Below are 57,325 nucleotides of genomic sequence, written 5' to 3'. Positions count from 1 at the left end.
GATCGGCATATTCTTTGGGGGATTCATTTCTACAGCGGCAGCTATAGCCTTAATTTATTTCGGCGGTCAGCCCACGTTAGATGGTCAAACATTTATCATAAATGCATTGGGGTTTATTATCAGTGGCTGGCTGTTTACGGTTACTCCGCTTTATTTTGAAATCCGCTCACTTCGCCTGCCCATGCAGACAGCCCTGCACTATCTTACAGTCACGATTGTTTATTTCACTTTAGGGCTTTGGATTGGCTGGATTCCGATCGGAATAAAGAACTTTTTCATCTATCTTGCCATCTCTCTATTGGTTTACGCGATTGGCTGGATCGGATTTTATCTATACTTTAAAAACGAATCGAAGAAGCTGAATAAGGATCTGGAGTGCCTCGAATGAGGGTGTGCCGATCATGCAGGCGGTTCTGCCATACGAGGAGAATATCCTGGACGTTTCGCAAATAGACATAAGGGAAAACCATTCATGAGGTGAGGATTCATGAAGATTAAGGCAATTAGTATTGCCGCTTTTCTGATTATTCTTTCAGCCTGCACCAGTGAACCTGCCATGACGGAACAAACAGACGATGGAAAAGTCCAGAGCAGCAATCAGGAAACTGGAAACACCCTGACTGAAAATCAAGAAGCAGCTCACGAGCGGACATTAACTCCTGAGGAAGTAATCGCTGAAACAGAAAAGCAATTGAGCACGGAGGTTCCAATTAAAATGCCTGATACGCTGAACGTGAACCAGGGATATCATTTAACAGCCAAGACCGTCTCTGATCGAGAGTCTTACCAAGTTATTTTCTTCCAGACAGAAGATGTAATTCCTATAAACAATGCTAAATTGGATCAGTTGAGTGACAACTCTATTCTTGCCGTTCTGTCTGGACAGAATTTTGGCAATGAGGCTGCATCTGAACAAATTTCATACCAGAATTTTGAGGAGATCGGCGGAAAACCGGTTGATCTAGGATATTCCATTACAGGCTACCAGGATGCAGGGGCCGGTTCCGTATACCTTAGCTGGAATGAGGGTAGATGGGCATTTACATCACGGGCGCGAACAGAAGATCCTGAAAATCTCCTGACTGACTCCAAAAAAATAGTCGAATTCTTAGAAAGCAGCACGCTGCCGCCTCCTAAGATGTATGGAACCGGCAAATTTGACACAATCAGTGAGCATTCCCGCGATCAATTTCTCGTCTGGCAGGAGGAACGAACCGTCTATAAGATTGAAAAAGCCGAGGGAGCACTAAGGACATTGGAAATTGCTGCTTCTATCAAATAGAAAAAATGCCTGTTCACTTTAACATAAGTGGTGCAGGCATTATTTTTTTAAAACAGCCTTCACTGACTGATAATGAAATTTGCAAGTCGGAAGCTAATATGTGCATCTTATCATACTCTTCCTGCGTGACGCCTTACAATTGGTGACATTTGGAAATGGCACCCCTATACTGATTATATAAAGATTAAAGGAGGATCCGGATGGAAAGTGTCATTTCTGTAAAAAATTTATCTAAAAATTTTGGTGCCACCCGGGCGATAAAGAATCTTTCTTTTACCGTTTATAAAGGGGAAATCTTCGGAATTATAGGACCGAACGGAGCAGGAAAAACGACAACACTTGAAATACTTGAGGGGATTTCCGTTCCGAGCGGAGGGGAGGTCGAAGTGCTTGGTCTTGTGCCCAGCAAGCAGCTGCGTGAATTAAACAAAAAAATCGGCGTGCAGTTTCAAGCCACATCCATTCAGAAGAAAATGAAAGTAAAAGAAGCGCTGGATCTCTTTTCTTCCTTTTATGAAGGCCCGACGCAAAAAGATTATTTAATAGACATGCTTGGTTTGAGAGAAAAAATGAACGTAAAGTTTGATGACCTGTCCGGCGGCTGGAAACAGCGGATAACGCTCGCCTTAGCCACCCTGCATGAACCAGAGATTCTTTTTCTTGATGAACCAAGCATGGGGCTGGATCCTTCAGCAAGGAGGGAAATGTGGTCATTAATTCGGCTGTTAAGAGAACGAGGCAGCACCATTGTCGTGACCACACACTATATGGAAGAAGCTGAGCAGCTTTGTGATCGGGTGGCAATGATCTACAGCGGCCAATTGAAAGCACTGGATGCACCACGTGAGTTGCTAAATGAAGGGGCTGCTGACTGCCTGGCTTTTACGAGTTCCGGCCTTAGCCGGGAATATTTAAATTCCCTTCCTGGTGTTGAACGAGTGGAGAATAATCTGGACGATTTCAAAGTGTACTGCGATGATCAGCAGACAACAGCTTATCACATTTTCACTCATTGCCAGGAAAAGGGGATACGTCTGACGGGCTTTAAATTTGAGAAGGGCTCACTAGATGATTTATTTGTCCAGTACTTAGAAAAGGAGAAAATCGGATGAATGCCATTGTAAAACTCGCCAGCCTTGAAACGAAAATGTTCTTTAGGGACCGGCTAAGTATGTTCTGGACGTTCCTGTTTCCAGTAGTCATGATTTGGCTGTTCGGTTCCATGTTTGTGGGAGACAACATGAGCCAAAAGGCTTTTGCGGAATACTTTGTTCCTTCATGGATTGGCGTCAATATTGTGACCACTTCCTTTTTTACACTGGGAACTGTCTTAACCAATTACCGGGAAACAGGCGTATTGAGAAGATATCAGTCGACTCCGCTTCAGCCTTGGAAAATCCTCGCCGCCCATACCTTTCAAGGCACCGTCATCTTTGCCATATCTGCATTGCTGCTAATGGTTTTTGGCATGCTCCTCTATGACTTGACCCTGCCGGCTTATATAGGAAGTACGCTGCTCTCGCTGCTGATCAGCATCCTGGCTTTTTTTCCGTTTGCTTTATTCCTTACATCCTTAGCTAAAAATGCACAGTCTGCAGCAGCCATCAGCTCCTTATTCCTGAACCTGATGCTGTTCCTCTCAGGAGCGACCTTTCCTCTTGAGATGATGCCGACGGTCCTGCAATATGCAGCTAAAATCCTTCCGCTTTATTATGTGATTCAATTGCTGAGGGGAACCTGGACGGAAGCACCTATTACGGAATATGGGTTTGAAGCTGCTGTTTTGATAGGGATTGCGATTGTGTCTGTTGTACTTGCTGTGCGGTTCTTTCGGTGGAGCGGGAAGTAAGTCCTAAGAGATTGGGGCTTTTTTCATTTTATGAACATATTGAGTTTACAAACATTTGTTAATATTTATATAATTACTTAATTAAAGTTATAAAGGTGGTTATAAAAATGGAAATCTATCAAGCTTCAATGGAGGATCTAGAAGGAGTTTCCGCTTTATTTAATTTATACCGTGTATTTTACAGCCAGGCACCCGATTTGGCAGCAGCAGCCGATTACATAAAAGAACGCTTGGAGAAGGAGGACTCTGTCATATATGTGGTGAAAAAGGAAGGAAAGTATCTTGGATTTACTCAGCTATACCCAACTTATTCATCTATATCTATGAAAAGGGCCTGGATCCTGAATGATTTGTATGTAGATGGAGAGGCAAGAAAACAGGGAATAGGGGAAATGCTCATAGACAAGGCAAAAGGTCTCGCTGCTGAAACTGGGGCAGTGAGTCTCAGCCTGAGTACGGCTCATGATAATATATCTGCACAAAGACTCTATGAAAAAATTGGGTTTACGCGGGATGAGCAATTTTATCATTTTGAATTAAGTATTTAATGAAAATGAAAAAACGCCTGACAACAGGCGTTTTTTCATTATTCGAGATTTATCAGAGCCTCGGCAAACCGTTTAATCCCTTCATGGATGTTTGCTTCATTTTCCCTGCCAAATGTAAATCGAACGAACCCTTTCTCGGATCCCATGGTTGTTCCGGGAACATATATGACACCCTGTTTTATTGACTCTTCAAGCAGCTGATTTTCATTGTGCTCTTTTTTGATCCGGCACCAAAGATGGATTCCGCCTTGCGGTGTACTAAATTCCACTTGGTCTTCCAGAAAATGATCCAGGCTTGAGACAATTGAGTTTCTCCGCTGTTCTAATTGCCTGGTCAGTAATTTTAAATGTGACTCAAATTCTGCGGACTCAATAAAATCATTCGCAACCCATTGTGAATAGCTGCCATGGCCGAAGTCCACCTGCTGCTTGGCATCTGATAACCGCTCAATTACCGATCTGGGGCCAATGATCCAGCCGATTCTAAGCCCGGAAGCGACAATTTTGGTCAAAGAACTAATATATAAAACAATGCCATTGCGATCCAGGGATTTGAGTGTATTCATTTTTTCACCGGTAAAGGGTGTTAGGCTGTAAGGATCATCTTCCACCACCGGAATCCCGTATTCAGAGGACAATTCAAGGATTTTTCTGCGCCTGTCTTCAGGAAGCAATGTGCCTGTTGGGTTTTGAAAAATAGGATTTAAAAAGATCATCTTTATTCGATGCTTTTTATATAAGGCTATAATATCATCAGGATTTACTCCATGCTTGCCTGTTTTTAAATAATAGGTTTTGACTCCGGCTGATTTAAAGATTGGCAGGCTGTAGTGATAAGAGGGATCTTCGATGGCAACAGAGTCCCCGGGTTTTAAGAGGCATTGGACGACAAGGTGCAGGGCCTGCTGGGCACCGGATGTAATAAGTATGGAAGAAGGGCTGGTCTCGATGTCCCGGTACTCTTTTACATGATCAGCCAGTGTACTTCTCAGAATTTCATTTCCCTGCGGGTGATCGTACCCCAGTGTCCCGATAAAAGAGCGATTGGAAGTAATTTCTCTTAGAGAAGCCAAAGGAAAGAGGTCGTGAGAGAGTTCCCCGCTGGCCAGGTTGATCAGTTTTGTCTCTGCCAGTTCTTTATGTATCCTTTGTGTGACTGGCAAGTTGGGCAAAAAGGAGCCTGCTTCAATATACCGGTTCCAGCTTGGAATACGTCTTTTCGCCATTCCCCAAATATCCTTGCTGACCATCGTACCGCTTCCCCGGTTTCGTTCGACGATCCCGTTTGACTCCAATTCATCATATGCAGCAACAACCGTGCTTCTATTGATATCAAACTGTTTTGCTAATCCTCTTTCTGAGGGCAGAGGTTTGTCTGGCGGGAAGGTGCCATCTGCTATTCCGTTTTCTATATAAATCGCCAGCTGTTTATAAATAGGTGTTTTTGATTTTCTATCAGGTTTCCAATCCAATTGAAACATCCTTTTATAAAAAATGAGTTATATAATATTATATCAGCTCTTAGAAAAATTATCGGCTGCAATATTGAGTAAAAGTTCATGTTGACTTTTGTAACTGTAAATATTATTATTACAGTATATCCTTGGTATAAATGAATCCTGATTAATGGTATATTAACTGTAATTTTTATTATTACATTTTATAAAGATGAATACAATCGAGGGAGTGTTTTAAATGGTGAATCTATTCTTATCTTCCAGCTGTGGTTCCTGCCGGAAAGCACGTGCGTGGCTTGAGGAGCATCAAATCGAATATGTGGAACGGAATATTGTAACGGAGCCGCTTACCGTAGATGAAATAAAATCGATTCTTCGCCTTACCGAGAATGGGACTGAGGAGATTATTTCAACTAAATCAAAAGCTTACCAGGAGCTAAATGTGAATATTGATTCCATGCCGCTAAAAGAGTTATATCAATTAATTATTGATAACCCGCAAATGCTGAAGAGACCGATTATTCTGGATGAAAAAAGACTGCAGGTCGGCTTTAACGAAGACGAAATCCGCAGCTTTCTTCCACGGAAGTTTCGTACGTTTTCTTACAATGAACTGCAAAGATTGGCTAACTAGACAGCGCCATGCTGTAAATTCTTGACAAGCTGATCTGTGAAACTTACCATTACAGTATAACAGCAGAAATATAGGAGGCCGGCCATGAATAGCGACTTTACTCTTGCCATTCACAGTTTAACGTATCTCGCCCTTCAGCTGGATCGCATGTCAACAAGTGATGCGATTTCTGAAAGCGCATGTGTCCATCCGGTCCGCATCCGAAAAGTCCTGAGTTTATTAAAAAAACATGGATTTATTAAATCAAAAGAGGGAACGGGCGGCGGATTTATTTTTGCCCGGGATTTAAGTGAAGTGAATCTTTGGGATATTTATAAGATCACATCTGAAGGTGCACTTCAGCCGAAGTGTCCGGATTCCAATGAAGCGTGTGTAGTGGGGGCGAATATGCAAAGAGTTCTGATCAGCATCTTCTTAGGTGCAGAGGAACATCTGGGTGAATATTTGAAGCACTATACCTTAAAAGATATTGTTGATCTCATCCATAAAGAAAAATAATTGGGAGCTTATTGGCTTTCCTATTGTTGAAATGTAATAAAAAACGTTACAGTTCTTAAAAACTTTTCGAAGAAGGTGAATTAAAAGATGTCCAACCATAATGCAATACTAAAAACGGGAGATTGGGTTAAGGGGAAATCCCGTGAAGGGGAACTGATCATTGGCTATATTGAGAACCTTGAAGAAGGAATGATTAAGACAAAGGTGGTTTCGAGTGATAATAAAACCATTGAAGGCAAAATCATTCCCCTGCAGAGCAAACAGGTTAAGAAAATGCCGGCGGTGAAAGTGGCCAACAAGGAACAGATTCATTTCCTGATTGATCTTGCTCTTTCCACTGGAGATGAAGAATGGTTCTTTGAATTGACCTCGAAGCTGAACTCAATGAGAGAGCTTGTGAAGGATGTTAAATAAATCCGGGGAAGTGCCTGTGTCAGTCTGCTTATCAGCAGGTGGATGCAGGCACTTTGTTTTTATTTTTTAGTTATTCCCATAAAAATACCATTTGAAGAGGGATTAGAGCTTGGATTTCGAATATATTATTCCAGGTGGGTTACCACTATTTGTAAGTTTTAATATCGCGTATCGGCTGATTGGGAGGATAGTCTTTGATAAAAATACTTCGAATAGTTTTGTCTGTTGTTATTATTCCGTTAGCACTTTATATGTTAATTACTCATAACTTTGAGTGGATGCCCTTTAATTTGTTTTTGCTAAGCTTGTTTATGATGGTGATGGGGACGGATGAGTTTATAAAAGGCAGAATACAGTATAGGTATCTAAATTTAGCTGTTTCATTTTTTATGGTTTTTGTTGCTTTTTATATTTGGTGAAAGGTCGCATGTGAGTAATCGTGCAATTTTATTAAAAGGAATGATTTTATATCAAATACAATATCAGTAAAATGCTGGCAAGAAAAATAATAGCGGCATCCATAACAGGGTCGCTGTTCTCTGTTATGTTAGGTATGATTGCAGCGGATCCGTTTGCCGGAGAAGTTAATTCAGCTGGCGATTATTTTCAGGGAGTTATATTGTCCATTCCCTTCTATCTTTTGTACAGCTTCCCGGTCATTTTGGTTTATGGCACAGTAACTTCCGTCATTAGTGACTGCATAGTCTTATTTTTTTCGAATCATACAAACAGGAAACTGGAATTTTATATTTCATTACTTCTTCACCTGCTTTTTGGATTAATTTTGCTTGGATTAAGTTTAGCTGCAGCTGTATTATTTTTTGTTTCGGATATTGTTTTACGCCGTAAACAAATCGGCGGCTGGAGGAATGCTTTGAAATCATTATGTTTGCCGGTTTTCATCTGGATTGTGTTTATGGGCGGCGTGTATCTTATGGATGTTGGTGGGATTTGATGTGTATTGTCCGAGTCAGCCTATGTTTGTCCGAACACATGGAATTCCAAGATGCAAATATCACAATACACCATTCCCTCCATTGCCCATAAACTTAAATCGGGGTGATGAATATGTTTAGACTAAACCAAAAAGATATAGAATCCTATCATCAAAACTATTTCCGCCCGTCCTGCTTGCGAGCGATAAATCTATAAGAGAAATTTTCACAGGCTGTTAAATCGACAGCCTTTTCAAGATATGCATTTTGGGTTTACTTACCACTTTTAATGATGATACCCTTTAGGAAAGAGGTGGAAAAATGAACCTGATTCTTTTTGCTATTATTCACATTGTAATGGGGTGTGTATTGATCTATACATATGGTAAATTGCCAAAAGCATTAGCCACATTTGCATTCGTTTTTCTAACTATGAGTTTTCTTTATTGGGGAGCAGTGATAATCAATTTTGCCAATTAGTTCAGCTGCCAGAGGGCGGCTTTTTATTTTTGCCAAACAACAGTTACAGGGGAGGATTCCATGAAGAAGAGGAATACGAAAAAGTATTTAAAGAGAATTATAATAACATTATTATTGTCCTATTTTGTATATAGCACTTTTATTAATCTCGGTTACAGAAATCATATAAATCAAAGTCAGGAACGAAATTATCAGCATTTGCAGGCAATATCTGCAATTGGAGATAATCTGGCTCACAGGCTGGAGGAATTCACAAGGATACCGATTGAACAGGAAGATGAAAGGAATGCGGAATTGTTTGACACGTGGAGGGTTGTCAGCAGTGAGAGCAGGAGTATTTACTCCTATTTGTCCGGTATGTCCACTTTACATATGGAGGATGAGGCAGATGACTGGAATTTGCTTCAATACAGCTTGTTTCGCGTTGATATGTTTATAGATGGCATGACTAATAAATTTCTGGAGAACCGGTCATATCAGATAAGTGATGAAGAAAAAGAAAAAATGGATGCAGTTATTTCTGTATATCGAAATGTCAGCAAAGAGGCAGAAAAGGAGTCTGTCAATATAGAAAGGCTCCTGGAATCTATACAGGAACCCATGCTGATTATAGATAATTATTATTCAGATGCCCTTGAAAAATCAGATAGGAATTACTAATACCCCCACAAAACGTGGGGGTCATGTTCACCAAATATAAGCGCCTTCACATGTATTGGCCTTAGGCTCATAATAGCAATGCTGTTTGAATTGCCCTGAGAAAGGCTGATCGTACCATGTTGGCGGACATGCAGCGTACGGGTTGAAATACCAGAGAGCAAACTTGGAAGGATGCTGTCTCCAATAATCTAACGTTTGTTTGGCCAACCTCTTTTCCACACTTCGTGCCCTGTTGTAAAAAACATTTCCTTTTTGTACAGCTTCAAAAGAATAATTCCCTCCCTGCACCTGGAAAATGACTTGCGGGATGGTCCTTAATCCTTCAAAATCGAGGCAATTAGCTTTTCGGCGGTTGACGATTACATTCCCGACCATAAGCATCCCCAGTTTTCCTTCACCTTCGGCCTCTGCTCTCATCATCCTGGCCATTATTGCCACATCGCTGTCGGTATATTGTACTCTTGGCACTTTTTATCACCTCTAAAGGAATTGTATTAAGAAATTCTGCAAACATGTTACCAGGTTCAGTTTTAAACTTAGAAAATATTAATTGGGGGTGCAAACTGCATCGCGTTCAGCACCCCCTTATTAGATATATAAATATTAGAGTTAATGAGCTTGCTAATTTATATGCTATGTCTGTTAGAGAAATGCAGAAAAGTAAACATTGGGTGAAACTTTCACTTTGGGAATTCGTACCACTATTTAAGGGGGAAGGTATCTTGAAAACTAAAGATGATAAAAGAGAAGTAAGCCTGAAAAATTTATTATATGGTATAGGCCTATTTATTTTCGGTGGTATGGCTTTAACAAATGTGACGACACCACTGCCATCAAAGGAGGAAACAAAAGAATTCCTTCTGTTTATTTTTGGATGTGCATTAATCTATTACTTTTTAGTAAGTATCTACTACATAGGCGGATTTTGGAGGAAGGTTTTTTATATAATGTTAATTCTGCTATGCGGGATTAGCATCTCTATGGCTTTTTATCTTGCAGCTACTTCAATAGCTCACTAACAAGAAAAGGACAAGGGGACAGACAGGTATTCTGTCCCCAATTTTCAACTGGGACGGGGCATCTGTCCCTCTGTCCCGCTCTTAAACACTGTTGCAGGAATCCCCATTGTTGTTTTTCGAGCTCTTGTTTTAAGTGCCGAGAATAAGAAACAACCCGCAATGACAATGATGCTTCCAATGGCTTGTATCCAGTTCATAACCTCTCCTAAGAAGATAAAAGCTAAGAGGGCAGTGAATACCGGATTAAAGTTTAGGAACAGGCCGGAAGTGCTTGGGCCCAGCTGGCTGATCCCGATGTTCCAGAGCACCATGCATAGGACTGTTGAAATCAGACCCGTATACAGAATGGATAAAAGAAAGGAAGCACTGACATCTGTAACGTTGAAATCAGCCGTGCCGAATGGCAGAAGCACAAGAAGGCCAAATATGCCTGAGTAAAGAATGGACATCATGGGTGAAACGAAAGACATGGCCCATTTGCTGCAGACTGAATAGATTCCCCACATGCCTACTGCAGCCATCATATAAAGATCTCCGGTATTAAACTGCAGCAAGACCACTATCTCCAGGCTTCCTTTTGAAAGGACCAGAAGTACCCCAAATAATGATACGAACATGGACATGAGCTGCAGTGTGTTTATTTTTTCTTTTAGAAAAATGAAAGAGAAGGCAGCAATGGAAAACATATTTAATGTAGAGATTAAGCCAACACTGGTAGCCGATGTCTTTTCCAGTGCCATGAATTGCAAAGCCTGAAACAAAGCAACGCCCGTGATGCCCATCAGCAATAATGGCAGGATGGCATTTTTCGGCGGCAGGAGCCGTTTCTCTTTATGCCAGACAAGAGGAGCAAGACAAATAATGGCGATGGTCCATCTTAAAATGGTTAAGGTAATAGGAGATGCGTGGTCCACAAGCGTTTTTCCAACAATAAAATTTCCGCCCCAAAGTAAGCTTGTTAATAAAAGGAGAAGATAATATTTCACGTCATTTAGCCCCTTTTCAGAGCCATTGTGCACAATGACATTGTTTATATGAATAATTTTAACATTTTTTATATTAAACAAAAGAAAATTTTGTATAATAAAGTTAATTTAAAATAATTAAAAGTATATTAGATAATAAGTATGAATAATTCAGTTTTGATATGTGATTTGAAAAGGATTTGGAATAATTGAAAAAGGGTGGATGGACAGTGGAATCGATTGTAAGTAAGGTACTGGATCACCTGGATATAAAAATTTTGGATTTGCTTCAAAAGGATGCGCGGATCAGCAATCTGGAACTGTCGAAAAGAGTGAATCTGTCAGCTCCGGCTGTGCATGCGAGAATTAAGAGGCTAGAAGCGGAAGGGTATATCCAGGAGCATGTCGCTATTCTAAGCCATGAGAAGCTGGGCTTTGATTTATTATGCTTCGTGTTTATGAGCACCAATATGCATCAGGCGGAAAAGCTGGAATCTCTTGAAAAGACGCTGGAATCCATGAAGGAAGTTTTAGAATGTCATTGTTTAACAGGAGAGTATGATTATCTTTTGAAAGTGGCGTGCAAGGATCGCAAGGGGCTGGAGATGTTCATCAGGAAGCTGAATGAAATGGGAATCACGAAAATACAGACCAGCCTGGCGCTGAGGGAGATTAAGGATTCGACGGTGCTGCCGATTCAGGAATAGCATTTTTATGGGAAAATTGATACCTTTTCCAGAAAAAATCGTAGAATCTAGAAACAAAGTTCAGGAGGGATTAGGTTGACGAAAAAGCTCGCGCAGCTCCAAACCCGTCATTATGTGCTTTTTGGCGCAGTAATTGGTTCTATGATCGGATTAGTGGCTTATGTGAAAGATTGGATTTAAACGATGGATGACCAGCCGATTAGCTTTTCTGTATGAGGGTATTCTTGTCTGTGTTTAAAACAAACATAATCAGGAAAAATACCTATAAGTACTTGTGCAGGGGAGGAGACAAAAATGCCATACGATAAACTAAGCGATCTGCCAGACTCCGTTAAAGACAATCTTCCGCATCACGCCCAGGAAATCTTTAAGGAAGCGTTTAATTCTGCAAGTGAAGAGTATGACGAGGAAGAAACGGCCTTTAAGGTGGCCTGGAGTGCAGTGAAGAAGAAATATGAGAAGAATGATGATGATAAATGGGTTGAAAAGGAAGAGTAACTAGTTAAAAGGTGTCCGGTTTGAGGACACCTTTTTTCAATCGTCTTCTGCTTCATTCTCAACATATTTCTTCAAGTTCTGGTATTGCTCTTCAAACACAAATTTAGCCGTCCAGCCTAAAAGTTTGGTTGTCAGCTTATAAAAGAGGCTGCTCGGAATCAGGCTTGCTTCTACAATCAGGCGCGTCCCGTCATGTTCCCTTGATAAGAGATACCTTGAAATGCTTAATCCCTCTTTGGAATGGGAGTGCATAACAACTTTATAGGGAGCCTCATATTCGATCAACTCGGAATCGATTTTGATAATTTTTTTATCCAATTTCTGAACGGTGACAAACTTAGTCCCAGGCTGCGGGATTGGCTTATTTTCCTCATTGTCATAAATGTTTTCGATCAGCATGGTATTCCAGAGCTTTATTTTTTCATCGTCATCCACGTATTTAAATACCAGATCAATCGGGGCGTGAATGACATCTTCATACCTGTAAACCTTTATTTCTTCCATTTTAAAATCCTCATTTTCTATTTAATCAAAAGCATCTTACTAGTTTTTTCGGCCAAGCTTGCTGGAATTTAATAAAGGGAAAAATTTTGTAAATTTTCTGAAACCAACTAAGCACTTATCCGTATATAAAAATAAGAGGTGATGGACATGTCAGGAATAATTATTATGGGTTTGCTTCTTATTATTGTAATTGGCATTAGTGGTTCCAAACCATCAAAACGTACTTATGATAGTGGGAATTCCTCCTCCCATTATTATATAGGAGATTATAGCAGCAGCTCGGATAACTGTGAGAGTTTCGGAGGAGATAGCGGCGGGTGCGGAGGCGGCGGTGACTGAATCCAGGCCACATATTAATAAATAGAGGTGCTAAATGAACTATCTTTGGAAACTGGCTGCCGGTTTATGGCTGGTTATGGCATTGACAGGATGCATAGCGGAAGAATATGATTTGACTCCGCCAGCTGTAACTCTCTCCAACACCGATAGTGTACAGTCAGCAGAATTAAAGGAAGCAAATGTTGTTTGGATAGGAGAAAATAACAAACAGATCAAGAAAGAGGCAGATGATATAATATCATTTGCGAAGAAACAGGAAGCACTGTCCTATAAACCCGGACAAAAAATAGATCTGCTGTTTGACAGTGAAGATTTTTTGGTGGAAGAATTATCAGTTTCCCTATGGAAAAATGATGAGGAGATTCAATTGGCCTTAAATGACCATCGTTCTTTTTCTCTTCCTGAAGAAAAAGGTGAATATGTAATAGAAGTGTATCTTCGTTCTGATAGTGGAAGTGCACAATATGCAGGGAATGTGGTCATTCAGTAATTGGAGGATTTTCCAAATTTGGATTTAGAGAGATCTGCATAGAGTGCCCCCCTAAATTAAGGGGGCATTTTAATTATGCCAGGCAAGTTACAGGGACAGGTATGAAAGGAGAGGGTATAATGCTTAGAGTTCTGATAAGAAGACCAAAGGCAGCGGATATGGAAGAGCTGAACCATTTCTTCAGAACAGTGATCACCGATACATTTCATAAAGAAGGTATAGGGGATCTGCAGGAAGACATGGAAGAAGAGATAGAAGCCAAGAATAGCTATCTGCATCGCGATCTGTTAAGCGGCGGCAGAGATAGATTTTTCTTAATTGCTTTAGCTGGTGATAAGATTATCGGCACTATTGAATATGGCCCGGCAAGTGAGCTTATAAACCAAAGTACAGAAGGGTCACTTAATGATCTTTATGAAGTGGGTACAGTATTTGTTCATCCTGACTATCAGAAATCAGGCATAGGCAATGAATTGCTAAATGAGATGTATTTGACTCTAAAGAATAAAGGTGTGGAAGAGTTCTGTCTGGATTCGGGCTATAAACAATCACAAAAGATCTGGACAAAGAAGTTTGGAGAACCGGAATATCTGTTAAAGGACTATTGGGGTAAAGGGGCTCATCATATGATTTGGCGGGTCAGGGTTCATTCTATTTTATAAACGATGCAAACTCTTGAATAAAAGTTATGTGTGAAATTTCTTTTTGGAGGTTACTTTCCATTAATGTCAATATAGCCTCGCTTCTAATGCTCCATTTCAGAGCGGCAGCAGTTACTTTCAATATAAACTCCATTCTATTTTTCTCCTAGTTCACAGACAAGATTTATGCGTTAAAATTATGGCTGCTCTAACTGCTAATCCATTAATCCTTAAATTTCCTTTTTCAGCCAGCTTGATAATCAGCCAACAAAGAAATATTTTATTGTTTAAAAGGACCAATTCTTAAAAGAGGTCCAGTTATTTCAGAGGATAAAAATTCACGTAATTATTATTCTATTACCAAGTATGAAAGAAAAGCAGACATGTGATCTAAGATGAACGTATTTTCAGCATTATTGGGAGAAAGGTGAAAAGGATTGAAAACGGTTTCAATCCCATTGAACTGCTGCAGCTGTGAATATATGATACAGATAGAAGGTTTAAGCAGTATAGCTTCTCAGCAAGATAAAGGGGGTCAGTATCAATGAAAAAAGCTTTTGAAAAGGCACAGCAATTTGGTAAATCATTTATGCTGCCAATAGCCGTTTTACCGGCAGCAGGTCTGTTATTAGGAATTGGCGGAGCGCTGTCTAACCCGAATACGGTTTCAGCTTATCCGTTTTTAGATATTAGCTGGCTACAGGCTATTTTTACAATTATGAGTGCGGCAGGTTCGATTGTGTTTGCCAACTTGCCGATCATATTTGCAGTAGGGGTAGCGATCGGTTTAGCACGTTCAGATAAAGCAACGGCTGGATTAGCAGCCATGATTGGTTATTTTGTTATGAACAGCACCATCAGTGCGCTGCTTTCATTAACCGGAGACCTGGCGAAGGATAATTTGGCAGGAGCCGGTCAAGGAATGGCTGTTGGGATTCAGACTTTGGAAACGGGGGTATTTGGCGGAATTATCGTCGGGATAACAGCTGCTGTCCTGCATAATAAATACAATAAAATTCAGCTGCCTCAAGTGTTAGGATTCTTTGGAGGATCTCGCTTTATTCCTATTGTCGTTTCATTTGCTTCGATTTTTGCAGGAGCGATTCTATTTGTAATATGGCCTTATTTCCAGGCTATGATCAATGGTCTTGGGTCGGTGGTTACAGGCACCGGTGAAATCGGAACTCTATTCTACGGATTTATTTTGCGTATGCTCGGACCGTTGGGGCTGCATCATATTTTCTATCTGCCATTCTGGCAAACGGCTCTTGGCGGAACGCTGGAGATTGGCGGGAAACTGGTCAGTGGTACACAGAATATCTTTTTTGCCCAGCTTGGTGACCCTTCGACTGAGCAATATTATGAAGGCGTATCAAGATTCATGTCAGGCCGTTTTATTACTATGATGTTTGGTCTGCCAGGCGCTGCATTGGCCATTTACCATTGCTCTAAAAAGAAAAACAGAAAAGTGGTAGCAGGAATTTTGCTATCAGCAGCGTTAACATCATTCTTGACTGGTATCACAGAACCGCTTGAATTTAGCTTCTTGTTCGTAGCGCCACTTCTCTATTTGGTGCATGCCATTTTCGATGGTTTTGCTTTTATGATGGCTGACATTTTCAATATTACTGTCGGTCAAACCTTCTCAGGCGGATTTATTGATTTTATTTTATTTGGTATTCTTCAAGGTGCAGATAAAACAAATTGGCCATATGTGTTAATGGTAGGTATTCCATGGTTCTTCCTATACTACTTTACCTTTAAATTCTTAATCAGAAAAAAGAACTTCAAAGTTCTTGGACGTGAAGACGAAGAACAGGCAGCAGAGCAAGTTTCAGCTACAGACCGTGCCAAAACGATTGTAGAAGGATTGGGCGGAACAAATAATATTGATATTGTTGATTGCTGCGCGACTCGTCTCCGGGTAACTGTTAAAGATGATTCCCTGGTAAAAGACGATATCATTAAACAGACTGGATCAAAAGGAATTGTGAAAAAGGGTACGGGTGTACAAATTATTTATGGACCTCAAGTCACCATTGTAAAAAACGAAGTAGAAGAGTATTTAGGTCAGTAATAAATAATAAGGACGTGTTTTAAATGCATCAAGTGCTCGGACAGATCAAAAACGGATTAATTGTATCCTGCCAGGCTTTAGAAGGAGAACCGCTTCATAGCTCCTTCATTATGGGACGTATGGCATTGGCTGCAAAGGAGGGAGGGGCCGTTGGCATTCGGGCCAACTCTGTCCCTGATATTAGGGAAATAAAAGAACAAGTGGATCTTCCTGTGATCGGCATCATCAAGCAGGTATACAAGGACCATCCTGTCTTTATTACACCAACAATGAAAGAAATCGATGCCTTAGCTGAGACGGGTGCTGAAATCATTGCGACAGATGCGACGAATCGGATCCGACCAGATGGCAAGGATTTAGAAACTTTTTATCAAGACGTAAGATCAAAGTATCCTAATACTTTGCTGATGGCGGATGTTTCTTCAGTGGAAGAAGCCGTCTTTGCCGATAGGCTGGGGTTTGATATTGTCGCACCGACATTATACGGATACACAAAAGAGACAGAAGGCTTGAAAATTGATGATCATGACTACAACGTAATCAAACAAATCGTCAAAGAAGTAAAGCATGCAAAGGTTATAGCTGAAGGGAATGTTTCAACGCCGGAAATTGCCCGCTCTGTGCTGGATATAAATGTTCACTCGGTTGTTGTAGGCGGTGCGATTACTAGACCGCAGATCATTACGAAAAGATTTGTAGATGCTATGCAAAAATAAAGACTAGCTGAAAACTGCTCAGGCTGCTGACTGGGGTGTTTTCAGCTTTTTGCATTTTTATTGCTGGTTATGGATATTTCATAGTTTTCAGCGAATTGACTAAAATAAGGCTATGATCTTGTATAATGAACCTATGGATTATCTAAAGAGGAGAAAGAGTATGGAATATCTAGGAGAAAATCTTATGCATGGCATAGTCTGCACCATGGAAAAATTCACTAGTTCAGAGTCGGAATTAGCAAAGTATATTATCGATAAGCCTGATGAAGTCAGCCAACTATCGATTAATCAAATCGCTAAAAAGATTCATATCTCCCCTGCTACTATTACCCGTTTTTGTCAGAAGATCTCTTTTTCAGGTTTTAATGAATTTAAGCATGAGTTAAAAAGGTATATCGATTTAAGGAACAAGCCGGCTATGTCCAGTGATATAAAGGAAATTGATTATTTTTCCAACCTTTATCAAAATCATTTGAAAATTATCGAAACGACCTTTCGGAACATGACTTATTTAGATATTCAGCAAGCTGTTTCACTTTTAACAGAGGCAAGGAAGGTGCATGTTTACGGCATCGGGAACTCAGGAATTGCAGCGCAGGAGTTCAAATGGAAGTTTTTCAGGATTGGAATCCAGGTTGAGTCTATTACAGACCCTCATCAAGCAGTGATGGATGCTGCCTTAAGCTCAGGCGGCAGTCTGGTCATTGGTATTTCAGTTTCAGGGAAAACAAAAGAGGTCATTGATGCGGTTAAAATTGCTAAGCGGCAAGGGGCCACAGTTCTCGCCATAACAAGTGATAAAACATCTGATCTTTCCCGGTTAGCAGATCTATCCCTTCTCGTTATGAGTAAAAGCAGTATGCATATGGGCCAGAACATTTCTCCAACGCTCCCTCTGTTTCTGCTCTTTGATTTATTGTACACAGAACTTGTTGCAAAGGATTATATCAACCGTGTTCAGATTCGTGATAAGACGCTGAGGGCCTTAAAGGATATTTAATAAAAGGAGTGGGGGGTCTCCTAAATCAAAAAAGAGCCCTAACGTAAAGGCTCTTTTACCGTTTCTTCACTACTGGAAGAATTCAAAGCAATTATTCCACCGATAATCAGCATAATTCCCGCTATTTTAAGGCTGCTAAAAGCTTCTTCCCAAATAATGGCGCCTATCAAAGCAGTTAGCGCTGTTCCTGCCCCAGACCAAATGGCATAAGCCAGGCTTAATGGAACGGTTTTTAGACATAATGATAAGCAATAAAATGAAAGTGCATAGCCAAATACGACTCCTGCAGATGGTAGGAGCATAGTTAATCCATCCGACAATTTGAGCATGGTAGTGGCAAAAATCTCTCCAGCGATAGAAGTTGTTAAGAATACATAACCTCTCATACTAATGGCCTCCGCCGCTATTCAATAGGATGACGCCGCCGACTATCAAAGCCAATCCCAGCAGCTTTTTGCCATTTACATTCTCTTTGTAGATAAAGATCCCGACTAAGGCTGTCAGCACGGTCCCGAGGCCGGCCCAGATCGCATAGGCTACGCCGAGAGGCAGCGTTTTTAATGATAAAGATAGCGCGTAAAAAGCGACACTGTATCCAATGATTACACCAATGGATGGCAGGAGCTTTTTAAATCCGTCTGCTGCTTTAAGCAAGGAGCTGCCAGCCACTTCACTTACAATGGCTAATGCTAAAAGAAAATAGGCATTCATATAGTCTCCCCGTTTCTTCTGCGAATGGTTTCAATCTATTTTACCTTTTCGATGTCTCCTTTTGCCAAGTATATGAATAGGTGAAACCAATTTATTTCCAAATCGTATTAATAGGTATAGTCATATTGGGACCCAAGTTGGAGGCTTGTTAATGAACTTCATAACTCGAAAAACAAAATCACTTTGGATAGATCAAATAGCCGGCAAGAGCTGTGAAATAACGGATCCACTTGATTTCTCCTGTATGGATCGATATGTTGAGGGGAAAAGGATTGTGCTGCTGGGAGAGAGCAGCCATGGAATCGGAGATTTTTATAGAACTAAAGTGAATATGATCAAGTATTTGCATGAGGTCCATGGATTTAAGGCTGTTGTATTGGAGAGTGGTTTGCTTGAAGCGGTATTAAGCAGAAGTCTGCTGACAGACCTTCCTGCTAAAGAACAAATTCAGCACAGTCTTCTTGATATTTTTCATAACGAAGAGATGCTTCCTTTATTTCAGGAGTCCTGGGCGGATAGCCTTCATATTTCAGGAATGGATATTCAGCCTGCATATCAGCAGGTATCCCATAGGATGCTGGACTGGCTCAAACTACATACTGACGAAGAAATGGTTTCTTCAATCAATCGGGCAGAAACCGTATTCTTTGAAATCGATGAGGAGATTAGGGGCCAAGCTAAAATACCAAAAATGGTCAAAGAAAAGATACGAATGTGTATGGGTTTATATCAATCATGCCTGGAGCTTTTTGCAAGCAGGGTAATTGAAGCTGATCTGGAAAGAGAAGAAATCCTGAAGGTTATTGGACAGGGGCTGAAAAACCGTCTGAAGTGGCTGGAAATCAATACAAAAAGCTGGATGGCATCTGGTGTCATGCGGGGAACGAATATGTTCAAAAATCTGCAGTGGTTATTAGAAGAGCATTTCAAGGGTGAAAAGGTCATTGTCTGGGCTCATAATTTTCATATTAGAAAAAGCAAAACACTGACCTCAAGCCTTTTGGGAATTACGACTGTCGGACAGCTCCTGTCCAATAGCAGATATAGTGATCAAGTTTATTCAGTAGGGTTTTGTGCAGGAGAGGGTGAGTTTGCTTCCCTGCTAAGAGTTAACTTTTCTATTGATGCCACCAAAAATAAGCACCTGGAAAGTTTGTTTATGGAGGCTTGCGGACATGACAGCTTTGTGCCCTTATGTGACAAGGGGCTGCCGGAGCGCAATTGGATGAAGCGGAGATGGCAGCTCCTTGAAGCAGGAATGATGGGACAGCTGCCAATTTCCATTTATCCTCAAAAGCATTATGACGGCATCTTTTTTTGCAGAGTGGTGCAGCCGCCCGTTTATTTAGAGCGGTGAAGGGGTGGGAACAGCATGAAACTTTTAGTTAGCAGGTATGTGGACATGGCGAATATGGTTTTGGTTAATCTGGCAAGTGAATATATATTAAATGGAGAGTACTCGGCGCTTGCAAGCTCGATTACCGTTACTTTATTTTTCCTGGGGACTTTATTTATTATTAATACAAGGTACTGCTTCTCCAAAAAATGAGTGCTGGGACATCAATCCGTGATGAATAATGGGACGCCCGTCAGGCATTCTAATTAAGAATGCTTAGTAAAAGGAGGTTGATGATCCATGTACTTTTATAAAGAAGATTTAATCAATATGATTGTACCTGATAAGCCGGATCCTCATGCGGCGAGAGTGCTGCAGGAGGCATTGGGCGGACAGTTTGGTGAAATGCGGACATTGATGCAGTTTTCATTCCAGAGTGCGAATTTCAGAGGCAAGGCGAAGCAATACCGAGATCTGATAAGAGGCGTATTTTTGGAAGAGCTGAGCCATGTGGAGCTTGTCCAATCCACGATTAATCAGCTTCTGAATGAAGCTGGAGGGGATATGCCCGGCAACCAGGCAGCGGATGGGGCCCCTTTGGATGATGTCATCCAGGGTGGAGCGAATCCGCATCATTTCATTATTGGGGCAAAGGCGTCACTTCCAGTCGATGCTGGCGGCAACCCGTGGAATGGCTCCTGGGTATATGACCATGGCAACCTGGTGGCGAACCTCCTGAATAATGTGGTTCTTGAATCCACCGGAGTTCTTCAGAAATCAAGGATTTACGAAATGAGCAGCAATAAGACACTGAGGGAAACGATTGCCTTCCTAATAGTGCGGGATAATGCCCATCAAAATGCCTTCGCCAAAGCACTGGAAACGCTGGGTGTTGATTGGGGCAAACTATTCCCGATTCCAAATTATGATTTAAATAAATACCCTGAATGCCGTAAGTACGTTGAAATGGGCTTCCATAATGCGCAGTTCAATTTCAGGCTTGATGAGACCCGGATTGGTGAAATTTTTCAAGGACCCACTCCTAGCAGAAATGGCGGAGACCTTGCCGTTGTAGAACCGCCAAAAGGCTATCCTGTCCCAGAAATGCCAGACATGCCGAATGAACATGCACCTGGGCTTTTTGATTTGAATAATTAGTTTTCTCCGGCGTCCTGAATATAGGACGCCATTTTAATATATATTTTTAAGGTTTCCTCCAGCATTTTTGGGGAATCTATAGTTATCAACGAAGAATATGCTGCTAAAAGGAGTGCTGCGGATGGAGTCCATATGGCTGGAGTATGCCTGGGCATTATTAATACTAATTGGACTGGAAGGCTTGCTGTCAGCGGACAATGCCCTTGTTCTGGCAGTCATTGCCAAGCATTTACCGGAAGATGAGAAGAAAAGGGCAATCAATTATGGAATCATTATGGCATTTGTTTTCCGATTTGGTGCGCTGTTTGCCATATCTTTTATTGCAAACGTCTGGCAGATACAGGCCATTGGAGCGGCCTATCTATTGTACCTTGGTTTAAAACATGTGATTAAGGCCAAGTTCGGTAAAGAAAATAAAAATATTCGCGAGGATGTGAAGAAAGACGCAGCCGGGAAAGGATTTTGGCCTACTGTAGGAAAGATTGCATTAGCGGATCTTGCCTTTGCCATCGATTCGATTCTTGCGGCTGTTGCACTGGCACTTGGACTGCCGGATTCACCGCTTGATGATTTCGGCGGCATGGATGGAGGCCAGTTTATTGTCGTCGTTTTAGGCGGGATTGCCGGACTGATCCTGATCAAATTCGCGGCTACCTGGTTTGTGAAGCTGCTTGCCAAACGGCCTGCATTGGAAACAACGGCCTATGCGATTGTCGCATGGGTTGGTGTCAAGCTTGCTGTTATCACACTTGCCCATGAGGATATTGGTGTCCTTGATCATCATTTTCCTCATAGTACAGGCTGGACTATCGTCTTCTATGGCGTATTAGTGGCCATTGCGCTGCTTGGGTGGTTTGCTCCGGGTAAGAAACAAACGGAGGGTGAAGCTTTATAAAGAGAAATGCGTTGATCTTAGGATTAACGCATTTTCTTATGGACAGCTTTTGCGGGCTGTCTTTTTTGATTGGGAAAATAAAACTGCTGCAACATTCGATTAAAGTATAAAAAATTACAGGTGATATTAAAAGAGTGCTAGTGATAACGCTTTCATGAACTGGGAATAAAGTTATAATTTTTCCTGTAGACAGGTAATTCTTATCCATTATAAAGGGGGAAAAAGAATGAAAAGAAAGTGGAAAGTCGTTTCTCTTATGTTGTTGATATTTGCATTTATTGCAGCAGGGTGCAGCCAGGGAACCGGCGGCGGAAGCAGTGAAGTAAGTGTCGGGATTGTTTTGCCAACGAAAGATGAGCCTAGGTGGGTTCAGGATGAGCAAAGGTTTAAAGATGCGTTAAAAGGAACGGAATACACAACTGAAATTTTATTTAGCCAGGGATCTTCGGCTAAGGAAAAAGAAAATGTAGAGACTTTGCTGAACAAAGGGATTGATGTACTGATCATCTGTCCTCAAGATGGTGATGCAGCTGCATCGGCGGTTGAAGCCGCAAAGAAGGATGGCGTAAAAGTCATTTCCTATGATCGTTTAATTACTAACACAGATGCAATTGATTATTATGTAACATTTGACAGCCTTGCAGTAGGAGCTGCACAGGCACAATATTTAGTTGACAACGCAAAGGGCAAGGACGTGCCTCTGTACCTATATGCCGGCGCTGCTTCTGATAATAATGCCTTCTTATTCTTCCAGGGAGCATGGAGCGTGCTTCAGCCTAAAATTTCAGATGGCACATTCAAGATTGCTAACTCAAGCGAAGCCGAAGCTTTGAAAGATACAGCTGATCTGTCCCGTGACCAGCTAAGCAAAATTATTGGTCAGGTAACAACGAACTGGGATCCTAACGAAGCAAAGAACAAAGCGCAAACCCATTTGACAGCAGCCTCTGACGATCTGAAGGGCGATGTGGCTATTCTTGCTCCGAATGACGGAACTGCCCGTTCCATTGCAGATGTATTTGGAACTGACAGCGCAGTATCCAGCTATCTTGTGACAGGTCAGGATGCAGAGAAAGCTTCCATTCAATACGTTATTGATGAAAAGCAATCCATGACAGTATTCAAGGATGTTCGTACTCTCGTAAAAGATGCAATGGGCATGGCGATTGATATCCTTGAAGACAAAGACCCTGAGACAACTGGATCTTACGATAACGGCAAGATTGAAGTTAAAGCAAAGCAAACAGATGTAATCGTTGTCGACAAAGATAACGTAAAAAATGAACTGATCGATTCTGAATACTATAAAGCAGATGAATTTACAGGGCTTTAATCAATAAGGACGAGAAGTAGTGATAGATGCGTCTATCACTATTTCTCCTTCTGAATAGCTGTTTGGCTAAGGGGGAGTCATAATGAGCGAAAATATTTTGGAAATGCACGGAATCTCCAAAGAGTTTACAGGTGTTAAAGCGCTCAGCAATGTCAATTTCAAGGTGGAGAAAGGTGAGATACACTGCTTAATCGGTGAAAATGGAGCGGGCAAATCCACTCTGATGAAGGTGCTCAGCGGCGTATATCCTTATGGCACATATGAGGGTGATATTGTATTTGAGGGCAGTGTGCAGCAATTCAACAAAATTAGTGACAGTGTAAAGGCAGGAATCGTCATTATCTACCAGGAGCTTGCCTTGTTTCCTGATCTCACAGTCTATGAAAATATTTTTGCGGGCAATGAAATCAAGCAAGGGGGAATCGTCGATTGGAACCGGACCATTGCTGAAGCTAAAAAAATGCTGGATAAGGTTAAGCTCGATGTGAACCCTGAGATACTCGTTAAAGACCTGAGCGTTGGAAAACAGCAGTTGGTCGAAATAGCCAAAGCTTTAAGCAAGGATGTGAAACTGCTTATCCTGGATGAACCGACTGCAGCATTGAATGAAGATGACAGCGAAAATCTGCTGGATTTGTTAGGTGAGCTGAAAAAGCAGGGAATTACCTGCATTATGATTTCCCATAAGCTGAAGGAAGTCATTTCCATTGCAGATAAGGCTACGGTGCTACGTGATGGCCAAACAATTTGTACCCTGGACGCAGCAAAAGGTGAAATCTCTGAAAATGTCATTATCAAAAACATGGTTGGCAGGGAGATTGAAGATATTTATCCGAAGAGGCCGAACAAGACGTTTGGCGATCCTGTTCTTGAGCTTCGCAGCTGGTCTGCGTATGCTGTGCATTTGGGCAGGCAGGTTGTAAAAGATGTTAATTTTCATGTTAAAAAAGGAGAAATTGTCGGGATTGCTGGCTTGATGGGGTCAGGCAGGACAGAACTTGCCCTGAGTATTTTCGGAAATCCAAAATCTTATAAATTGCAAGGCGAGCTCCTGGTGGATGGCGTTCCAAAGACGCTGAAGCATCCGAGTGACGCCATCAGGTCAGGGATTGCGTATGTGACGGAAGACCGAAAAGGGGACGGCCTGTTTTTAATACAGGACATTAAAAACAACATTTCTGCAGCAAATCTCAAACGGGTTGCAGTAAATGGAGTGATTAACGATAACGAAGAAGTGAAGGAAACAGCGGAATATAAAAAGTCCATGTATATCAAAGCTTCATCACTTGAACAGGTTGTCGGCAACTTAAGCGGAGGAAACCAGCAGAAAGTATCCCTGGGCAAATGGCTATTTGTCGGGCCGAAATTGCTGATTCTGGACGAGCCGACGCGTGGCATTGATGTGGGAGCTAAGTTCGAGATTTATACGATTATGAACCAATTGATTGAGGAAGGCATGAGCATCATTATGATTTCTTCGGAACTGGGTGAAGTTCTTGGGATGAGCGATCGTGTCTATGTCATGGCGGAAGGCCAAATGAAAGGTGAGCTGTCGATTGAAGAAGCCAATCAGGAAAGTATTATGCAGCTTGCTACGCAATAGGAGGTTAATCTAATGGAATTTATTAACGAAGCGAAGACGCTATTTAAAGATAATATCCGTGACTACGGCATGTACATTGCCTTATTCGTTATTATGCTCACTTTCACCATTATGACTGACGGGCTGTTTATGTCTTCACGAAATATAAGCAACATGCTTGATTCAACGGGGTACATTGCTGTCCTGGCAGTGGGGATGACGCTGGTTATCGTGATTCGCCATATTGACCTCTCAGTCGGATTTGTTGCAGGCTTTTTGGGGGCCATTGCTGCAATTCTCCTGACGGGAATGGGAGTGCCTTTTTATATCACTATTCCGGTTATTCTGGCGCTGGGTATTTTTGTCGGACTGTTCAACGGTCTTCTAGTTGCAAAATTTGGTATCCCATCCTTTGTTGCTACACTTGCAGGAATGCTGATCTTCAGAGGAGCCCTTCTTCAGGTAACAGAGAAAACAGGGACCATTATCATCAAGGATGACGGATTTAACGCAATCGGGAACGGATTTATTCCTTCCGTTATGCAAGTGAATGGACTGCACCTGCTTACACTGATTCTGGGATTACTGGCGATATTGCTGTATATATACAGTGAAATTTCCACCCGGACAAAAAAGATCAACTATCAATTCGAGGTAGTGTCTAAAGGGATTTTTATTGTCAAATTAGTTTTCGTTTCAGCTATCATTTCCTATATTACATGGATCCTCGCAGGCTACAACGGATTTTCCTGGACAGTTGTCATCATGCTTTTAGTGGTTGTCGTCTATCATTTCCTGACAACGAAAACCGTGCTCGGAAGACATATATATGCAGTAGGAAGCAATCCGGAAGCGGCACATCTGAGCGGAATCAATGTAAATAAAATTACGTATATAGTCTTCGGTTCAATGGGGATGCTGGCAGCCCTTTCAGGTATATTATTTACCTCCCGGCTTCAGTCAGCGACTACTACTGCCGGGACATTATTTGAACTTGATGCCATTGCAGCTGCTTATGTTGGCGGGGTTTCATCAGCAGGGGGCGTGGGCAAAATCACCGGTGCTATTATTGGTGCTGTGGTCATGGCCTCTTTATCCAGCGGTATGAATCTGCTCGGAGTAGGGGTTTCCCTCCAGTATATGATCCGTGGAGGCGTATTGGCGGGTGCTGTGATCTTTGATGTCATGACTCGGAAGAAGAGAGGCTAGATTACCAGTTTCCTGCATTCATAGTTTTGAAAATGGGGCATCCGGCAAGGGTGCCTTTATGATGCAGATGGGCAGCATTCCATAAAGCGCTGATTATCCTCTTGTTAACACCAAACAATCCTCTCACTTTCTAACTCTTCTATCAGCCTTAAAAAGGTGATAGAATATAATTATTTAACTATTCATACTTAGAAACGGAGATACAGCCTTGCGTAAAACGGGTATTTTAATATTTTGTCTAACATGTATCGTCCTTGGTTATTTCACATTCACGCTTTATAAGAAAGCGTTTACATCCGAACGGGATCTTCCGGCAGCATCAGATGGACAGGAAGTGAAATACCGGCTGGTTCTGATAACGCAGGAATTAGAGACCCCTTTTTGGGATAAGGCAGGTATTGCTGCACGGGAACAAGCACGGAAGGATGGGGCAAGTCTGGAAGTCTGGGGAAGCTATGGAAAGAATCAAGAGGAATTTTTAAAAAAGCTGGAGATAGCCATTCAATCAAAAGTGGACGGCATCATTGTTCAGGGTCTGGACACTCAGGAATTCAAAGATTTAGCAAAGATAAAAGCAGCTTTTTATGGAATTCCGATTATTACAGTGGCCAATGACGTGCCCAAATCTGAAAGTTTGAGAAAAACGTACGTCGGCTCTGATCAATATCTGGCCGGGCAGTTAATTGCAGAACAGCTTCTTGACGATATGGGCCATGAGGGAAAAGTCATCCTTATGGGCGACAAGCATAAAGAGTATTATCAGCAGCAGCGCCTCGATGGGATCCATGAAGTACTGAAGGATTATCCAAATATCCAGACAGTCTATGCGGAAACGACTGATGTTAGGGAGGAAATTATTGCTGCCACTCAGAACATGCTGAATCAAAACCCGGATACTGACAGTTTTGTAGCTATTAAGGCCAATATAGCCGGAGCGATGATTCATGAAATTGGCAGGCGATCACTGGTTGAACCTTATTATATCTATTCTTTTGACGATGGTCCGGATTCAATTTCTTTGCTTACTCAGGGAAAACTTGATGGAATCATTGAACAATCCCCTGAGAAAATGGGAAGCCTCAGTGCAGAGCTGATTTTAAAATGGCTCAGGGATGAAGAAGTGCCGCTGAAATCTGATGGCTACCTGACCGATATCAGGATATTAAAGGCGCTGGAAAAGAAATGAACAAAATACATAAGAAAATCTGGACACTTACGACTGTAATTCTTTTGATCATGGCAGCCATTTGGATCACACTTACTTATTATAATCAGAAAACTCAGAATCAATATAACGATATTCTTCAGCGGTACCTTCGGATGAATGAGGTTACAAGGACAAGCCAGCAGATGATTGCAGACTTGAATAACTATTTTATCACCCCCATTCCGGAGAATTTGGACAAATTGAACACTAGCAAGGAAAAAATGATAAAGGTGAGAAGTGAAGTTTCATATCTGCGAAATTCAGAAAATGATTTTGCACTGACAAATTATATGAATCTAATTGATAGCCTGGTTGAGACGACGGACCGCTCCCTTCTTTTCTTTAAAGAAAAGGAGACAGAGGACTCGGCCAAGGAATTTTCGGAAGCAACGCGCATCTCCATGTATATATCTGAGATGACGCTGACACTGGTCGATAGTGAACTGAATACATATGAACGGTTTTACCGGGGGATCATTGAACAATCCGAAGAAATTAAAAAACTGGGGATTTGGCTCATGCTGATGATCACATGCCTTTTAATGTTCTTGACCTATGGCTTTTCCTTGAGCATCACGAAGCCTGTACAGAAGCTGACCAAGGCAGCCAATGATTTATCAAGGGGAAGATTTCATTTGCCGATAAAGGTTGATTCGAATGATGAAATTGCTTTCCTTGCGCAGACTTTTGACCGGATGCGGGTTAATATCAATAATCTGATTTCAGAAATCCAGCATAAGGCACAGCTGGAGCATGAGCTGCAGGAAAGCAAGTTGCTGCTGAAGGAAAGTCAGCTCTTGAACCTGCAAAGCCAAATTAACCCTCATTTTTTATTTAACACATTAAATACCCTTTCCAAGAAAGCCTATCTGGAAGGTTCTCTTGAAACAAGTGACTTGCTTGTAAGTGTTGCCGGCCTGCTGCGCTATAACTTAAAAAGGCTTGATAGGCCCGTGACACTTGGTGAAGAAGTGATGGTCCTGCAGCAGTACATGGATATTCAAAAAGCCAGATTTACAGATCGTCTGCATTTGAAAATGTCTATAGATGAAACGTGTCTGAATGTGGACATTCCGGGTCTCACGCTGCAGCCAATCATCGAGAATGCCGTTAATTATGCAGTCGAGCCCAGGGAAGATGGCGGGAAAATCTGGTTTCGCATTCAGGACGGAAATGACTGTGTAATTATAGAAGTGGAAGACGATGGTCCAGGAATTGAGGAATTAAAAATTAAACAGATTCTTCAAGGGCAGTTCATTCAGAAAGATGGAAATTCAACAGGCATCGGGTTTACCAATGTAGTCAGGCGTTTGCGCCTTTTTTACGGCAGTGACGATGTCATGAGCATTGAGAGCAGTGCTGCAGGCACAAAAGTAGTGATGAAAATACCGAAAGATAGGAGGGGGGCTGCATGACAAAACTTCTGATCGCGGATGATGAACAAATTGAGCGGGAAGGACTGGAAATGATTCTGCAGAAAGCCTTTCCTGGTGTTGAAATCATCCAGGCGAAAAATGGAAAGATGGCCGTTCAGCTGGCTAAAGAGTTTATGCCTGAATTAATCCTGATGGACATCCAAATGCCAGGGATGAATGGCCTGGAAGCTATAAAGCAAATCAGTGAAGAGATTCCGCATATTAAATTTATCATGATTACAGCTTTCGATACATTCGATTATGCACGCCAGGCGATAAAGCTTGGGGTAAAGGATTATTTACTGAAGCCAAGCAAGATCACGGAAATTGAAGCAACAATTGGGAGGGTGCTTGAACATATTGAGGAAGAGCGGAGGTTCCGTGAAATGACAAAGCTCCAGCAGGATGCGCTGCAAAGGGCTCTTCCGGTCATTGAGACAGATGTCGTGACACAGCTGCTGTTCGATCATGTCCATGAAGTTCATCTGGATATGCTGGTTGAAATGCTCGATATTCGCTCAACAGATGAACAGTTTGTCATGAGCATCCTGCTTCCCGATGGACAGGGACACCTCTATACCGCAGTCAAAGAGAAGGTCAGACAAGCAGGCAGTGCATGGGTAGGTGCACTATATGGCCGTCAGCTTCCCCTCATTGTTTTTCGGGAAAAGCAGCATTCATTCCGTTCGCAGGCTATATCCATGGCCGGCGAAATTCTTTCTCTTGCAAAAAAAGGGTCATCAGAAGGCTGGTTCGTCGGGATCGGGAATGCTTGCGGTTCCCTGCAATCCATCCGTCAATCCTATCAGGAATCTCTTATTGCCACTTTGGATTCAACTCTTCCTGTTAAATACCGTTTTTATTCCGACGTGCCAGTACTTAGTGCAGGGGAGGATCTGCAGCTGACCAAAGAACGGGAAAAACAGTTTTTCGATCAAGTCAGGCTTGGAAAATGGCAGCAAATCAGCTTGCGTGTAATGGAGATGATTCAGCGTTGTGAAACGGAAAGAGCAGGGGTGATTCAAGCGCAGCAGCGGGTGCTGCAAATGCTTTGGATTGCTTCACGCGTAATGAGTGAGATTGGGGTTGAAGCTCCCGCACCATTTTTTGCCTATCAAACGCAGGATTTCCGGCAGCTTCGCTCTGAAACGGATGAATTGTTAGGACAGATGAGGAAATCGTATATGGAGCATTACGACAGGCTGGAAGCGGATACTGTCCATCAGCTGAAACAATATATAACCGAACATTCCCATGAAGATATTTCTCTTGAAGCATTGGGAAGGAAAGTGGGGTTAAGCCCGATTTATATCAGTAAGATGTTCAAGGAGAAGCTAGGGGTTAACTATATTGACTTCCTGACTGAATGCCGTATTGAAAGAGCAAAGAAGCTGATGGCAGATCACGGGAAAAGTCTGAAGGAAATTACCTTTGAGGTGGGCTATCATGAACCGAACTATTTCAGCAAGGTTTTCAAAAAGATGTGCGGCCGCTCACCGACGGAATTCCGCAAAACCCTTCTGGGCAAAAAAGACTGATGGAAGGAAAAGGGGCAAGACAGATGGATAGGATTCAAAGGAAGCTGACTCTGGCTGCACTGTTTCTGGTTTGCCTCCTGTCAGCCTGCCAAATGGATACAGCAATCGAAAAAAATCCCGGGAAAGCAATACCTGCGGCAGGCAAAGTGCAAGGAGGAGAGGATGGGAAGAAACCCATTAAAATCGGCTTTTCAATGGATACTTTATTGGAAGAACGCTGGCTGAAGGATCGAGATCTGTTCAAAGAGGCTATAGAAGAGCTTGGAGCGGAAGTGGAGATCATGGCTGCGAATGGGAATGATGCGGTTCAAATATCACAGGCAGAAACATTAATAAAACAAAGGGTGGACCTGCTGGTTGTCGTTCCCCATAATGCTGAAGCCACCGCTTCGATCGTCAAAAAAGCACATGAGGCAGGCATTAAGGTCATCTCATATGACCGGCTTGTGAAAAATGCTGATATCGACTTATACATATCCTTTGATAATGAAAAGGTTGGTGAGCTGCAGGCAAAGTCCATCACCAAACTGGTACCTAAAGGGAAGTATGTGTATATTGGCGGAGCAATCACTGACCATAACGCACATTTATTCAAACGAGGAGTCTTTAACGTGCTTCAGCCTTTAATTGATAAAGGAGATATTCAGATTGTTTATGATCAGTGGTCCAGAGATTGGACACCGGCGAATGCATTTGTGAATATGGAAGAGGCTCTTAAAGCCAATCAAAATCAAATTGATGCAGTGATCGCGGCAAACGATGCAACTGCAGGCGGTGCCATCCAGGCATTGGCGGTGCAAGGGATGGCAGGAAAAATCCCTGTAGCCGGGCAGGATGCCGAGCTTGCCGCTGCCCAGCGGATCATCAGAGGCACGCAGACGATGACAGTATACAAACCTATCGGCACACTGACCAAAGAAGCTGCTGAACTTGCGGTCAGAATAGCAAAGGGTGAACAGGTAGAAACAACCCGAAAAATTAATAATGGCAAAATTGAAGTGCCTTCAGTCCTTCTTTCACCTATTGCTGTTGATAAACACAACATGGATAGCACCATTATTGCAGATGGGTTTCATTCCAGAGATGAAGTTTATAAGTAGGGACGCGGGGACAGACACCCACGCCCCCGACTGGGACTTGGAACCTGTCCCTGAGTCCCTATTGCGTGAACGGTTCTCTGCTGGTATGATAAATGTAATTATAATGAAATGGAGGTTTTCCTGTTGACAGCATCAATGAGATTAAGAAACCCGCTTTTCAATCGTTAATTGAATACGTTTGAAGGCTCTGCCTATGTTCAGAGCGACGGGATTGGTCTGTCTATTTAAGGAAACCTAAATTTAACGGTATTTTTTAAAGAGGAGATGAATTTCTCCTCTTTTTTGCTTCTTCGGAAATAGAATATAGAGATCGGATGGATTCAGCTGAATATAGGCAAAGCTTGTTTTTATTAAATATAGAAATGAGTGATTAATATATGAGTACCTTAAATTCTAATCTGCAGGAAAATTGGCTGAAGAATATTATTCTCTTTTTAAGCAGCCAGACGATCTCCCTTTTTGGATCGTCCCTCGTTCAATACGCCATTATGTGGCATATTACGTTAACGACAGAATCCGGTTTGATGATGACTCTCTACATTATTTGCGGGTTCATTCCGACCTTCTTTTTATCACCGGTTGCGGGCGTTTGGGCAGACCGGTACAATCGGAAAATGCTGATTATTTTAGCGGATGGCCTCATTGCCTTTTCAACACTGATACTCGCCATCCTCTTCTTAATGGGATATGAGTCCATCTGGCTGCTGTTTGTCATGGCAGGAATTCGTGCCCTTGGAACAGGAATCCAGACTCCTGCTGTCGGGGCGATTCTGCCTCAGATTGTTCCGAAGGAGAAGCTGACAAAGGTGAATGGAGTAAATGGGAGCATACAGGCTGTCATTATGTTTGTTTCACCGATGGTCAGTGCCGCTTTAATCGCTATGGCATCGCTTGAGGCCATCTTCTTCATCGATGTCATCACAGCAGCGGTTGCCATTGTTACACTGATGACGTTTGTCAAAATTGCTGTGCACAAAAAAGCAGCAGCGGAACAGACAGCAAGTTACTTCAGCGACTTTAAACAAGGGCTTCAATATGTGAACAGTAATCCTTTCCTGAAGAAGTTTTTCTTATTCTTTGCCGTATTCATCGTGCTAATGGCGCCTGCGGCCTTTCTGACGCCGCTGCAGGTTACCCGCACCTTTGGAGGAGACGTGTGGGAACTGACTGCCATTGAGATTGCCTTTTCAGTCGGCATGATGGCAGGAGGCGGAATTATTGCTTCCTGGGGTGGATATCCAAATAAAATTACAACCATGACCCTTGCCAGTCTCATCATGGGGATCTGCACCCTGGCACTCGGCATCGTGCCGGTTTTCTGGATTTATTTATTGTTCATGGCGTTTTTCGGGATTGCCATGCCAATTTTCAATACACCGGTAACTGTATTGCTTCAGGAAAAAATTGAAGAGGATTATTTAGGCAGAGTGTTTGGTGTCATGGGGATGATCTCCACCTCCATGATGCCGATTGGCATGCTGATATTTGGCCCGGTTGCAGATGTCATTGCCATTGAATGGCTTCTTGTGGGAACAGGGGCATTCATTATCCTGTTAGCTGTCATTTTAGGCCGGGATCAGGTGCTTCTGGAAGCCGGGAAGCCTGAGCTGAGTGAATCGTAAAATTCTGATGAAATGGAGCTGTCATATTGGCAGCTCTATTTTCATGTGAAAACAGGGAACAAAAGTGCAGAAGGAGAATAGTTATACGTAACATCACTTGAGGGGAAGTAGAAAGATGAGGCAAATTATCGCACTCGGAGGAGGAGGGTTCTCTATGGAACCGGAGAATCCATTATTGGATGAATACATTTTACGCCAGTCAGGTAAAGAAAATCCAAAAGTCTGTTATGTGCCTACTGCAACAGGAGATTCCGATATTTGTATTAAATGGTTTTATGACTTTTTTGAAAAGCAGAAGTGCCAGCCTTCCCATTTATCTTTATTTAAACCGCCGACAAGAGATATAGAGAGATTTATACTGGATAAAGATATCATTTATGTTGGAGGCGGGAATACGAAGAATTTATTGGCTTTATGGAAAGAATGGGGATTAGATAAGATTTTACGAAAGGCATGGGACCAAGGGATCGTATTAGCCGGCATCAGTGCGGGCTCCATTTGCTGGTTTGAAGAAGGGGTTACGGATTCTTATGGCGATAAACTGGAGCCATTAACATGCCTCGGCTTTTTGAAAGGAAGCAATTGCCCTCATTACGATGGAGAAGCGGAAAGAAGGCCTGCCTATCATGAGCTTTTGGCTTCTGATAAAATAAAGCCTGGAATTGCAGCGGATGATGGAGTGGCAATCCACTTCATTGAGGAGGAGGTCAGGCGAATCGTAAGCTCTAGACCGGATGCCAATGCCTATAAGGTCTATTTCGATAAAGAAGTTAAAGAGATTGAACTGAAAACCGAATATTTGGGTTCTTGATGCGAATCAGTCTTTTGCTGTTAACTTTATTTAAATAGAAGGAAGTGCTTAAAGATGGATTTACAGACGGTTATGCAGGAGCTTGAGGCTCTCGGCAAGGAACGGACCAAGAAAATGTACATATCTAACGGAGCGCATGAGCCGCTTTTTGGTGTTGCAACAGGGGCAATGAAGCCAATCGCTAAAAAAATTAAAAGAAATCAGCCTTTGGCGAAGGAGTTATACGCCACAGGGAACTACGATGCCATGTACTTTGCAGGCGTCATTGCAGATCCTGAGGCCATGACCGAAGCGGATTTTGACCGCTGGATGGATGATGCATATTTTTATATGCTGTCCGATTATGTAGTGGCTGTCACATTAGCTGAAGCAGATATTGCACAGGAAGTTGCTGATAAATGGATCGAAAGCAGGGAAGAACTGCGGATGTCAGGCGGCTGGAGCTGCTATTGCTGGCTTTTGGGAAATCGTCCTGACGCTGAATTTTCAGAGGCGAAGCTGGCCAAAATGCTTGATAAAGTGAAAGACACCATCCACAATTCTCCGGAGCGTACGAAATCCGCCATGAATAATTTTGTCTATACAGTGGGTGTTTCTTTTTTGCCGCTCCATGAAAAGGCGGTTGAGATTGCAAAAGCCATTGGGCCGGTCGAAATGAAACGGGATAAGAAGAAAAGCACCATCCTGCAGGCCTCAGAAAATATCCAGAAGGAAATTGATAGAGGGAAGCTAGGCTTTAAAAGGAAATATGTAAGATGTTAAAACTACTATGGGGGACAATGAACCTGTCCCTTTGTGTTATAATGAGGAACTTAGGAATTATGAGATGCGCTAATAATGGAACGGATGAACGCTCAGGCTATTAAATATGGAGGGTAAGGTAATGAATAAACGATGGACCATCAGCAAAATTAACGATTTCGTTGAGAAAAACTCGGATAGTAAGCTCCTATCGACTGAATATCATGGCTTTTCTCAAAAGCTGCTTTTTCAATGTGCATGCGGCAGCCAGTTTGAAAAAACATTTACGAAATTCAAAAATAATCACCAGCGCAAATGTGACGTTTGCCAGCCGCCTAAAGCGTCACGCTAAAGGGAAACGGGGACAGGTACACTGTCCTTTTTTCAGTTCTGTATTTAAAGAATTCATTTGAAAGCAGGTCATAAATTGAAAACAGAAAAAGAAAAAATGCTGGCAGGAGAAATGTATGATCCTGCCGATCCGGTATTATTAAAGGAACGCGAGGAAGCAAGACGAAAGGTCAGAATGTACAATCAGACTCTGGAGACTGAAGGGGAAAAGCGAATAAAGTTATTAAAGGAGCTGCTTGGGTCTACCGGAGAAAACGTATATATGGAGCCCAATATCAGATTTGATTACGGCTATAATACGCATGTAGGTGAAAACTTTTTTGCGAATTTTGACTGTACCATCCTGGATGTCTGTGAAGTGCGTTTTGGAGATAATTGTATGCTTGCGCCCGGCGTACATATCTATACGGCAACACATCCTCTTCATCCTGCAGAACGCAATTCAGGCAGGGAATATGCAAAGCCGATTACGATTGGAAACAATGTGTGGGTCGGGGGAAGTGCAGTCATTAATCCAGGTGTAACAATAGGGGACAATGCGGTGATCGCTTCAGGTGCAGTTGTTACCAAAGATGTGCCAGAGAATGTAGTAGTTGGCGGAAATCCAGCGAAAGTAATTAAACAAATTGAGCTTTAAATTCTCCTCAGCATCCATAAAAAAGCCATTCCCGGTGGGGAATTGGCTTTCTTATGTACTAGTGTATTTTTCAAGCTTTCGATAATTCTTAATTACAGTGGCATTTTGCATGAATATGGCGCTAAAGCTTTTTAGAAGGGGCTGCTCCAACCTCAACACGAATAATATTTCTCATCTGAGATAAAACTTTAAAATAAACAAATAGGAGGGAAGACATGAGAGAAAAGAAAGAAAAGCCGCTCGGGGATATCCAGAAAAATGCTCAGGGTTCATATGAGATAAGCAATACAGACTACGGACTTGAATCAGTTACTGAAGGCTGTGATTTCGCTGAGGGGGAAAAGGACAAACCGCCCAATTGTGGAGGTTTATAGAGTCCTGGTTTAATTCTGGGCATTATTTTGAAAGAGGAATTCAAAAAGATGGCTGCGATTTAGCAATCAACATAGAAAGTGAACAGTGAGAACGAGTGAAAAAGTGTAAATACAGAGAATAAAGAAGAAGAGCAATGGATTTGCACAATGCTCTTCTTCTTTTTAGTATTATGATAGGGAATCCCATTAACAGGTATTTAGGTTCCAGCAAGGATAGGAGATGATTTTGGTGATTGATCAATTAATGAAAATGCTGGAAGAACGAGAAGAAGAGATGATTAAGATACGCCGTTATTTACATCAGAATCCTGAGCTTTCATTTAAAGAGGAAAAAACGGCAGCCTATATCGCTGATTTTTACAGAGGGAAAGCTGTTGATCTTATAACGAATGCAGGGAATGGATATGGCATTGTTGTCACTATTGAAGGTGGTAACCCGGGAAAAACCGTGGCACTTAGGGCTGATTTTGATGCGCTTCCTATTAAAGAAGAACTAAATGTTCCGTTTAAGTCAAAAAAGGAAGGTATCATGCATGCTTGCGGCCATGATGCACATACAGCATACCTTATGGTTTTGGCTGACTGTTTAATCCAATTAAAAGATAAGATCTATGGCACCGTGAAAATAATCCATCAGCATGCGGAAGAAGAACCTCCAGGCGGAGCAAAAAGCATCGTTGAGGAAGGATTTCTCGATGATGTCCATGCCATTTTTGGCATTCATGTTTTGCCGATCGCCCCTGCTGGAACTGTTGGCTATCACAGCGGATATTCCTTTAATGGCCGCGCTTATTTTAAACTTAGGGTGCAGGCAAGCGGAGGACACGGTTCTTCCCCGCATAAAGCAAACGATGCTATTGTTGCAGGCGCTTACTTTGTAACAGCTATCCAGACGGTTGTTAGCCGCAGAGTGGATCCGTTTAATGCCGGTGTAGTGACAATTGGTTCATTTGACGGTAAAGGGAGTTTTAACGTGATCAAGGATAGTATCGAAATTGAGGGGGATATACGCTATTCCAATGATGAAACAAAGGATGTGATGAATAGAGAAATTCACCGCATTGTAAATGGTGTTGAGGAGTTATTTGGTGTAAGCTGTGAGCTAACGTATGAACCTGATTATCCGCCGCTGTATAATGATCCTGAATTGACAAAATTTGTCGCAAATACGCTGACATCAGTCGTGGATAGAGACATTATCGAGGTAAAAGAATTTCCTAAAATGGCACCATCGGACGATTTTGCATATTATTCGGAGAAGGTCCCTGGCTGTTATTTTTATATTGGATGCACGCCAAAGGGAACAGAAGAACCATACTTCAATCACCACCCTAAATTTGATATCGATGAAGGTTCGATGCTTGTTGCCGCAAAATCAGTGGGATATGTCGTTTGCCATTATTTTAATAAGGAAGAAAACAAAAGCTCATGCTGATGTGAGCTTTTTATGTTTGAAGGAATTCGTTTTTAGCTTCTTATTGTTTTTGAATAGATTTGATAGGCAATCTCCAGCTGTAATGATGCGAAATTCCTCGAAGCATTAAAGTAACAGCAAAAAGAATATAAAAATGATAAGACTTTGACAACCAATCAAGGCCTATGATAAACCCGGCAAAGATGGCCCATAAAAGATATACTTCATCACGTAAAACAATGGGCTTTCGCTGAGCCAGCACATCGCGGATCATACCTCCGCCGGCACCGGTTATGGCAGCGGAGAACATAACAGCAAATAAGGGTAAATCAATTGATTGTGCATACATAGCTCCCTGGACAGCAAAGGCTGACAAGCCAATTGAGTCAAAAATGCTCCATTTCGTCAAAAGCTGAACTGCGCTGCTTGGCAATATAATGACAAAGCTGATGGTAATTAGGGCAACAATAAAAAGAGTCGTTTGCTGCCATAATTCTATGATCGGAATGCCGGTAAAAAGGTTTCTAATAGCACCGCCGCCAAATGCTGTAATTAATCCTAAAACATAGGCGCCCATAATGTCGTATTTTACTTCCAGTGCAACGACTGCCCCACTCATTGCAAATGCAATGGTTCCAATCACGTTCAATACATCCCAAACCATACAATCCCCCTAATCAAGTATCTCTGTCCTTGTACCTGAGAGGTTTACCTAAACTATAATAAAAGGCCTGCCCCGCGGGTGCGTGATACGCTCTCCAGAGTAGCGTCCCGCTGCAGTCTTCTTACCTGAGAGATTCATCTTTCCTATAGATTTGCCCCTTCGGTGACGTCAATACGTTCTCTCCCGCAGCAGTCATTCGCAAATACTGGTTTTTATAATTATAAGGTATAGGAGTGAGGATTGGACAGTCAATTAAAAGGTGTAAGCGGATTGGTGTGTCCATTTCTATTAAAGCGGAAATAGAGGAGGGGCAGTCGCTTTTGGGGGCTTGGCAAAGAAGTGAACGCAAAAACCCCCACATGCAGGTTATTCACCTTTCTTTTGTTTCTTTGCCAAGATCTTCCGCAGTTCGTTAATTTCCTCCTCAGACAGGGAGTCTTCCTGAATGAATTGGACTAGCATGGATTTGACCGTTCCGCCATAGATTCGCTTGATAAAGGATTGAGCTTCTGCCCGCTGGCATTCATCCTGTGAAAAGAGCGGGAAAAAGGTATAGATTCTCTGGTTTTTATTTACGCCCACTACATTTTTATGGACAAGCCTATCCAGAAGAGTTCGGATTGTTTTGGGCTTCCAGTCTGTGCGCTCTTGTAAGGATAGAATGACTTCATTAGCGGTTTTCGGTGCCCCGTTCCAAAGAACTGTCATGACTTCCCACTCGGATTCTGAAATGCTGGGAATCCTATCAGTCATATTACCACCCTCCTTATTTAATGAGATGAACGATTTAATAAATGCCTTTTTGCTTCAATATGGATAATGTGATTTCAGCTGCTTTACTTCCATTAGAGTTTTCTTCATTCTGTATATTCGTTGCAAAAAAGTATGTGTCCTGCCCTGACTCAACATATCCAATGAACCATCCATTGATGTTTTTTCCATTTACAGTGCCTGTACCTGTTTTTCCTGAAAGGAGGGCTTCCTCTTTTCTCTCTAGTTTAATGGAATCCTTCACTGTTTGGATATTCTTTTCTTTAAATCCAAATTGATTTGCATAAAATTTTTTAAGCAGCTGAACTTGTTCCACTGGAGAAATTTTAAGGGAAGATTCCAGCCAATATTCGTCTATTCCACCAGTTAGATCACGATTCCCGTACCTGATTCGGTCTAAGAAGGTTTGAATCGTACCGGGCTGCACCTGCTGGTCTAACGATTGAAAATACCATGTAACAGAATTTCTTATTGCAGAAGTTAAATCCTGATCCGCATTCCAGGAATCAATAGGATACTTAAGTCCGTTCCATTTGGCCGACGAGTTTTCAACCGTTATGGTGCCTGATTCTAAACCAAGCAGAGCACTATAAATCTTATAAGTGGAATTTGGTGAAACCCTTAATGTGCTTTTATTTTGATTATGAATAAGATATTGGTCTGCTTCTTTATCATACAACACAAAGCTTCCATCAAACCCTGCAAAATAATTGCCTAGATCCTCATAAATAATGTTATCATCCTTAAATTTATAGCTGCTATTTTCATGAGCCATTACAGAGATAATTGGAGCTTGGCCTGCAATAAATATCCCCGCAAAAAGGAGTACAGCCGCACTTTTCCATCTCAGCAGTTTTGATTCCGGTTTAAAACAGGCTATTTTTTCGATTCTCGTTTGGATCTGTTTCTTTGACCCGTTTAAATGGTTTGCCAAATCGACAGTCACTGCCCTTGAGGCTTTATGGGCAAAATGAATAATGCTGTTTCCATACTCCATATATGCCTTCTCATCCAAAGAATTTAAAACCTCAGCATCACAGGCGATTTCGCGATCCAGCCTCATTCTCCTAAAAGCAAGCCAAACTAGAGGATTAAACCAATATAAAACTTGAAGAATCACCATAAAATAATTGACTGCAAAATCTTTATTTTTATAGTGACTCAGTTCATGTAAAAAGATATATTCTATATCCTTTTCAGAAAGCCACTCGTCAAAATGGCGGGGAAGCACCACATAAGTCTTAAGAAGTCCAAACGTCATTGGGGTTTTAACGAGAGATGACTCTCCGACAATAATACATCCAGTAATCTTCAGTTTGTGTTTGCAGTGCTCGAATAATGATAAAAGCCCGTTATTTCTCAGGCTGTTTGTGTTTTTCTTTATTTTACTGATCTTAAGCATTGCGAGCAGCGTAAATACAGTCAAAATAGCCACTCCGGAAATCCAAATAAAGAATAAAGCATTATTTAATAATGTTAAATCATAGCGTTCTACCGAGACGGTTATGTCCTCCATCCAATTATTTTGCCTTAATGGAACCTCTGCAGATGGCGCAGTTTGGGATTGAAAGCTGCTATTGCTATTCCAAAAGGATAATGAATACGCAAATGGCATGAATTGTAATGGAATAAGAGGCAGTGGCAGAGCAAGCAATACTAGAAACCAAAGATTATAGTGAGCTTGGGCTGTTAAATGTTTCTTTAAAAGTCTTTTTAACAGAAGAATGACTCCGATTGTAAAAGAAGACACCAGCAGACATTCCAAAAAAACAGATAAGAACTGTGAGCTTGTTATCATCCTCAGACCTTCCTTCTAAAATTTTATATCTAGTTTTAATTCCCTAGATAAAATGAATACCAATCCTGCTAGCATTCTATTTTTACTTTATCAAATCATGGTGATCTTGTGAAACACCATAATATCATGGGTTTCTAGCGGTTGACAAAACAAGATTACAAATGTAGTATTGTATTACACTTGTAATCTTTATTCATTGTTTAAAAGTAAAAAGCTTAAAATTTTTATGGAGAGAGGTAATAAATATGAGGAAACAATATCATTCTGTTTTTAGGAATAGGTTAAAAGCAGTCCGGCTAGTCAGTTTGGTTCTGCTTCTTGCTCTGACTGGCTGTGCAAATGGCAGTTATCAATCAGATGTCAGTGCGGCAGAAAACTCCAAAGAAACTTCTGTAAATACAAAACAAAAATTCAAAAAGCTGGAGAAGGAATTTGACGCACGGCTTGGTGTGTATGCATATGACACAGGAACGAAAAAGACAATTACTTACAGGTCTAATGAGAGATTTGCCTACGCATCTACATTCAAACCGCTGGCAGCTGCAATATTGCTGGAGAGAAAATCACTGGAGGAGATGGATGAAGTCATTACATACACAAGGGATGACCTGGTTACATATTCTCCAGTTACAGAAAAGCATGTAAAGACTGGAATGACTTTAAGGGAACTCTGTGAAGCGGCAATCCGGTTTAGCGACAATACAGCAGGCAACTTAATGTTAGAGGAATTAGGAGGGCCTGAAGGATTCGAAGCAGCTTTGAAAGAAATAGGGGATACTGTCACAAAGCCTGAGCGCTTCGAGACAGATTTGAATGAGGCTGAGCCAGGGGACATCCGGGATACAAGTACACCTGAAGCACTTGCAATAAGCCTTCAGAAAGTCTTAATTGGCGATTTTCTGCCTGAAGAAAAGCGGAACATTTTAACCGATTGGATGCGGGGTAACGCTACTGGAGATCCATTAATCCGTGCTGGTGTGCCAAGCGGCTGGGAAGTAGCTGATAAGAGCGGTGCAGCAGGCTTCGGCACCCGTAATGACATTGCAATTGTCTGGCCGCCAAACAGGGAGCCGATTATCATGACGATCCTTTCCAGCAGGGATTCAAAGGATGCCGAATATGATAACGCTCTGATTGCAGAGGCAGCGGAGATGACAATAAAGGCTTTGGATTAAAACATTTACCAGCGGGGAAGATAACCCCGCTGAAATGTGAAAGGGTATTTTTATTCAGTTTCAAATAAACGTTTTGTAAATAATCGTAAGGAAAATGGCCGATTTTTGTTAACATGATCTTTATTTACCTATAAAAATAATCACACACCCCTTCAACATTCCTTTTCTAAAATATGGTTGAATACATATTTAGATAGGAGATGGAGAGCATGAACAAAAAATTGTTAATTGGTACAGGGGTGGCGTTGTCGCTGCTGCTCAGCCCATTCAGTCAGGCGTTCGCAGCAGAACCGGCAACAGGAGAAAGGAAACAAGTGGATAATATAGCGCACCGCGGTGCAACTGGATATGCACCGGAGAATACAATAGCCGGCTTTGATCTGGCTGTAGACATGAAAGCTGATTATATTGAAATTGATGTCCAGCGAAGCCAAGATGGTGAATTAGTGGTAATCCATGATACTACTGTTGATCGTACAACAGATGGAACAGGGAAAGTGGGAAATTTACCGTTTGACTATTTAAGAAGTCTTGATGCCGGCAGCTGGAAAGGGGAACAATTTGCGGGAGAATCAATTCCGACATTTGAAGAGATTCTGGATCGCTACCATGGTAAGGTTGGAATATTAATAGAATTGAAGACTCCAGAGCTTTACCCTGGCATTGAAGAACAAGTGGCAGCTGCATTAAAAGCACGAAATCTTGATAAGCCGCAAAATGAAAAAATCATTATCCAGTCTTTTAACTTTGACTCTATGAAAACAATGGATCAGCTTCTTCCTAAAGTTCCCATTGGTGTATTGACCTCTAACCGTGCCGATACTACAGCGGAAGCTTTACAGGAATTTTCAGCTTATGCAGATTGGTTCAATCCTAGCTATGGAATTGTCACCGAAGAATTAGTGAATCAAGTTCACTCTCTTGGCATGCAAATTGGGTCATGGACAGTGCGCAGCCAGGAAGCCGCCGACTTCTTGTTCGAAATGGAAGTTGACGCCATCATTACCGATTATCCGGATTATGTAGATTCTAGAAATTGATATCCGGAAAAGGGGCAGCTGCTGCTCCTTTTTTTGTCTGGAATTTATTTGCTGAATAAATTGAATCTGCTCATATTTGAATGGAATAACATTAGGAATGTATTAATTAAATTCTAATCCAGGAAACCTGTCATATTGACGGGTTTTTATTTTTTACTCCAGCTCTAATAGATTTTTATAATAATAATATTATTTTAAGAAACTAAATAAACAGAAATATGCTCCATACAAATTCTAGGATGATATCGCTTACATAAAATTTTTAATAATTTAAATTGACTGAAAAGTATAATTGTATTATTATTCTAACAATATATATTCTTCGCAACACGAATGAATAGGAATTCATCTTAGAGAAGGGATGGGAATTATGTCACAGTTATTAGCTTTGGTTATTCTATTACTTATTTTATTTATTGGAGATCTTGTTGCGGTTCGCACAAAGGCGTGGGTGCCGTCCATTTTTGTCTGTGCCGTATTGTTCCTTGCAGGTTATTGGACATTCTTTCCGCAGGATATCGTGGCATTGGCAGGGGTTCCGCCTGTTGTGGCAACGATGATGATGTACCTATTGATTACCAATATGGGAACATTGCTTTCGATTAAGGAATTGAAAAATCAGTGGAAGACGATTGTGATTGCTTTATCAGGGATTTTAGGAATTATTGCGATATTACTAGGAATCGGAACATTAATCTTTGGATTTAAAACTGTGGTTGTCGCTATTCCTCCATTGGTTGGAGGTGTAGTATCTGCCCTGATCATGTCGGAGGGAGCAAAGGAAGCGGGACTGGCTTCACTATCGGTTTTTGCAATCGTGATTTATGTGATGCAGGGATTTGCGGGATATCCGCTTACATCCATCGTCCTGAAAAAAGAAGGAAAGCGGCTTTTGAAGCAGTACCGCAGCGGACAGCTTGCTTATAAGGCTCAGGGGCCTGCAGTTGAAGAGACGGCTGCGTCATCAATGACAGTTTCAAAACCTGAACTTAAGCTTTTTAAGAATATGCCTGAGAAATATAATACAGATTTCTTCAAGTTTTTAAGATTGGCAGTAGTATCCTACCTTGCTTATCTGACATCGACATTGCTGGCTCCAGTTGCCAGTGTCAGTCCATTTGTCCTTTGCCTGTTGTTCGGGGTGATTGCCACAAGCATTGGCTTTCTTGAAAAGCAGGTGCTGCAAAAAGCAAATGGCTTCGGTTTTGCGATCATGGCTCTAATGCTCTTTATTTTTGACGGCTTAAAGCAGGCTACACCAGGGATGATGCTTGAAATTATCTATCCGCTTGCCGGAACCATTATTTTGGGTGTAATCGGAATGTATGTCTTCTCATTTATCGCAGGGAAAATTTTAAAAGTGAGCAAGGAAATGGCTTTTGCTGTTTCACTGACGGCATTATATGGGTTCCCAGCTGACTACATTATTACAAATGAAGTCATTAAAGCATTAACCGAGGATGAAAAAGAAAGGGAAATGCTGACCAGCAATATGCTGCCGCCTATGCTTGTCGGCGGATTCATCACAGTGACCATTGTGTCGGTCGTGCTGGCCGGAATATTTGTCGGACTTTTATAAGAAAGGGATGGAATTGAAATGAGTGAAGTTCAGACAGGGAAAAATGTGAATCTGGAAAAAGTACAGGAGAAAATAGAAAGTCATATTGACACATTAAGCAATTATACGGCAACTCCTGGAAGAGGGACAACCAGGCTGACATATAGTCAGGAGGATCTGCTTGCACGGCAGTATATTAAAGAAAGAATGAAGGCAGTCGGCTTGACTGTGCGTGAAGATGGATTGGGCAATATTTTTGGAAAACTTGATGGATCCTTAAAAGATGCACCGAGTGTTCTGGTCGGCTCTCACTTTGATTCTGTGCCGAATGGGGGATCCTATGATGGGCCTGCCGGAGTTGTAGCAGGACTTGAAGTGGCCGCACTTTTTACTGAGTATGGATTAACGCCGAAGTATTCTCTGGAGGTTATTGCTCTTATCGAAGAAGAAGGCTCCAGATTTGGCGGCGGCTTAATGGGTTCGCGCGGAATGACCGGTTTGCTGGCTGAGGAAGACTTCAAAGCATTGAAAGACAAAGATGGCATAACGACGGTTGAAGCCATGGAGAAAATCGGGCTGGATCCATCTCTCCCGAAAGTTCGTGACCCTCAAACAGTAAAGGCTTACCTGGAATTGCATATCGAACAGGGTCCAGTTTTAGAAGAAAAGAATATACCAATCGGAGTAGTCGAAACGATTGTCGGTTTAACACAATTGGAAGTAACTGTAAAAGGTAAGGCCGGGCACGCAGGGACCACTCCGATGGACAGAAGGTCGGACGCGCTGGTTGCCGCTGCCGGAATGATCACCCAATTTCCCGAGCTTGCTGCGGCAGAAGGAGAAGGGACGGTTGTAACAACGGGACGATTGCAGGTGTATCCAAATGGAGCCAATGTGATTCCCGATCAAACAGTATTTTCTGTAGACATACGCTCCGGCAGGGAGGAACATGTCCAGAATGTCATTCAGAAAGTGAAGGAATTAGCAGAGTCCTATCTTGATAGCGGATTAGAAATAACGGTTGAACAGCTGTTATATATTCAGCCAAAAGAGATGAATAAAGAGATTGTCAGTCTGCTAAAGGAGAAAAGCAGTAAACTTGGTTTCCCTTCATGCTCCATGAATAGCGGCGCCGGACACGATGCCATGGTTTTTGCTGATTACACAAGTACCGGAATGCTGTTCATTCCAAGCAAAAATGGACTGAGCCATTGTCCGGAAGAATGGTCTGATTCCCGGCATATTGCCGAAGCAGTTCAGATTTTGTTTGAGGCAGCAATAGAGCTAACGGAGGCGGATTAAGAGATGATTCATAACAGGCTAAAGGAATTGATTGGGGAATATAGTGATGAATTAACTGCACTGCGCAGAAAATTGCATCGTGAACCGGAATTGTCATGGGAGGAATTTAAAACGACCCAATTTATCTGTGAGTATTTGGATGGCTTAGGCATCTCTTACAGAAGGACAGAACCAACGGGTGTGATTGCTGACATTGCAGGAGGACAGCCGGGAAAGACGGTAGCTTTAAGGGGAGATATGGATGCGCTGCAGGTGGAGGAATTGAATAAGGATCTTCCTTATGCATCCATGGAGAACGGCAAAATGCACGCATGCGGACACGATGCTCATACTGCGATGCTGCTGGTTGCTGCCAAGGCATTAAATGAGATAAAAGAAGAATTGCCGGGGACTGTCCGCCTGCTTTTCCAGCCAGCCGAAGAGGTGGCGGAAGGGGCAAAGATGATGGTGGAACAGGGAGCGATGGAAGGCGTGGACAATGTCTTTGGCATCCACATCTGGTCACAAATGCCGACACACAAGGTATCCTGTACACCCGGACCGTCCTTTGCATCAGCTGATATCTTCAAGGTGACATTTAAAGGGAAAGGCGGACATGGGGCCATGCCGCACGATTGCATTGATGCAGCTGTCGTCGCCTCTTCCTTTGTCATGAATGTGCAGAGTGTGGTCTCCAGAACCATTGATGCCCAGCAGCCTGCCGTACTCACCATTGGGAAAATGACTGTAGGTACAAGATTCAACATCATTGCTGAAAATGCAGTCATAGAGGGAACAGTTCGCTGCTTCGATCCTGAAACAAGAGATCTTATTGAAAAACAGCTGCAGCAATATGCTGAAAATACGGCAGCTATCTACGGTGCTAAAGCAGAGGTGGAATACATACGGGGTTCGCAGGCAGTAATAAATGATGAATACAGTGCGCAGCTCGTCCAAAAGGTTGCCTCTAAAGCTTTCGGGGAAGATGTTCTATTTACTGAAAAGCCCACAATGGGGGCCGAAGATTTCAGTTTTTATCTGGACAAAGCACCTGGCAGCTTCGCCCTTGTCGGCAGTGGCAACCCAAAGAAAGACACAGAGTGGGCTCACCACCACGGCAAATTCAATATTGATGAAGACGCCCTAGCGACAGGTGCAGAGCTTTATGTGCAATATGCATGGGCATACTTGAACGAAAAGCAGTAAATCTGATCAATCCGTTCCTCTTATGGGAGGAGCGGATTTTTTTAACTTTTAAAGAAATAAAAAAAGGAAGCAGTCGATTAACTCTGCTCCCTATACACTATTGATTTATTTAATTCCTGTGACTAAGGAGAAAAGGTGGTTGTCGATGGACTCTAATAGTTGTGCAGATAGTTTGGCGGAATGTAGTTGAGGGGCAGTGGACGTAAAATTACTTTAATGTCAGTGGGCATTTCAAAATCCTGCTGTGCTTGTTTTAAATAACGATACATGGCTTTCCCGCCTACTGAGTTGGCAGAGTGAACAGTTATTCGATCCGCGAATAGCTGTTTTTGAACCATAATATGAACAAGCATAAGACCATTTCTCGATTTGCTTACTAAGTCATGGTCTAAAGACAGGTGGTCAATTTCATAGGTCTGAAGCAAAAGGATACATTCATCAATGGTCTCAACTAATACATGACCATGCGGTGCTCTCCGATAATCATCCAGAAATACGCTTATTTTCTCCATTTTTTAATCCCCTTTCAAAGGGGTGACTAAGAAAAGTCGAGTTGACCCTAGAGTTTTAATGCTTATTTCAATTGTAACATACATATGTAAGCAAAGATACCGAAGAGGGATTCATTGGAAGACAATCAAACATTCCTGCATCATTAAAAAGATAGTGAAAGGAGGTTGGGGCCTTTCCATGTGAAGTCAAGCACATTTTCAGTTATAAGCTTATTGATCTTAGATCCTTTCGTGTTCATGTCTGTACTATTGCCGGGTATAAAAGAGATAGATTATTTGTAAATAAAGAGAAAAGCCCAAAAGGATTAGATTCCTTCTGAGCTTGAAAACTTATCTGCCGCCGTTTAGTTCATTAACAAACCGTTCAATTACTTCCTCAATGCTCATCACACCGATATTTCCTTCTTTACGTTTTCTCAGTGCCAAGGATTGCTGCTCCATTTCTTTATCACCAATCACCAGCATGTAGGAAACTTTCTGTTTTTCGGCTTCCCTGATCTTGAGTCCCAATTTCTCTGTTCTGAAGTCGACTTCTGCACGGATACCAGCTAATTCCAATTGTGATTTTACATAGTCTGCATATTCTGCATGGGCATCTGAGATGGGAATGATCTTTGCTTGGATGGGTGACAGCCACAGTGGGAAATCGCCAGCAAAATGTTCAATTAGAATGGCCATGAAACGTTCAACTGAACCAAAGATTGCCCTATGAATCATAATGGGAAGGTGAAGTTTGTTATCTTCACCTACATAAGCACAATTAAACTTTTCCGGCATTTGAAAATCCAGCTGGACTGTACCGCATTGCCAGCTTCTGCCGAGTGAATCCAATATATGAAAGTCAATTTTCGGCCCGTAAAATGCCCCATCGCCAGGATTAATCTGATAGTTAACTTCTTTGTTTTTCAAAACAGATTCCAAAGCCCCTTCCGCACGTTCCCACATTTCCTGAGATCCCATGTATTCCTCTGGGCGTGTTGAAAGTTCAACTTTATAGTCAAAACCAAAATGGGAGTAGAATTCATCAATTAGGACAAGTATTTTATCAATCTCCGCATCAATCTGGTCAGCCCTCACAAATAAATGCGCGTCATCTTGAGTGAACGACCGAACTCTTAACAGTCCATTTAAAGAACCTGAGAGTTCGTGTCTGTGGACTAATCCCAGTTCCGCATAGCGGATAGGCAATTCCCGGTAGCTTCTCCGTTTGCTGTTGAAAACCAATATCGCACCCGGGCAGTTCATGGGCTTTATCGCATAATTTTGTTCATCCACATTTGAGAAATACATATTTTCATGATAATGATCCCAATGGCCGGATTGTTTGTTTTATGCTCAAATAGATAACGGATTCCCCGATTATGGATACTCTGATATAGATCATTTCCCCATAATAGCTCCAAGGCGGTAAATCATTCCCTTTTCTTCAGGGCTTGCAGCCGGTGACCCTGATCTCTGGAAAGAAAATGAAGAATAATTCATGTCCTTATCAACGCTAACTATATAGTTTTAATTAAAATAAAAAGCCGCACTTATCCCAGCAAAAGGGACGAGTGCGGTCGTGGTTCCACCCTAATTCCATAAAGCGTTTCGAAAGACTGCTTTATGCTCAAAAAGATAACGGATTCCCCGATTATGGATACTCTGATATAGATCATTTCCCCATAATAGCTCCAAGGCGGTAAATCAATTCCGTTTCTTCAGGGCTTGCAGCCGATGACCCTGATCTCTGAAAAGAAAACAAAGAAAGATTCGTGTCCTTATCAACGCTAATAATATAGTTTTAAATAAAATAAAAAAACGCACCCATCCCAGTAAAAGGGACGAGTGCGGTCGTGGTTCCACCCTAATTCCATAAAGCATTCAGAAAGTCTGCTTTATGCTCAAAAAGATAACGGATTCCCCGATTATAGATACACTGAGTACATCATTTCACTATAATAGCTCCAAGGTGGTAAACCAATCCCTTTTCTTCAGGGCTTGCAGCCGGTGGCCCTGATCTCTGGAAAGAAAATAAAGAAAGATTCGTGTCCTTTTCATAGCTCATATTGGATATTTTTACTGATTTTAATACACATTTTGGAAAAGGTCAAGAGGGTTAATAAAACTTTTAAAGCCTAATGAAACAACCCCGATTTCTTCGATTTTTTCATCAGCGCCTTTGTTTTTCTGCTTAATGGCTCTTTCAGGAAAGTTCCCATTAATAGTGCAAGGAAGCCGAATAGCGTCAGGATCAGGAGGTCTCTGTATACTCTCTCCCAAACAATGCCTCCAACAGCTTCTCTCATTAAATCAATTGCATAAGAGAAGGGCAGGAAAGGGTGGATGGTTTGGAAAAATTCAGGAAGCAAGGCGGTCGGATAAGTTCCGCCAGCACCCGCAATCTGAAGCACCAGCAAGACAATCGCCATGGCTTTTCCGACATCGCCAAATACAGATACTAATGTATAAACAATTAATATAAACACTAAGCTGCTTACCAGTCCAAACAGGATAAACCATACTGATTCTGCTACATCCACTCCGAGAATTAAGGTATCCCCTATTGTCACTACAAGGGTCTGTGCAAATCCAATGCTTAGGAAGGTGAGCAGTTTGCCGAAATAGATTTGTTTTCCCGTAAAGTCTTCAGGATGATGGACATCTGTAGCCAAAAGGGAAATTAATAGAAGGGCACCTACCCATATCGCAAGTACGGTATAAAAGGGAGTCATGCCTGTACCGTAATTTTGGATTGGGAATAGGCTGTTTTTATTGAGCTGAACAGGTTCCTCGAAGAAATCCTTCTCTGCCTCGGGATCATTTTGCAGCAGTTCGATGATCTCGTTGATGTCTGTCTCGCCCTGGATATCCCGAATCCGATCGGCTAATTGATTGATCTTTGAACTAACGTATGGATATTCTCCTAGTATATGTTTAAGAGTTTCTTTCCCTTTGCCCAAGTTCCCCTCTGTATTAGCAAGGATTTTTCCGATTTCAGGAATGGAAGATTGTATTTCAGTCAGGATATTCCGGGCATTACTCAATGTTTCCTTGGCGCTGGCCACTTCCTGTTTGATGGCTGGACGGATGTTTTCATTATATTCTTTAACGAATGCGTCGATCCTGCCTGCAGTTGCAGCTGAATTTTCCTGAAGCCGGGTGATTAAATCATCCGCTTCCTGCTGCTTGTCTGAAAGAAAGGCATTGACTTTCTGCCCGTTTGCCTGGATCGTCTGCAATTCCTGCTTTAATGCAGCCAATTGTTCCAGAGCCTGATTGATTTGTTCCTGATTCTGGCTTGTGCCTTGTTCAATATTAGATTCCTGCAGCTGCTTTAGTGCTGTTTCGATAGTCTCGATATTCTGAAGCGAACCCGCAATCTGCTCATTGATTCTATTGCTAATTTCCTTTCCCTGGTCCAGGTTCAAATCAGAGGTTTGAACCGAAGAGATAAAATCGTTCACCTTTACCGCCATATTCTGCACATGCTCCAGATTCTCCTGAATTTGGGGCTCCATTGCATTCAGACGATTCTCAGCCTCATTTATAAATTTCATCGTTTCATTAATTGTCTGCAGACCGTTGCCTGTTGCACGTTTGGCATCAGGAACGAGTGCTTGTGCCTTATCAATCATTTTTTGGGCATTTTCCGCATCTGACAGGGAGCTGCTTAATAAGGAATGGATTTCAGGAAGCTTTTCCTCCATTTGAAAAACATACTCTTCGAACCGCTTTATATCCGGAAGGTCTTTTTCAATCTCCAGACCCAATTCATTAAACTTCTCAAAAATAGTACCGTTCACGGTCGAGATAAAATTGCTTGTAATTGTATCGACAATCCCGCCTGCACCTTTTTCTGTGATTTTAGGTGCAATGGCATTGATTTTTTCATTCACATAATACTCGATTTTCGCTTTTTCGGGCTGATCTTCAATGACACTTCCCAGCTTCTGAGAGAAATTTTCCGGAATCACAATGACGGCAAAATAGTCGCCGTATTCCAGCTTATCCATCGCGTCTCCCCGTTCACCAAAGTGCCAGTCCATATCATCGTTCTTCTTCAACTCCTTGACGATGTCATTTCCAATATGTATGTCTTTATCACGAACCACTGCTCCGGCATCTTCATTCACGATTCCTACTGGAAGCTGATTCGTTTGACTATAGGGATCCCAGGAAGCCTCGATGTTAAACCAGGCATATAAAGAAGGCAGCAATGTCAAGCCTCCGATTAATACGGCAGCAACCCAATTCTTAAAAATACTTCTAATATCCTTTTTGTAAATTTTCCACATGCTGTTCAGTCCAATCTGCTCGTCTTCCTATAGATTTTGTGAATAATCGGTTAAATATATTCAGAATCTCAGTGTACAACAATTCTACCCCTATAAAAAAACGGTGTAAAACCAAAAGGGCATGGGCGATTATTTTCGGGGCTAAAGGAGCAGGTTCATTCGCATGAGGAAAAGAAATCCGAGCGAACGAGTCCGAACATGGTGCTCTTTCAGACAGGGGAGGAAGAAATCTGAGTGAATAAGTCCGAATTTGGTGCTCCTTTAGACACGGAGGTAGAAACCCGAGCGAAACAATAAATGACCTGCATCTCTGTTTAAGAACTCATTACTTTTATAAAATCTTCAATAAATCCCTGATAATTAAAATCCAGAAAAATATTTATATTCTTTTCAGAAGGCTTGGAACTGACTCTGAAATCAGCAATGGATGTACCTCTTCCATCATCCGCTGTTAGTATTTTCACATCTCTTCTAATGGAGCTTCCCATTTCAGGATTGACCATGAGGAACAGTGTTAAAACATCATGTAATGGAGCACCATTAATCCCGGGAATGAGTTTTTTATATGCTTCTATATAGTACTCCATTACCTCATCCATAATCTGAATCAGCGGGTTGTCAGTCAGCTTCTGGATCATATTAATATGCTCCATTGTAACGATGGCCTTGTTCGTAACATTAAGCGGGACAATATAGATATTATCCATATTGTTTACTACTACCTGTGAAGCAACGGGGTCACCATAAAAATTTGCCTCAGCTGAGGAAGTAACATTTCCAGGAACCAAAAAAGCACCGCCCATAATATAAAACTCTTTGATGGCGTCGGATATATTTTCCCCTAATAAAAATAGTGCAGCTAATGAGGTATTTCTCCCAACGTCTACTATAGTAACGTCCGGATTCATTCTTATAATGTTATAGAGCTCCGAAAAATTCGTCAGTTCCCCCTGCACATCCACCGGAGGGCGTATCGGACCCAATCCCTCTTCTCCATGAATTTCAGGATAGAACCTTGGGATTTCCCCTGATGATGGGCTATTAGCTCCGCCGATAATAGGGATATCGCTCCTGCCGGCTAGTTGAAGCAGATAAGTGATATTTTCTGTTGCTTGTTCTTTAGTGACATTCCCGTAACTCGATACGATAGCTAACACCTTGATGCCGGGATTAAGAAGGGCATACATGATGGCAACGGAATCATCAATGCCAGGATCTGCAAACAAAATGATTTTTTTCATTTATCTTCCTCCCATATAAAATATCCATTTCTATAACATATCAAAGGAGGAAGGGGGTTATGCCATTAAGGCAGAGAACCTTACCGCTAATATTGACAAACATTTCAAAAAATCATATGATAAAAATCCTGCCAATTTTACATTGGCCTAAGGGGACTGTGAAAAGTTCATTCTTCTTTGAAAAGGATGGGTACGATGAATAAAGAGCAATTGATGGAAAGTGCACGCAGTATGAAGGAAAGAGCGTATGCTCCCTATTCCAAATTTCCGGTTGGATGTGCATTATTGCTGAAAGACGGCACTGTCATTAATGGCGTGAACGTAGAAAATGTTTCGTTAGGTGCAACGAATTGTGCTGAAAGAACAGCTATTTTTACTGCAATTGCTAACGGTTACAAAAAAGGTGATTTTCAAGCTATAGCTGTAGCTGGTGATACGGCAGACTTTCTTCCGCCGTGCAGCATCTGCAGACAGGTGTTAGCCGAGTTCTGTATGCCTGATATGCCAGTCTACTTAACAAATGAAAAGCAAGAAATATTGGAACTGACATTAAAAGATTTATTGCCGTATGCGTTTACGGATTTAGAGATGTAGCATAAAAGGAGGGCAAGCTTTGAGAGATATTCACTCAAAGCTTGCCCTCTTTATTTTACAAGGCGATAACCACTCTATTTCTTCCCTCATGTTTGGCCTTGTATAACGCCTGGTCTGTTTTGTTCAATAACTCTGAAAAGCTGTCCACTGCAGCGGGATAGCTGCTAATTCCCATGGAAACAGTGACTGGTTTTCCGGAGGGGCTTAAAGTGTATTCAGTGATTTTCCTTATCAGTTCTGCAACAGATTCCGTGATATAGATATCGGTTTCTGGAAGGATGATTAGAAATTCTTCACCGCCTATGCGGAAGCACAGATCACTTGCTCTCGTTTCCCCCTTAACTAATTCGGACAAAAATTTTAATACTTCATCTCCCACTTGATGGCCAAACTGGTCGTTTACTGCTTTAAAATGGTCAATATCAAATAAAATGATGGAGTACCTATCGAGCTCACTTATCTTTTTTTCTAAAAAACGGCGGTTATAGAAGCCGGTAAACAGATCCAGGTTCGACTCACTTTCCGCATTCGTCAGTTTGGTCTGATAAAAATCCACAGCTATTAAAATAGCACGCTTTAATTCCTTTAACTTAAAATACCAGTTGGGAATTTGCGGCACAGGACGAGATGGTTCGGTCGTCATCTGCTTTGCGTATAGAGCTAAATTTCTGATCGGATTGACAATTTTTTTCAGCATGATCAGGGAGAGGGCGAATACAAACAGCATAAAGAGAATGGCAATCACACTTACTTGCCTGGCCATATCAAAGGTCGGCTCCATCACAGATTCTTTAGGAGTCTGGGATACAATGCCCCATTTACTTGTTGAGGCAGCAGAGGCATACCCGGCAAGCATGGCTATGCCTTTCGTATTCGTGACTTCCAGATTTCCGTTTCTTCCTTCTAAAACGTACTGTACCACTTTGTTTTCCTTCACATTATCGTTAATTCTATTTTTATCCGGATGATAAATAATATTACCTTCAGAATCAACCACATATACATAAGAGTTATTTTCATGCTTTGGATGCTGCCCCAGAACCTGGATGAGGCTGTTATCTTCATGTAAATAGATGGTTCCGGCTAAAAATCCCTCATACGATCCGCTTTCATCAAAAACGGGGACAGAAATAAGCATAATTAATTTTCCGGTCACACCTACATAAGGCTTTGATATTATAGGAACTTTCTTTTCCAGAGATTTTTTTGCACCACACTAGTTAATTTTGTTCCATTTAAAGCCATATCAGGAGCAGATGCTACGACGCGGCCTGTTTTGTCCGCAAAAAATGTAGAATTGAAATAGGTAGTCGACTGCAGAATGAAATCTAACTCTTTGTGGATTTTTCGGGAATCGTTCGTCATAAGATCTTCATTTCGTGCTTCCATCGTCAGATTTTTAATCATATTGACAAAAAGAGAATCTGTAACAGTTGCGAGTTTTTGAGCATAATATTGGTTTTCTATTAAATAATTTTTCTCCAGGTTGTTCCTGCTGACTACTACACTTGAAATGACACTTCCTGCATAGGTGCCAAGCATAGCAAAAGCCAGTAAGCCTAAAATAAGCCACTGGATGCTTAATCTGATAGGTTTTTTCATATCTCTTCACCGATAATAAAGTGCTGTTTATAGTTCAAATAACCTACTAAAATATACCATGAGATTTGTAGGAGTCACAACAAAAAAATTACGGATATAAGAAGGGGTTTCCAATTATTAAAAGAAATGAAAATGAATGTAAGATGATTCTGTCTGACTTTTAATCCACTGTGAGGAGGTGCCGTTCATGATCGAAAAGGATAATAAAGTGAAGAAAAAAGCGATTTGGGGCATTTGGGGTTTGCTTATTGGCGCAGGTGCTGGTGCCATATTGGGAGTTATAGCTTACAATCAGCAATGGCTGGGGTGACTAGGGAGTAAAGTGGTTTCTGCTTCTGGATAGTGCGGGAACCACTCTTATTGATTTCTCATAATATTATATGTGAGAAATGGGGGGTTCCATGTCAAAGTATATTAGTATTTTCTTCTTATTCGTGATGGTAAGTGTCTTACTCTTTTTTATCTTTGGTTCAGTATTTATGGGAGGAGGGGATCCGGCGGAAGAAGCGGTATACACATTCGGCATAATCATTGTCCTGCATCTGTCCTTTGTTATTTCACAGATCTGTTATTTAATTGATTTAATTAATAAGAAACGGTAACTCATTGATTGTCCGCTACTTAAGCGCGGCCGGCTCCCCAAATTCATCAAAAGGATGCTTAAAGTCAAATGCAAAAGAGTCAGGTCCATGCTGGATATAAGAATCATATCTTTTGAAAGCTTCCTTCCAGGAAACATTTGATAGCATATCCGGCCACCATACCACATAATTAGGCTGTCTCTCCGGAAGAGGATCAAACCACTTATTCCTGTCCAGCAATGCTTGTCTATGAAGACCTGAATAGGTAAACCGATATAAAGATTGCAGGTCTTTCCATACTGTTAAGGTAAGAACAGGAGTACCATTCCCTTTGATCATTTCTTCAGGGAGCTTCACTCTATTTGGGTTGAATTCTTTGATGAGCTGTCCAGTTTTAGCAGCCTCTCTCATTATATGATTTCCTGCTATAAAGAACTCCCTGGAGGCAGGGTGCTCTTCTGTATGCTTTAGCTGTCCAACTGTCAAAATTGCCGCAAATGCCAAGTTAATTCCTCCATCATTCCTTTTTATTTACCTATATTCTGAAAAGAATGGACTAATACCTGGATGGAGAGGTTAATTTAATGGATGTTGCCATTTTAGATTCTAATAGGGGTGCTTATTTAATTTCCCTTAAGCCCTGCCCTTCAAGAATATTCCGGATACCTTCTTCACAAACGCCATATGAGCGCCACGAACAAGTTTCACAAACAGTCTGTATATCTGAGGGAAGAGCATACTTCTGGATGTTTGACTCGATGTCCTGCCAGTACAGAATTTGTCCGATATTCATCCCTAATTTTTCTAAAATAACAGCATCCCTTTTATAAATATCGTCGTGCTCACAATGGTATTCGCCTGAGTTGGGATATTTTGCACATAGATGGTCCGGCCCCTTTACAAGCTGTATCCATGTCCTGGGGTTGTCTCTCAAGGTTCGATGCATACGGGTCATATTTTCCACATATTCCTGAGAGTAGCCCATTCCCCGATAGCCCAGAAGGCAAAAGAGGTGATGGCCACGCAGCTTATACATAAAATCCCCCCATTGTTCGATTAGATATATTGGTTAACTAAAATGACAAATAGGTTAACATAATTATTTATATTATCATATATTTTTGCCTTATGAACAATGATTGAAAAGTGGAGAAATGGGAATATGTAATAGGATCTAATGTTAACTTTATAAATGAGCACATTGATTGTTGACGCAATTCATTTTGGTTTTTATAATTTTATCAAGTGATAGGGTTCGCTTACTTGAAAGGGATTTTGTTTATGTTACTAAATGCAAACGATACACATAAAAAAATTGTGAAAGCAGCACATAAGCTTTTTATGGATTTAGGGTATCGGGCGGTTTCCACGAGAAGAATTGCTGAAGCCTGCGGCATTACGCAGCCTACCCTTTATCATCATTTTTCCAATAAAAAGGCCATTTATATGGAAGTGCTGAGGACTGAACTGGTTGATATGCAGAACGCTTTAAGCAGAATTATTAAGCGCTTTGAGGATGATATTGAAGAATGTTTATTTCAGGTCACTTATTATATTTTAATCAATAAGCCTCCTTCGATGGGCCAGATGTTTCATGATATTCAAAAAGAATTGGATCAGGAGCATCAGGGAACCGTCCGGAAATGGTGGATGGAGTCTTATCAGGAACCGCTTGCCTCGATCTTTGAAAAAGGGATTAAAGACCATAAACTGCGGGATCCAGCGGAAATAGGGTCTGACCCGGTTTCATCCGCGTACCTTCTGTTAAGTCTGATTTCATCAAGAAATACCGATTACAAATTGAAAGAAAGCCTGGCAAAAGAACAAGCCAGATTATATGTCAAAGTGATTCTTTATGGTTTATCGCAGTCTAACGGG

The 57,325-nt window shown here is 41.7% G+C and carries 62 protein-coding genes, 1 pseudogene, 1 riboswitch and 2 other annotated features (1 of these 66 cut by a window edge); of the genes and pseudogenes, 46 read left to right on the top strand and 17 right to left on the bottom strand.

The window, feature by feature from the left end; all coding sequences use genetic code 11:
• The 5 genes from CE058_RS00310 to CE058_RS00290 form a co-directional block, all read left to right on the top strand.
• Positions 1-388: the 3' portion of a DUF3021 domain-containing protein gene (locus CE058_RS00310; protein ID WP_163139506.1), read on the top strand. 26 nt of this gene lie to the left of the window's left edge; the window shows 388 of its 414 coding nt (coding positions 27-414); the start codon falls outside the window, past its left edge; the stop codon is at positions 386-388.
• A gap of 99 nt (positions 389-487) precedes the next feature.
• Positions 488-1,282, top strand: a complete 795-nt coding sequence (locus CE058_RS00305) for a hypothetical protein (RefSeq protein ID WP_163139504.1) — start codon at positions 488-490, stop codon at positions 1,280-1,282.
• Positions 1,283-1,482: 200 nt separating this feature from the next.
• Positions 1,483-2,394 carry an ABC transporter ATP-binding protein gene (locus tag CE058_RS00300; RefSeq protein WP_163139502.1) on the top strand — a complete coding sequence of 304 codons (912 nt, stop codon included), beginning with the start codon at positions 1,483-1,485 and terminating at the stop codon, positions 2,392-2,394.
• The gene (locus CE058_RS00295; RefSeq protein WP_163139500.1) at positions 2,391-3,131 is read left to right on the top strand and encodes an ABC transporter permease; all 741 of its coding nucleotides are present in this window, start codon (positions 2,391-2,393) and stop codon (positions 3,129-3,131) included. The genes CE058_RS00300 and CE058_RS00295 overlap by 4 nt, the downstream gene beginning before the upstream one ends.
• Positions 3,132-3,238: 107 nt before the next feature.
• Positions 3,239-3,679, top strand: a complete 441-nt coding sequence (locus CE058_RS00290) for a GNAT family N-acetyltransferase (RefSeq protein WP_163139498.1) — start codon at positions 3,239-3,241, stop codon at positions 3,677-3,679.
• A 38-nt stretch (positions 3,680-3,717) separates the two neighbouring features.
• Here CE058_RS00290 and pdxR read toward each other — a convergent pair whose 3' ends face one another.
• Complete coding sequence (gene pdxR, locus CE058_RS00285) at positions 3,718-5,151, bottom strand: MocR-like pyridoxine biosynthesis transcription factor PdxR (RefSeq protein WP_163139496.1); 1,434 nt, start codon at positions 5,149-5,151, stop codon at positions 3,718-3,720.
• Between the two features lie 223 nt (positions 5,152-5,374).
• Between pdxR and spxA the strand changes: the two genes are divergently transcribed.
• The 5 genes from spxA to CE058_RS00260 all read left to right on the top strand — a co-directional run bounded on the left by spxA (position 5,375) and on the right by CE058_RS00260 (position 8,757).
• On the top strand, positions 5,375-5,770 hold the full coding sequence (gene spxA, locus CE058_RS00280) for a transcriptional regulator SpxA (RefSeq protein WP_163139494.1): 396 nt from the start codon (positions 5,375-5,377) through the stop codon (positions 5,768-5,770).
• Between the two features lie 84 nt (positions 5,771-5,854).
• Positions 5,855-6,268 (top strand): RrF2 family transcriptional regulator, encoded by a 414-nt coding sequence (locus CE058_RS00275; protein ID WP_048009704.1) that lies wholly within the window; start codon positions 5,855-5,857, stop codon positions 6,266-6,268.
• 87 nt (positions 6,269-6,355) lie between these two features.
• Positions 6,356-6,682, top strand: a complete 327-nt coding sequence (locus CE058_RS00270) for an IDEAL domain-containing protein (protein ID WP_163139492.1) — start codon at positions 6,356-6,358, stop codon at positions 6,680-6,682.
• A gap of 544 nt (positions 6,683-7,226) precedes the next feature.
• Complete coding sequence (locus CE058_RS00265; RefSeq protein ID WP_283913987.1) at positions 7,227-7,637, top strand: hypothetical protein; 411 nt, start codon at positions 7,227-7,229, stop codon at positions 7,635-7,637.
• A gap of 520 nt (positions 7,638-8,157) precedes the next feature.
• On the top strand, positions 8,158-8,757 hold the full coding sequence (locus CE058_RS00260; RefSeq protein WP_163139488.1) for a hypothetical protein: 600 nt from the start codon (positions 8,158-8,160) through the stop codon (positions 8,755-8,757).
• Positions 8,758-8,784: 27 nt separating this feature from the next.
• Here the strand turns inward: CE058_RS00260 and CE058_RS00255 are convergent, their stop codons facing one another.
• On the bottom strand, positions 8,785-9,225 hold the full coding sequence (locus tag CE058_RS00255; protein WP_048009700.1) for a cell wall hydrolase: 441 nt from the start codon (positions 9,223-9,225) through the stop codon (positions 8,785-8,787).
• A 254-nt stretch (positions 9,226-9,479) separates the two neighbouring features.
• Between CE058_RS00255 and CE058_RS00250 the strand changes: the two genes are divergently transcribed.
• Positions 9,480-9,776: a hypothetical protein gene (locus CE058_RS00250; protein WP_163139486.1), complete on the top strand. Its 297-nt coding sequence runs from the start codon at positions 9,480-9,482 to the stop codon at positions 9,774-9,776.
• 44 nt (positions 9,777-9,820) lie between these two features.
• Here the strand turns inward: CE058_RS00250 and CE058_RS00245 are convergent, their stop codons facing one another.
• Positions 9,821-10,762 (bottom strand): DMT family transporter, encoded by a 942-nt coding sequence (locus CE058_RS00245; protein ID WP_163139484.1) that lies wholly within the window; start codon positions 10,760-10,762, stop codon positions 9,821-9,823.
• A gap of 209 nt (positions 10,763-10,971) precedes the next feature.
• Here CE058_RS00245 and CE058_RS00240 point away from each other — a divergent pair, with 209 nt between their 5' ends.
• Together CE058_RS00240 and CE058_RS00235 are read left to right on the top strand one after the other, a co-directional pair.
• Positions 10,972-11,448, top strand: a complete 477-nt coding sequence (locus tag CE058_RS00240; protein ID WP_048009697.1) for an Lrp/AsnC family transcriptional regulator — start codon at positions 10,972-10,974, stop codon at positions 11,446-11,448.
• Between the two features lie 294 nt (positions 11,449-11,742).
• The gene (locus CE058_RS00235) at positions 11,743-11,946 is read left to right on the top strand and encodes a ChaB family protein (protein WP_035325486.1); all 204 of its coding nucleotides are present in this window, start codon (positions 11,743-11,745) and stop codon (positions 11,944-11,946) included.
• A gap of 36 nt (positions 11,947-11,982) precedes the next feature.
• On the opposite strand, the gene CE058_RS00230 is transcribed toward CE058_RS00235, so the two are convergent.
• Positions 11,983-12,450 (bottom strand): SRPBCC domain-containing protein, encoded by a 468-nt coding sequence (locus tag CE058_RS00230; protein ID WP_163139482.1) that lies wholly within the window; start codon positions 12,448-12,450, stop codon positions 11,983-11,985.
• 147 nt (positions 12,451-12,597) lie between these two features.
• On the opposite strand from CE058_RS00230, the gene CE058_RS00225 reads away from it, so the two are divergent.
• From CE058_RS00225 to CE058_RS00200, 6 genes are all read left to right on the top strand, one after another.
• Positions 12,598-12,789 carry a hypothetical protein gene (locus CE058_RS00225; RefSeq protein ID WP_163139475.1) on the top strand — a complete coding sequence of 64 codons (192 nt, stop codon included), beginning with the start codon at positions 12,598-12,600 and terminating at the stop codon, positions 12,787-12,789.
• A gap of 34 nt (positions 12,790-12,823) precedes the next feature.
• Entirely contained in the window at positions 12,824-13,279 is a 456-nt protein-coding gene (locus CE058_RS00220) for a hypothetical protein (protein ID WP_163139473.1), read from the top strand.
• Positions 13,280-13,398: 119 nt separating this feature from the next.
• Positions 13,399-13,941 (top strand): GNAT family N-acetyltransferase, encoded by a 543-nt coding sequence (locus CE058_RS00215; protein ID WP_163139471.1) that lies wholly within the window; start codon positions 13,399-13,401, stop codon positions 13,939-13,941.
• Between the two features lie 523 nt (positions 13,942-14,464).
• Positions 14,465-15,997: a PTS transporter subunit EIIC gene (locus CE058_RS00210; protein ID WP_163139469.1), complete on the top strand. Its 1,533-nt coding sequence runs from the start codon at positions 14,465-14,467 to the stop codon at positions 15,995-15,997.
• Between the two features lie 23 nt (positions 15,998-16,020).
• Positions 16,021-16,713 carry an N-acetylmannosamine-6-phosphate 2-epimerase gene (locus tag CE058_RS00205; protein ID WP_163139467.1) on the top strand — a complete coding sequence of 231 codons (693 nt, stop codon included), beginning with the start codon at positions 16,021-16,023 and terminating at the stop codon, positions 16,711-16,713.
• A gap of 160 nt (positions 16,714-16,873) precedes the next feature.
• The gene (locus tag CE058_RS00200) at positions 16,874-17,713 is read left to right on the top strand and encodes a MurR/RpiR family transcriptional regulator (protein WP_163139465.1); all 840 of its coding nucleotides are present in this window, start codon (positions 16,874-16,876) and stop codon (positions 17,711-17,713) included.
• A gap of 38 nt (positions 17,714-17,751) precedes the next feature.
• Here the strand turns inward: CE058_RS00200 and CE058_RS00195 are convergent, their stop codons facing one another.
• Positions 17,752-18,099 carry a DMT family transporter gene (locus CE058_RS00195; protein ID WP_163139464.1) on the bottom strand — a complete coding sequence of 116 codons (348 nt, stop codon included), beginning with the start codon at positions 18,097-18,099 and terminating at the stop codon, positions 17,752-17,754.
• Between the two features lies 1 nt (position 18,100).
• On the bottom strand, positions 18,101-18,424 hold the full coding sequence (locus CE058_RS00190) for a DMT family transporter (RefSeq protein ID WP_163139462.1): 324 nt from the start codon (positions 18,422-18,424) through the stop codon (positions 18,101-18,103).
• A gap of 151 nt (positions 18,425-18,575) precedes the next feature.
• Between CE058_RS00190 and CE058_RS00185 the strand changes: the two genes are divergently transcribed.
• The 18 genes from CE058_RS00185 to CE058_RS00110 all read left to right on the top strand — a co-directional run bounded on the left by CE058_RS00185 (position 18,576) and on the right by CE058_RS00110 (position 37,168).
• Complete coding sequence (locus CE058_RS00185) at positions 18,576-19,781, top strand: erythromycin esterase family protein (RefSeq protein WP_163139460.1); 1,206 nt, start codon at positions 18,576-18,578, stop codon at positions 19,779-19,781.
• A 15-nt stretch (positions 19,782-19,796) separates the two neighbouring features.
• A complete protein-coding gene (locus CE058_RS24620; protein ID WP_204260494.1) occupies positions 19,797-19,973 on the top strand; it encodes a hypothetical protein in 177 nt (58 codons plus the stop codon).
• An 87-nt stretch (positions 19,974-20,060) separates the two neighbouring features.
• Positions 20,061-20,918: a manganese catalase family protein gene (locus CE058_RS00180; protein WP_163139458.1), complete on the top strand. Its 858-nt coding sequence runs from the start codon at positions 20,061-20,063 to the stop codon at positions 20,916-20,918.
• A 121-nt stretch (positions 20,919-21,039) separates the two neighbouring features.
• Entirely contained in the window at positions 21,040-21,813 is a 774-nt protein-coding gene (locus CE058_RS00175) for a TerC family protein (protein ID WP_035326567.1), read from the top strand.
• 226 nt (positions 21,814-22,039) lie between these two features.
• Positions 22,040-23,146 (top strand): sugar ABC transporter substrate-binding protein, encoded by a 1,107-nt coding sequence (locus CE058_RS00170; RefSeq protein WP_163139456.1) that lies wholly within the window; start codon positions 22,040-22,042, stop codon positions 23,144-23,146.
• A gap of 82 nt (positions 23,147-23,228) precedes the next feature.
• Positions 23,229-24,749 (top strand): sugar ABC transporter ATP-binding protein, encoded by a 1,521-nt coding sequence (locus CE058_RS00165; RefSeq protein ID WP_163139454.1) that lies wholly within the window; start codon positions 23,229-23,231, stop codon positions 24,747-24,749.
• A 12-nt stretch (positions 24,750-24,761) separates the two neighbouring features.
• Complete coding sequence (locus CE058_RS00160; protein WP_061791860.1) at positions 24,762-25,937, top strand: sugar ABC transporter permease; 1,176 nt, start codon at positions 24,762-24,764, stop codon at positions 25,935-25,937.
• Positions 25,938-26,145: 208 nt separating this feature from the next.
• The gene (locus CE058_RS00155) at positions 26,146-27,123 is read left to right on the top strand and encodes a sugar ABC transporter substrate-binding protein (protein WP_163139452.1); all 978 of its coding nucleotides are present in this window, start codon (positions 26,146-26,148) and stop codon (positions 27,121-27,123) included.
• Positions 27,120-28,559, top strand: coding sequence for a sensor histidine kinase (locus CE058_RS00150; protein ID WP_061791858.1), 1,440 nt, complete (start codon positions 27,120-27,122; stop codon positions 28,557-28,559). The genes CE058_RS00155 and CE058_RS00150 overlap by 4 nt, the downstream gene beginning before the upstream one ends.
• On the top strand, positions 28,556-30,097 hold the full coding sequence (locus tag CE058_RS00145; RefSeq protein WP_163139450.1) for a response regulator: 1,542 nt from the start codon (positions 28,556-28,558) through the stop codon (positions 30,095-30,097). Before CE058_RS00150 ends, CE058_RS00145 begins: the two co-directional genes overlap by 4 nt.
• A complete protein-coding gene (xylF, locus tag CE058_RS00140; RefSeq protein ID WP_163139612.1) occupies positions 30,094-31,197 on the top strand; it encodes a D-xylose ABC transporter substrate-binding protein in 1,104 nt (367 codons plus the stop codon). Before CE058_RS00145 ends, xylF begins: the two co-directional genes overlap by 4 nt.
• Positions 31,198-31,574: 377 nt before the next feature.
• A complete protein-coding gene (locus tag CE058_RS00135; RefSeq protein WP_163139448.1) occupies positions 31,575-32,819 on the top strand; it encodes an MFS transporter in 1,245 nt (414 codons plus the stop codon).
• 115 nt (positions 32,820-32,934) lie between these two features.
• Positions 32,935-33,630: a Type 1 glutamine amidotransferase-like domain-containing protein gene (locus tag CE058_RS00130; RefSeq protein WP_163139446.1), complete on the top strand. Its 696-nt coding sequence runs from the start codon at positions 32,935-32,937 to the stop codon at positions 33,628-33,630.
• A 54-nt stretch (positions 33,631-33,684) separates the two neighbouring features.
• A complete protein-coding gene (locus CE058_RS00125; RefSeq protein WP_163139444.1) occupies positions 33,685-34,392 on the top strand; it encodes a DNA alkylation repair protein in 708 nt (235 codons plus the stop codon).
• Between the two features lie 121 nt (positions 34,393-34,513).
• A complete protein-coding gene (locus tag CE058_RS00120) occupies positions 34,514-34,723 on the top strand; it encodes a hypothetical protein (protein ID WP_048009674.1) in 210 nt (69 codons plus the stop codon).
• Positions 34,724-34,798: 75 nt separating this feature from the next.
• On the top strand, positions 34,799-35,359 hold the full coding sequence (locus tag CE058_RS00115) for a sugar O-acetyltransferase (RefSeq protein ID WP_163139442.1): 561 nt from the start codon (positions 34,799-34,801) through the stop codon (positions 35,357-35,359).
• Positions 35,360-35,574: 215 nt separating this feature from the next.
• On the top strand, positions 35,575-35,733 hold the full coding sequence (locus CE058_RS24615) for a hypothetical protein (protein WP_174752247.1): 159 nt from the start codon (positions 35,575-35,577) through the stop codon (positions 35,731-35,733).
• Between the two features lie 220 nt (positions 35,734-35,953).
• On the top strand, positions 35,954-37,168 hold the full coding sequence (locus CE058_RS00110) for an amidohydrolase (RefSeq protein WP_483297526.1): 1,215 nt from the start codon (positions 35,954-35,956) through the stop codon (positions 37,166-37,168).
• A gap of 40 nt (positions 37,169-37,208) precedes the next feature.
• Here CE058_RS00110 and CE058_RS00105 read toward each other — a convergent pair whose 3' ends face one another.
• The 3 genes from CE058_RS00105 to CE058_RS00095 form a co-directional block, all read right to left on the bottom strand.
• Positions 37,209-37,811 (bottom strand): trimeric intracellular cation channel family protein, encoded by a 603-nt coding sequence (locus CE058_RS00105; protein WP_163139438.1) that lies wholly within the window; start codon positions 37,809-37,811, stop codon positions 37,209-37,211.
• A gap of 103 nt (positions 37,812-37,914) precedes the next feature.
• Positions 37,915-38,007: riboswitch (glycine riboswitch) on the bottom strand.
• A gap of 170 nt (positions 38,008-38,177) precedes the next feature.
• On the bottom strand, positions 38,178-38,564 hold the full coding sequence (gene blaI, locus CE058_RS00100; protein ID WP_163139436.1) for a penicillinase repressor BlaI: 387 nt from the start codon (positions 38,562-38,564) through the stop codon (positions 38,178-38,180).
• Positions 38,565-38,598: 34 nt separating this feature from the next.
• Positions 38,599-40,380 carry a BlaR1 family beta-lactam sensor/signal transducer gene (locus CE058_RS00095; RefSeq protein WP_163139434.1) on the bottom strand — a complete coding sequence of 594 codons (1,782 nt, stop codon included), beginning with the start codon at positions 40,378-40,380 and terminating at the stop codon, positions 38,599-38,601.
• 245 nt (positions 40,381-40,625) lie between these two features.
• Here CE058_RS00095 and bla point away from each other — a divergent pair, with 245 nt between their 5' ends.
• The 5 genes from bla (at position 40,626) to CE058_RS00070 (ending at position 46,640) form a co-directional block, all read left to right on the top strand.
• On the top strand, positions 40,626-41,555 hold the full coding sequence (gene bla / locus CE058_RS00090; protein WP_163139432.1) for a class A beta-lactamase: 930 nt from the start codon (positions 40,626-40,628) through the stop codon (positions 41,553-41,555).
• Between the two features lie 209 nt (positions 41,556-41,764).
• Positions 41,765-42,595 (top strand): glycerophosphodiester phosphodiesterase, encoded by an 831-nt coding sequence (locus CE058_RS00085; protein WP_163139430.1) that lies wholly within the window; start codon positions 41,765-41,767, stop codon positions 42,593-42,595.
• Positions 42,596-42,965: 370 nt separating this feature from the next.
• The gene (locus CE058_RS00080) at positions 42,966-44,174 is read left to right on the top strand and encodes a hypothetical protein (protein ID WP_163139428.1); all 1,209 of its coding nucleotides are present in this window, start codon (positions 42,966-42,968) and stop codon (positions 44,172-44,174) included.
• 18 nt (positions 44,175-44,192) lie between these two features.
• Positions 44,193-45,455, top strand: a complete 1,263-nt coding sequence (locus CE058_RS00075; protein WP_163139426.1) for a Zn-dependent hydrolase — start codon at positions 44,193-44,195, stop codon at positions 45,453-45,455.
• Positions 45,456-45,458: 3 nt separating this feature from the next.
• On the top strand, positions 45,459-46,640 hold the full coding sequence (locus CE058_RS00070) for a M20 family metallopeptidase (RefSeq protein WP_163139424.1): 1,182 nt from the start codon (positions 45,459-45,461) through the stop codon (positions 46,638-46,640).
• A gap of 152 nt (positions 46,641-46,792) precedes the next feature.
• Here the strand turns inward: CE058_RS00070 and CE058_RS00065 are convergent, their stop codons facing one another.
• From CE058_RS00065 to CE058_RS00045, 4 genes and pseudogenes are all read right to left on the bottom strand, one after another.
• Entirely contained in the window at positions 46,793-47,152 is a 360-nt protein-coding gene (locus tag CE058_RS00065) for a cyclic-phosphate processing receiver domain-containing protein (RefSeq protein ID WP_163139422.1), read from the bottom strand.
• Positions 47,153-47,482: 330 nt separating this feature from the next.
• Positions 47,483-48,478: pseudogene (thrS, locus tag CE058_RS00055) on the bottom strand (threonine--tRNA ligase); the annotation flags it as partial.
• Positions 48,479-48,694: 216 nt separating this feature from the next.
• Positions 48,695-48,928, bottom strand: a binding site (T-box leader).
• Between the two features lie 40 nt (positions 48,929-48,968).
• Positions 48,969-49,201, bottom strand: a binding site (T-box leader).
• Between the two features lie 68 nt (positions 49,202-49,269).
• Complete coding sequence (locus tag CE058_RS00050) at positions 49,270-51,429, bottom strand: YhgE/Pip domain-containing protein (protein WP_163139420.1); 2,160 nt, start codon at positions 51,427-51,429, stop codon at positions 49,270-49,272.
• Between the two features lie 314 nt (positions 51,430-51,743).
• Positions 51,744-52,670: a nucleoside hydrolase gene (locus tag CE058_RS00045; protein ID WP_163139418.1), complete on the bottom strand. Its 927-nt coding sequence runs from the start codon at positions 52,668-52,670 to the stop codon at positions 51,744-51,746.
• 195 nt (positions 52,671-52,865) lie between these two features.
• Between CE058_RS00045 and CE058_RS00040 the strand changes: the two genes are divergently transcribed.
• Positions 52,866-53,264: a cytidine deaminase gene (locus CE058_RS00040; RefSeq protein WP_163139416.1), complete on the top strand. Its 399-nt coding sequence runs from the start codon at positions 52,866-52,868 to the stop codon at positions 53,262-53,264.
• 55 nt (positions 53,265-53,319) lie between these two features.
• Here the strand turns inward: CE058_RS00040 and CE058_RS00035 are convergent, their stop codons facing one another.
• Together CE058_RS00035 and CE058_RS00030 are read right to left on the bottom strand one after the other, a co-directional pair.
• Entirely contained in the window at positions 53,320-54,420 is a 1,101-nt protein-coding gene (locus tag CE058_RS00035; protein ID WP_258751674.1) for a sensor domain-containing diguanylate cyclase, read from the bottom strand.
• A gap of 20 nt (positions 54,421-54,440) precedes the next feature.
• Complete coding sequence (locus tag CE058_RS00030) at positions 54,441-54,866, bottom strand: PDC sensor domain-containing protein (RefSeq protein WP_163139412.1); 426 nt, start codon at positions 54,864-54,866, stop codon at positions 54,441-54,443.
• A 187-nt stretch (positions 54,867-55,053) separates the two neighbouring features.
• On the opposite strand from CE058_RS00030, the gene CE058_RS24910 reads away from it, so the two are divergent.
• Both CE058_RS24910 and CE058_RS00020 read left to right on the top strand, forming a co-directional pair.
• A complete protein-coding gene (locus tag CE058_RS24910) occupies positions 55,054-55,176 on the top strand; it encodes a CrcB family protein (protein ID WP_163139410.1) in 123 nt (40 codons plus the stop codon).
• 91 nt (positions 55,177-55,267) lie between these two features.
• Positions 55,268-55,468, top strand: a complete 201-nt coding sequence (locus tag CE058_RS00020) for a hypothetical protein (protein WP_163139408.1) — start codon at positions 55,268-55,270, stop codon at positions 55,466-55,468.
• Between the two features lie 15 nt (positions 55,469-55,483).
• Here CE058_RS00020 and CE058_RS00015 read toward each other — a convergent pair whose 3' ends face one another.
• Entirely contained in the window at positions 55,484-55,951 is a 468-nt protein-coding gene (locus tag CE058_RS00015) for a DUF3291 domain-containing protein (RefSeq protein WP_163139406.1), read from the bottom strand.
• Positions 55,952-56,066: 115 nt separating this feature from the next.
• Positions 56,067-56,483 carry a DUF1284 domain-containing protein gene (locus CE058_RS00010; protein WP_163139404.1) on the bottom strand — a complete coding sequence of 139 codons (417 nt, stop codon included), beginning with the start codon at positions 56,481-56,483 and terminating at the stop codon, positions 56,067-56,069.
• Between the two features lie 245 nt (positions 56,484-56,728).
• Between CE058_RS00010 and CE058_RS00005 the strand changes: the two genes are divergently transcribed.
• On the top strand, positions 56,729-57,325 hold a 597-nt coding region (locus tag CE058_RS00005; protein WP_163139402.1), incomplete at its 3' end, for a TetR/AcrR family transcriptional regulator.

The organism is Bacillus sp. 22-7 (genome assembly GCF_010628845.1).
Taxonomy (GTDB): Bacteria; Bacillota; Bacilli; order Bacillales; family Cytobacillaceae; genus Cytobacillus; species Cytobacillus firmus_B.
This window is presented reverse-complemented; position numbering and strand designations above follow the sequence as displayed.

What these genes read in the sequence shown, in the direction of transcription:
- CE058_RS00020 (WP_163139408.1), top strand. Translation starts at nt 55,268, where the DNA reads ATGTCAAAGTATATTAGTATTTTCTTCTTATTCGTGATGGTAAGTGTC.
- CE058_RS00210 (WP_163139469.1), top strand. Translation starts at nt 14,465, where the DNA reads ATGAAAAAAGCTTTTGAAAAGGCACAGCAATTTGGTAAATCATTTATG.
- CE058_RS00160 (WP_061791860.1), top strand. Translation starts at nt 24,762, where the DNA reads ATGGAATTTATTAACGAAGCGAAGACGCTATTTAAAGATAATATCCGT.
- CE058_RS00185 (WP_163139460.1), top strand. Translation starts at nt 18,576, where the DNA reads ATGAACTTCATAACTCGAAAAACAAAATCACTTTGGATAGATCAAATA.
- CE058_RS00190 (WP_163139462.1), bottom strand. Translation starts at nt 18,424, where the DNA reads ATGAATGCCTATTTTCTTTTAGCATTAGCCATTGTAAGTGAAGTGGCT.
- CE058_RS00085 (WP_163139430.1), top strand. Translation starts at nt 41,765, where the DNA reads ATGAACAAAAAATTGTTAATTGGTACAGGGGTGGCGTTGTCGCTGCTG.
- CE058_RS00230 (WP_163139482.1), bottom strand. Translation starts at nt 12,450, where the DNA reads ATGGAAGAAATAAAGGTTTACAGGTATGAAGATGTCATTCACGCCCCG.
- CE058_RS00235 (WP_035325486.1), top strand. Translation starts at nt 11,743, where the DNA reads ATGCCATACGATAAACTAAGCGATCTGCCAGACTCCGTTAAAGACAAT.
- CE058_RS00205 (WP_163139467.1), top strand. Translation starts at nt 16,021, where the DNA reads ATGCATCAAGTGCTCGGACAGATCAAAAACGGATTAATTGTATCCTGC.
- CE058_RS00110 (WP_483297526.1), top strand. Translation starts at nt 35,954, where the DNA reads ATGATTTTGGTGATTGATCAATTAATGAAAATGCTGGAAGAACGAGAA.
- CE058_RS00080 (WP_163139428.1), top strand. Translation starts at nt 42,966, where the DNA reads ATGTCACAGTTATTAGCTTTGGTTATTCTATTACTTATTTTATTTATT.
- CE058_RS00215 (WP_163139471.1), top strand. Translation starts at nt 13,399, where the DNA reads ATGCTTAGAGTTCTGATAAGAAGACCAAAGGCAGCGGATATGGAAGAG.
- CE058_RS00175 (WP_035326567.1), top strand. Translation starts at nt 21,040, where the DNA reads ATGGAGTCCATATGGCTGGAGTATGCCTGGGCATTATTAATACTAATT.
- CE058_RS00265 (WP_283913987.1), top strand. Translation starts at nt 7,227, where the DNA reads ATGTTAGGTATGATTGCAGCGGATCCGTTTGCCGGAGAAGTTAATTCA.
- CE058_RS00165 (WP_163139454.1), top strand. Translation starts at nt 23,229, where the DNA reads ATGAGCGAAAATATTTTGGAAATGCACGGAATCTCCAAAGAGTTTACA.
- CE058_RS00130 (WP_163139446.1), top strand. Translation starts at nt 32,935, where the DNA reads ATGAGGCAAATTATCGCACTCGGAGGAGGAGGGTTCTCTATGGAACCG.
- blaI (WP_163139436.1), bottom strand. Translation starts at nt 38,564, where the DNA reads ATGACTGATAGGATTCCCAGCATTTCAGAATCCGAGTGGGAAGTCATG.
- CE058_RS00270 (WP_163139492.1), top strand. Translation starts at nt 6,356, where the DNA reads ATGTCCAACCATAATGCAATACTAAAAACGGGAGATTGGGTTAAGGGG.
- CE058_RS00225 (WP_163139475.1), top strand. Translation starts at nt 12,598, where the DNA reads ATGTCAGGAATAATTATTATGGGTTTGCTTCTTATTATTGTAATTGGC.
- CE058_RS00120 (WP_048009674.1), top strand. Translation starts at nt 34,514, where the DNA reads ATGAATAAACGATGGACCATCAGCAAAATTAACGATTTCGTTGAGAAA.
- CE058_RS00260 (WP_163139488.1), top strand. Translation starts at nt 8,158, where the DNA reads ATGAAGAAGAGGAATACGAAAAAGTATTTAAAGAGAATTATAATAACA.
- CE058_RS00105 (WP_163139438.1), bottom strand. Translation starts at nt 37,811, where the DNA reads ATGGTTTGGGATGTATTGAACGTGATTGGAACCATTGCATTTGCAATG.
- CE058_RS00040 (WP_163139416.1), top strand. Translation starts at nt 52,866, where the DNA reads ATGAATAAAGAGCAATTGATGGAAAGTGCACGCAGTATGAAGGAAAGA.
- CE058_RS00125 (WP_163139444.1), top strand. Translation starts at nt 33,685, where the DNA reads ATGGATTTACAGACGGTTATGCAGGAGCTTGAGGCTCTCGGCAAGGAA.
- bla (WP_163139432.1), top strand. Translation starts at nt 40,626, where the DNA reads ATGAGGAAACAATATCATTCTGTTTTTAGGAATAGGTTAAAAGCAGTC.
- CE058_RS00305 (WP_163139504.1), top strand. Translation starts at nt 488, where the DNA reads ATGAAGATTAAGGCAATTAGTATTGCCGCTTTTCTGATTATTCTTTCA.
- CE058_RS00150 (WP_061791858.1), top strand. Translation starts at nt 27,120, where the DNA reads ATGAACAAAATACATAAGAAAATCTGGACACTTACGACTGTAATTCTT.
- CE058_RS00010 (WP_163139404.1), bottom strand. Translation starts at nt 56,483, where the DNA reads ATGTATAAGCTGCGTGGCCATCACCTCTTTTGCCTTCTGGGCTATCGG.
- CE058_RS00275 (WP_048009704.1), top strand. Translation starts at nt 5,855, where the DNA reads ATGAATAGCGACTTTACTCTTGCCATTCACAGTTTAACGTATCTCGCC.
- CE058_RS00295 (WP_163139500.1), top strand. Translation starts at nt 2,391, where the DNA reads ATGAATGCCATTGTAAAACTCGCCAGCCTTGAAACGAAAATGTTCTTT.
- CE058_RS00075 (WP_163139426.1), top strand. Translation starts at nt 44,193, where the DNA reads ATGAGTGAAGTTCAGACAGGGAAAAATGTGAATCTGGAAAAAGTACAG.
- CE058_RS00220 (WP_163139473.1), top strand. Translation starts at nt 12,824, where the DNA reads ATGAACTATCTTTGGAAACTGGCTGCCGGTTTATGGCTGGTTATGGCA.
- CE058_RS24615 (WP_174752247.1), top strand. Translation starts at nt 35,575, where the DNA reads ATGAGAGAAAAGAAAGAAAAGCCGCTCGGGGATATCCAGAAAAATGCT.
- CE058_RS00050 (WP_163139420.1), bottom strand. Translation starts at nt 51,429, where the DNA reads ATGTGGAAAATTTACAAAAAGGATATTAGAAGTATTTTTAAGAATTGG.
- CE058_RS00095 (WP_163139434.1), bottom strand. Translation starts at nt 40,380, where the DNA reads ATGATAACAAGCTCACAGTTCTTATCTGTTTTTTTGGAATGTCTGCTG.
- CE058_RS24620 (WP_204260494.1), top strand. Translation starts at nt 19,797, where the DNA reads ATGAAACTTTTAGTTAGCAGGTATGTGGACATGGCGAATATGGTTTTG.
- CE058_RS00300 (WP_163139502.1), top strand. Translation starts at nt 1,483, where the DNA reads ATGGAAAGTGTCATTTCTGTAAAAAATTTATCTAAAAATTTTGGTGCC.
- CE058_RS24910 (WP_163139410.1), top strand. Translation starts at nt 55,054, where the DNA reads ATGATCGAAAAGGATAATAAAGTGAAGAAAAAAGCGATTTGGGGCATT.
- CE058_RS00145 (WP_163139450.1), top strand. Translation starts at nt 28,556, where the DNA reads ATGACAAAACTTCTGATCGCGGATGATGAACAAATTGAGCGGGAAGGA.
- CE058_RS00135 (WP_163139448.1), top strand. Translation starts at nt 31,575, where the DNA reads ATGAGTACCTTAAATTCTAATCTGCAGGAAAATTGGCTGAAGAATATT.
- CE058_RS00195 (WP_163139464.1), bottom strand. Translation starts at nt 18,099, where the DNA reads ATGAGAGGTTATGTATTCTTAACAACTTCTATCGCTGGAGAGATTTTT.
- CE058_RS00030 (WP_163139412.1), bottom strand. Translation starts at nt 54,866, where the DNA reads ATGAAAAAACCTATCAGATTAAGCATCCAGTGGCTTATTTTAGGCTTA.
- CE058_RS00045 (WP_163139418.1), bottom strand. Translation starts at nt 52,670, where the DNA reads ATGAAAAAAATCATTTTGTTTGCAGATCCTGGCATTGATGATTCCGTT.
- spxA (WP_163139494.1), top strand. Translation starts at nt 5,375, where the DNA reads ATGGTGAATCTATTCTTATCTTCCAGCTGTGGTTCCTGCCGGAAAGCA.
- CE058_RS00290 (WP_163139498.1), top strand. Translation starts at nt 3,239, where the DNA reads ATGGAAATCTATCAAGCTTCAATGGAGGATCTAGAAGGAGTTTCCGCT.
- CE058_RS00065 (WP_163139422.1), bottom strand. Translation starts at nt 47,152, where the DNA reads ATGGAGAAAATAAGCGTATTTCTGGATGATTATCGGAGAGCACCGCAT.
- CE058_RS00180 (WP_163139458.1), top strand. Translation starts at nt 20,061, where the DNA reads ATGTACTTTTATAAAGAAGATTTAATCAATATGATTGTACCTGATAAG.
- CE058_RS00200 (WP_163139465.1), top strand. Translation starts at nt 16,874, where the DNA reads ATGGAATATCTAGGAGAAAATCTTATGCATGGCATAGTCTGCACCATG.
- CE058_RS00170 (WP_163139456.1), top strand. Translation starts at nt 22,040, where the DNA reads ATGAAAAGAAAGTGGAAAGTCGTTTCTCTTATGTTGTTGATATTTGCA.
- CE058_RS00070 (WP_163139424.1), top strand. Translation starts at nt 45,459, where the DNA reads ATGATTCATAACAGGCTAAAGGAATTGATTGGGGAATATAGTGATGAA.